Raw genomic sequence first — 57671 nt, 5'->3', positions numbered from 1 at the left:
CTCGCTTCCGCGGGCAGAACGGTCCAGACGTCGGCCACCGGCTGCCCCGCGATGCCCGGCTGCCGCGAGACCACCTCGCTGTAGCGGGTGCCGTTCCGGTTCGCGGAGCGGAAAACCGGCTTTTCCGATGCGGCCGGCATTTCGGCTTCCGTCAACAGCTTCGGATCGGTCGACAGGAATTGGCCGTCCACGGAGCGCAGCGCCATCTCCCCGTTCAAAAGCCCTCCGATGCCGGCCAGGGCTTCACTATCCAGCAGGCGTCCGAACAGGAGAATGCCCGCCGGCGGCTTCGTCCGCTCTTCGTCGGTCACCATGGACATCGCGACGATCGCCAGCCCTTTGGACGTTTCGACCATTCCGTAAATATCGCTTTTCTCCTTCACCTTGGAGAGAAGCTCCGCGTTATCCAGCTTGCCGGTGAATTCCTTGACGTCGCCCTTCTGGCTGATGACCGTCCCGTCCAAGGCCAGATCGGCCATAAAATCGACATGCGGAATAATGCCGACCGAGACGTCCATGTTCTCCTTGAGCCATGCGACGTCCTTCTTCTCCATGGCGGCTCGCGCATCCTCCCAGTTCGCGTTCGTAATGACGCTGCCGGACAGCTGCTCGCCCAACTGGTCGAGCAGTTTCCCCGCCGATTCGCTCACGTCCATGGCGTGAGAGCGTTCGATCCCTTTCAGGTCCGAGCTCATCGTTTGATAATAGTTCCACCCTAAGGCCCCGAGCGGAAGCAGCAGCAGGACGATCATCAGAACGACGATCTGGTACCGCAGCGAAACCCCTCGCTTACGACTGTTCATTCGTTTTCTCCCCCATTTTCACTTGAGCCTGCTACTATGGACATCAGACTATTAGACATCCGTCCCGTGTTTTCCTCCTTTTGTCCCAGGCCAGATATGGAAATTTCGACACGTTTCTTATGAAAAAAGACCCTCGAGCCAGAAGGGGAACCTCTGGAACTCGAAGGCCTGTTCGGCTGCCTCGCCGTCCTCTAATAGATTCGGACGCGGTAAGGCTCGCGAATGTAATTGGGGTAATTGATAATTTGAAACGTCAGCGGCTGTTTGTACCCGTTGTTGTTCAAAGAAAAATAGGAATATTGCTTGTGCTCTCCAGGTTCGAATGTAACTCCGGAGGGAAGAGCGGCTACGTCGTAGCTTTTTCCCGAAGCGTCCGTAAATTGACTTTGCACCAGGGAATACCCCATCCTGTCGTCTTCGGAAAATCCTGTGAGCTTGAAAGTCAGCTTCGTGTAGCTGCCGGTTCGGTTCACCGCGGTCAAAGTAAGCTTGTCGTCCGGCGCCTTCAGAATCTGCTCCTTCTCCGTATCGACGACGATACTCATCTTCGATTTATCCAACGCGCGGAACCAGGAGCCTTCCACGTAGAGCTCCTTCGGCTGCCGGAAGTAGTTGCTCTCGAAGTAAAGAATGGACTGGTCGGCCGGGCTCCAGCCGCCTTTGGAATACCATTCGTTCCCTTTGTCGTCGACGATTCGAATATCCCCGGGATCAAACACTTGCATAGCGTTATCCGCCGCAAAATCGAGATACAGGGCGATGCGGAGAGGCGTAACGACGGCTCGGTCGAACGTGATTTTCTGGCCTTCTACGTCGAGAGTCCGTGCGATCGGGTACTCCCGCTTCATGTCGGCGAACCTGGTTTTGTCGATAGGAAAACGAACCCGGTATTCCGGCACTCCGTCATCGGGAACCGCGATCGTCGGATCCTCATCGCCAACCGCGGCGTTCGGCGGTTCGGGCATCGATTTCGTCTCCCCTTCCCGGTCGGCCCGGCCGGAATGCACGATGAGCGTCGCTTCATCCGGCCAATTTAAGCCGTCCTGAAGCCAGACGTCCACCGTTCCGCGGACGACATACCGGCCATGCTCCTTCACGGCTTTCTCTTGATCCCCGTAGTAATTTCCGTAACTGTACATTGCCTTAATGTCGTTCCCATTCTCGTCTTCCAGCGACGGGGACTCAATGCGAAGAGAACCGTCGTCTTGATCGCCGCTTATTTCATAGAAAATGACCATCCGCATTTCGTCCACGATAAATCCTTGGACCGTCAAGCTTCGTCCGTCATGCTCGTCGGAGAGGCCGACCGGCTGCACAAAATCGTTATCGACCGCCTCCAGAAGGCCCCGATCGCCGCTCCCGATCAAATCCACGAACTTCTCGAGGCCAGGGATTTCGCGAAGCATCGACGCGAACGCCGGCGAGATGCGAATGGAGAACAAGCAAGCCGCCAGCAGCACGCACGCGCCGGCCAGCGCCGAATACCGAATGCGCCTTGCCTTGCGATTCTCCCTCGCCGCCTGTCGCCCCTTCCGGATCCCTTCCGCGACCGCTTCGCCGATCCGGGCTTCCAATGCGGCCTCCGCTTCGTTCCGATCATGCATAGCGACTCCCGCCTCCTTCCGTTCCGCAGATCAGGCGCAGCTCTTTCAGCGCTTTGTTCAGCCACGTTTTGACCGTTCCTTCCGGCTTCTTGAGCAGCTTGGCGATATCGGTCAGCGTCATGTCCTCATAATATTTCAGAACGATAATATGCCGGTAATTCGGCTTCAGTCCGGCGATCCCCATATCCAGCTGCAGCTTCTCCTCCAGGCGCAAATCCCGGGCGAGCGGCTCGGGCAGATCGGATAGAGGAACCGTCCGCTTCTTCCGCTTCTGCTCGTCGATGCAGCAGCGGATCAGAATCCGAATGAACCAGGTATGAAAAAAACGCGGCTCTCTCAGCTTCCGCAGTTGGACGTAAGCCCGGCAGGTCGCTTCCTGGATCGCTTCCAGCGCATCGGACTCGTTCCTCAGATACGCATAAGCGATCCGATACAACCGCCTGTCGTCGGCGCGTATCAACTCGGCGAACGAATCGTCGTCGCCCTTCAATGCGGCCGCCACCCTTTCTTCCGTCGACATGCTCCTCCTCCTTCTGCAAGATTAGACTGCCGGCAATGCCAAACGGTTTTGGTTGATTGTCAATTTTTCTCCAGCTCCGAAATTCTCTAAGCGAGCTCTTGCTCATCTTTGAAAAAACGCGCTATTTCAGCTATGCTGATGAAGTGAAAAAGAAGGATGGAGGTGCGCCCGAGATGGCGGAAGGAAAACAGTTCGTATTTATAGGTTCCTATGCGGAAGAAAACGGGCCCGGCCTATATGCCTGCGCATTCGACGAAAAAGAGGGGACGCTGCAACAACTCGACCAGGCGGATGGATTGAAAAATCCGACTTTCCTCGCCATGGACGAGACGGCAAGCCGAATATATGCGATATTCGAAAAGGAAAACGGCGAGGGACGGCGCGTCGGCGCTGCTGCCGCTTTTCGGTTCGATCCGGATTCCGGAGCCCTGGAGCGTCTGAACGACGAGATAACGGTCTCGGCCCCGACCTGCCACATTTCGCTGGACCATTCCCGCCAATGCGTCATGGTCTCCAGCTACCACGGCGGCCTTGTCGGCTTGTCTCCTTTGCTGGAAGACGGACGCATCGGTCCGCTCTCCGATCTTCACCGGCACGAAGGCGCCAGCGTTTTGCCCGTCCAAAGCCAAGCTCGCGCCCATTCGGTAACCGTCGATCCGGCCAACCGGTACGCGATCGCTTCCGATCTGGGGCTCGACAAGCTGATCGTGTACAAGCTTGACGTTCCGGGCCAAAAGCTCCTTCCCCATGGGGAGACAAGCATAGCGCCCGGATCCGGACCGCGCCATTTCGCGTTCCATCCGTCTCTGCCCTACGGTTATGGCATTAACGAGCTGAACAGCACGATAACCGTCTACGCTTACGACTTGGAAGCCGGCAGGCTCGACGTGATCCAGACCGTCTCGACGCTGCCGGAAGGCTACGCCGGAGACAACGCCTGCGCGGACATCCACCTGTCCCCGGACGGCAAGTTCGTGTACGGCTCCAACCGCGGCCACGACAGCCTGGCGGTTTACGCCGTCGACTTCGCGAACGGCAGCCTGACGCTCGTTGAGCATGCCTCAACGTTAGGCGGCCACCCGCGCAACTTTGCCCTGTCGCCGGACGGACGCTTCGTGCTGGTCGCCAACCGCGACTCCGACAACGTCGTCACCTTCTCCCGCGACGCGAATACCGGCAAGCTTCAACCGACCGGAAGCGAATGGCATGGTTCCAAGCCGGTCTGCGTCCAGTTTGCCAGCTTGGACTAAGGGACTCCGTTAGAGGGAAAGCTTCATACCAATCAACCGTCACTGTAGGTTGCGTGGGGCTTTCCCTCCCGCTTCATTCCCGCTCGCTCTCGCCTTCTTGCTCCCCCCTTTTTTTTCTTTCCTCAAAATCTTCTTTTTCTGCTTAACATCGAAATCCCCTTCGCTCAGGACGAGGACCATGGATCTCTTCTCCGTTCCTTATCTTCGAAATCCCCTTCGCTCAGGACGAGGACCAGGATCTCTTCTCCGTTCCTTATCTTCGAAATTTCCTTCGCTCAGGGGCATCATTGCTCAGCTTCCTCGGATACGGATTTCCTGGAGCTGTTTTGCCAACCGTCCTGGATATCGAGACCCGCGGACCGGGAGCGCGGACAGGAACCTTCCAACGGCCTTTGCACCCACGCCGGAAAGTAAACTTCACTTTCCTGAGCGAAGGGGATTTCGAATGCAAGGCAAAAAAGAGGGATATAAGCCTCGATTCCTGAGCAAACGGGATTTCGAAGCAGGCGAAGCCGGGTCCGATACACACACGAAAAAAGCCGCGCTCGGTCCAAGGACCTGCAGCGCGGCTTGTTTAGAAGTTATGCGCCGGATCAGCCTTCGAGAAGCAGCGTTTCCGGGTCTTCAAGCAATTCCTTGACCTTGACCAGGAATTGGACGGCTTCGGCGCCGTCGACGATGCGGTGGTCGTAGGAAAGGGCGACGTACATCATCGGACGAATGGCGATCTCGGTATTGTTGTTGATCGCAACCGGCCGGTATTGGATCTTGTGCATGCCGAGAATGCCGACTTGAGGAGCGTTCAGAATCGGCGTCGACAGCAGCGAACCGAACGTGCCGCCGTTCGTAATAGTGAACGTGCCGCCTTGCAGATCGGTCAAGCCCAGCGAGTTGGAGCGCGCTTTGGCGGCCAAATCGGCGATGGACCGCTCGATCTCGGCGAAGCCGAGCTTGTCCGCATCGCGGACGACCGGAACGACGAGGCCCTCTTTAGCGGCGACGGCGATCCCGATATCGTAGAACTTCTTGGCGATAATGTCTTCGCCGTCGATCTCGGCGTTCAGCAGCGGGAACTTCTTCAAAGCGCCGACAACCGCTTTGGTGAAGAAGGACATGAAGCCAAGGTTCACTTCATTCTTCTCTTTGAACGAATCTTTGCGACGCTTGCGGACGTCCATAATCGCGGTCATGTCGACTTCGTTGAACGTCGTCAGCATGGCGGCCGTATGCTGGGCTTCGACCAGACGCTTCGCGATGGTCAAGCGGCGGCGCGACATCTTCTTGCGCTCGGCGGGCTTCGCCGGGTTGAATTCGTCTGCGCCGGCGGCCTTCGGAGCGGCTGCCGGTGCGGCCGGAGCCGAAGCGGCCGGGGCGGAGCCGGCGGCCCGAACGTCGGCCGGATAAACGCGGCCGAGCGGGTCGCGCGCCGGGGTCGCGCTCAGGTCGATGCCCTGCTCGCGAGCCAGCTTGCGAGCAGCCGGCGTTGCCGCCGGGATCGCCGCGGAAGAAGCGGCCGGAGCCGCTGCGGGAGCCGGAGCGGCTGCCGGTGCAGGAGCGCTAGCGGCCGGCGCGGGAGCGCTCGGAGCCGGTGCTGCCGCAGCCGCTTGGGCCGGAGCAGCCGGCGCGCCGCTGCCGGCGCCGATAACGCCGACGACTTCGCCGATTTGCACGGTATCGCCTTCCTGGCGGGTAATCTCTTCGATCACGCCGTCTTGCTCGGCGCTGATTTCCAGGTTTACTTTGTCGGTCTCCAGTTCGAGGAGCAGGTCGCCTTGCTTAACCGCGTCTCCGACTTTAACGGCCCATCTCGCGATGGTTCCTTCCGTAATCGATTCGCCCATTGCCGGTACTGTGATCTGTTGCACTGCTGCTACCTCCCCAGGTTATGAATCAACGTCGGTCTCGGCTTAAGCGATTGAGCGACGATGAATTGCTGCTCGAATGCGTGAACTTGCTGGAAGCCGCTTGCCGGGCTCGAACGTTCCGGACGGCCGATATATTGGACGTCGGCGCCGGCCGGAGCGATCTCGCGGATTCTCGGCTCGACGAAGTTCCAGGCCCCCATGTTGCGGGGCTCTTCCTGAACCCAGACGATCTCCTTCAGGTTCGGGAAGCGGGCGATGATTTCGGCGATCTCCTTCGCCGGGAACGGGTACAACTGCTCTACGCGAACGATATGCACCCAGTCTTTGTCTTCGCCGCTTGCCTTATCCAGCGCGTCCTCCAGGTCGATGGACACCTTGCCGGTGCAAAGCACCAGACGTTCGACGCGGTCTTTCTTCTCGCCGAGGCCGGCTTGCTCCAGCACGGCGCGGAAGGAACCGTTCGCGAATTGATCCGGAGAGGAGGCGACCCGCGGATTGCGGATCAGGCTCTTCGGAGCCATCAGAACGAGCGGCCGAGCGTCGTCGGTTCCGAGCAGGGAAGCCTGACGGCGAAGCAGATGGAAGTACTGGGCGGAGCTGCTCAGGTTCGCGACCGTCCAATTCTCTTCCGCGCAAAGCTGCAGGTAGCGTTCGAGTCGGGCGCTGGAATGCTCGGGGCCCGCGCCCTCGTAGCCGTGCGGCAGAAGCATGACCAGACCGGATTTCTCGGACCACTTCGACCGGCCCGAAGAGATGAATTGGTCGATCAGCACTTGCGCGACATTGCTGAAGTCGCCGTATTGCGCTTCCCAGATCACCATTGTCTCCGGCGAGTAGACGTTGTACCCGTACTCGAAGCCAAGTACAGCCGATTCGGACAGCGGGCTGTTATGAATGGCGAAGGAAGCTTGCGCCTGCGGCAACTGATGCAGCGGACAGAACAGATCGCCGGAATCCGGATCGTGCAGGATCAGGTTGCGGAAAGCGAACGTAGCGCGTTCCGCGTCCTGACCGGTGATGCGGATCGGCGTGCCGTCGGACAGAATCGATGCGAACGCCAGCGCCTCGGCTTGGCCCCAATCGACTTTCTCGCCGTCGTTCAGCGCATTCCGGCGGCGCTCCAGAATCTTCTGCAGCTTCGGATAGACTTTGAAGCCTTCCGGCCAATGGAGCAGGTCTTCGTTGATGGCGCGGAGCTTCTCCAGATCGACGGCCGTAGCGGCGTCAACCTTATCGGCCGAGCCCAGCGGAGGCGGCGTCTGATGAACGGCTTCCTGGCCTTCGCGCTGCTTCATCTCTTCGTAAGCTTCCTTGAGCCGATCCACGACCCCGCTCTTGATCTGATCGTATTCCTGCTCGGTAAACGCGCCTCGGGCGATCAGCTTGTCGGCATACAGCCGGCTGACCGTCGGATGCGCCTTGATCTTCTTGTAAAGAAGCGGTTGGGTCGTCTCCGGATCGTCCGTCTCGTTATGGCCGTAGCGGCGGTAGCCGATCAAGTCGATCAGGAAGTCTTTTTTGAACAGGCGACGATACTCGCTTGCCATCCGGGCAGCCGCGATGCATGCCTCGGGATCGTCGGCATTGACGTGGACGATCGGAATTTCATAGCCTTTGGCCACGTCGCTGGCGTAATGCGTCGAGCGGGAGTCCGCGCTCTCGGTCGTAAATCCGATCTTGTTGTTCGCGATCACGTGAATCGTTCCGCCGATGCGATAGCCGTTCAGCTGGCTCAAGTTCATCGTCTCGGCGACGATGCCTTCGCCCGGGAACGCCGCGTCGCCGTGAATGACGATGGAAGCCGCGCTCTCCTCGTCCCGGACCGGGAAGCCGGCCTTGCTGCGGTCTTCCTGAGCCGCTCTAGCGAAGCCTTGGACGACGGGGTTGACGTATTCCAGATGGCTCGGGTTGTTGGCCAGCGTCAGGCGAGTCTCTACCGTTCTGCCGGTCTTGATCGAACGATTCGCGCCCAGATGATATTTTACGTCGCCCGACCATCCGTAGTTGATGCCGATCGATCCTTCGGACGGGCTGACATTCTTGTTCGTGGAATGATGGAATTCCGAGAAAATCTTGATATAAGGCTTCTCCAAAACGTGAGCGAGCACGTTCAAACGGCCGCGATGAGCCATCCCCATCGAGATGTGGCTGACTCCGTCGTTCGTCAATTCGTGCACGATCTCGTCGACAAGCGCGACAAGCGCGTCGTTGCCTTCGACCGAGAAGCGCTTCGCTCCGACGAAAGTCCGCTGGAGGAAATCCTCGAACTGCTCGGCTTCGACCAGACGCTTCATCAGCTTGCGGCGTTCTTCGGCGTTCAGCTTCTGCGTGGGAATGAACTTCTCCGCATAATCGTTCAGCCATTTCCGTTCCTTCTCGTCGTGTACGTGGCTGAATTCGAATGCCAGCGTCCCCGTGTACGCCTGAAGCAGCTTCTGAATCGCTTCCCAGCCGTTGTTCAGCTCCGGCGGAGCGCCTTCCCATACCAGCTCCGCGGGCAGCGCCGCGAGATCGGACGGCTGGAGGCCGTACGTTTGCGGTTCAAGCACGCGCGCGCTCGCTTTCGGGCTGACGTCCAGCGGATCGATATCGGAGGCCAGATGCCCGTAAGCCCGGATGTTCCACACGAGCTTGCCGGCGGCGACCGCATGCTTCAACGATGCGGCGTCCGTCCGAACCGAAACCGCGGGCGCAGTGCCGGCTTCGTCCAGCGGCGGAGCCCCTCTCGTCGCGAACAGTTCGCGGTACTCCGGCTCTACGGAGTCGGGGTCTTGCAAATACCGCTCGTACTGCTCCTGAATATACCCTAAGTTTTGACCATAAAAAGATTCCCAATTTCGCTCTGCTGTCGGCATGTTCCTACCCCTCGGTATCCTGATTAGTCACAATCCAGGTCGCTTAAGCAATCATCAATTAGAAATTATAGTATAACCTGCCTCGCGAAAAAAATAATCGTTTCCTATCGGTATCATCTCGGAATGAGAACAATCTTTGCGAGGACACCGGAGCGAGCGTTCTCCGTACGGCATCAACCGGCTCCGGAATCGAATGCCCTCCGGTAGCACTTCCTGCAGACGGGCTTGTAGTCTTCGTTCCCGCCGATCTGGATCTGGTCGCCTTCATTGACCGGCACGCCGTCCTTGTAGCGGATGACCATCGTCGCCTTGCGGTCGCAATGCCAGCAGATCGTCTTGACCTCTTCGATCTTGTCGGCGTAGACGAGCAAATAGTAGCTTCCTTCGAACAGCCGGTTCTGAAAATCGTTTTTGAGACCGAACGCCATCACCGGAACCTCCAGCTCGTCGACGATTTTCGTCAGCTGGATGACGTGGCGCTCCTTCAAAAATTGGGCTTCGTCGACGAGAACGCAGTAGATCCTCTCGCTTGCAAGCTGCTCTTTTACTTTCTCGTATAAGTCGGTTCCCTCGTCGACCGGCAGCGCCGGCCGCGTCATGCCGGTTCGCGAGCCGATCCGTTCGCTTCCGCTTCGGGTGTCGATCGCGGGAGCGAAGATGACGACGGGCTTGCCCTGCTCCTCGTAATTATGAGCCACTTTGATGATCTCGAAGGACTTGCCGCTGTTCATCGTTCCGTACTTGTAATACAGTTGGGCCAAAGCGGCAACCTCCTTTCTCCAGACAGCCAAATTCTATTATACCGAAATTCCGACAATCTCCAACAGGCGTCCGCGAGTGCCGCCCGTAACCGCCGAGATTGCGAGATAAATGCGCCAAAAAACCCCGCGCGGCCGGAGCTGCGGCGGGGTCTGGAAAGAAGGCGTTCGGTTAATTGGTGAGCCACTTGCGGAACAGCCGCTTGGTGGTATCCCGGTTGATCGCCGCGATCGACGTCGTGAGCGGAATGCCCTTCGGGCAGGAGCGCACGCAGTTCTGCGAGTTGCCGCAGCCTTCGATGCCGCCGTCCTCCATGAGGGCGTCCAGGCGCTCGTCGGCGTTCATCTCGCCCGTCGGATGGGCGTTGAACAGACGCACTTGCGAGATCGGCGCCGGTCCGATGAAGCTGGAGCGGTCGTTCACGTTCGGGCAAGCTTCCAGGCAGACGCCGCATGTCATGCACTTGGACAGCTCGTAAGCCCATTGGCGCTTCGTCTCGGCCATCCGGGGGCCCGGGCCGAGATCGTAGGTGCCGTCGATCGGGATCCACGCCTTGACGCGCTTCAGCGCCTGGAACATGCGCTCGCGGTTGATGACGAGGTCGCGGACGACCGGGAACGTCGACATCGGCGCGATGCGGATCGGCTGCTCCAGCTTGTCGATCAGCGCGGAGCATGCTTGCCGCGGCTTGCCGTTGATGACCATCGAACAGGCGCCGCATACTTCCTCGAGACAGTTGGATTCCCAGACGACCGGCGTCGTCTTCGTGCCGTCGGCTTTGACCGGATTGCGCTGAATCTCCATCAGCGCGCTGATCACGTTCATGTTCGAGCGGTACGGAATGTCGAATTCCTCCGTATAGGGAGCCGCGTCCGGTTTGTCCTGGCGCGTGATGATGAATCTGACGGTGCGTTGGGCGGTAGCCGTCTCAGCCATCGCTTACCCCTCCTTAGTGCTTATTGGTAGTATAGTCGCGCTTCCGCGGCGTGATCAGGGAAATATCGACGTCTTCGTACGAAATTTGCGGGCCTTCCGGCGTCCATTTCGCCTTGGTCGTCTTGAGAAAATCTTCGTCGTTCCGCTCGGGAAATTCCGGCTTGTAGTGCGCGCCGCGGCTCTCGTCGCGAAGCAGCGCGCCGACCGTCATCGCTTCGGCCAGCTCCAGCATATTCCAAAGCTGCCGGGTGAACGCAACCCCGGCGTTGTTCCATTGGGCCGTATCGTTAATGTTGATCTTCTTGTAGCGCTGTTTGAGCTCCTTGATCTTGTCGATCGTCTGCTGCAGCTTGTCGTTGAAGCGGACGACGGTCATGTTGTTCGTCATCCATTCGCCAAGCTCCTTGTGCAGGAGATAAGCATTCTCCGTTCCGTCCATCTTGAGGATGGATTCGTACTTGTCCGCCTGCTTCTTCGTTTCGGCGTTGAACGGGCTGTCGGAGATGTCCTCCGCCGACTTCTTGAGACCCTTGATATATTCGATCGCCTTCGGTCCGGTAATCATGCCGCCGAAGATGGCGGACAACAGCGAGTTCGCGCCGAGACGGTTCGCGCCGTGATATTGGTAATCGCATTCGCCGCAAGCGAACAGGCCCGGAATGTTGGTCATCTGATTATAGTCGACCCAGAGTCCGCCCATCGAATAGTGGACCGCCGGGAAGATCTTCATCGGAATCTTCCGGGGATCGTCTCCCGTGAACTTCTCGTAGATCTCGATGATCCCGCCGAGCTTGACTTCCAGCTCCTTCGGGTCCTTATGGGAGAGGTCGAGATAAACCTTGTTCTCTCCGTCAATGCCGAGCTTCTGGTTGACGCAGACGTCGAAAATTTCGCGCGTCGCGATATCGCGGGGCACCAGGTTGCCGTAGGCCGGATACTTCTCTTCGAGGAAGTACCACGGCTTGCCGTCCTTGTACGTCCAGATCCGGCCGCCTTCGCCGCGCGCCGACTCGCTCATCAGGCGGTTCTTGTCGTCGCCGGGAATGGCCGTCGGATGAATCTGGATCATCTCGCCGTTCGCGTAGTAGACGCCTTGCTGATAAATCGCGCTCGCCGCCGTGCCGGTGTTGATGACCGAATTCGTCGTCTTGCCGAAAATGATGCCGGGGCCGCCGGACGCCATGATGACCGCGTCGCCGCGGAACGCCTTGACTTCCATGCTGCGCAGGCTCTGCGCCGTAATGCCGCGGCAGATCCCCTCGTCGTCGATGACGACCGACGTGAACTCCCAATGCTCGAACTTCTGCACCAGCCCGGCCGCTTCCCAGCGGCGCACTTGCTCGTCCAGCGCATACAGCAGCTGCTGGCCGGTCGTCGCGCCCGCGAACGCCGTGCGGTGGTATTGCGTGCCGCCGAACCGGCGGAAGTCGAGCAGGCCTTCCGGCGTGCGGCTGAACATAACGCCCATCCGGTCCATCAGGTGAATGATGCCCGGAGCCGCTTCGCACATCGCCTTGACCGGCGGTTGGTTCGCCAGGAAGTCGCCGCCGTATACCGTATCGTCAAAGTGCTCCCATGGGGAGTCCCCTTCGCCCTTCGTATTGACTGCTCCGTTGATGCCGCCTTGAGCGCATACGGAGTGGGACCGCTTGACCGGAACGACCGAGAAAAGATCGACCCGCATGCCGGCTTCCGCCGCCTTGACGGTCGCCATCAGGCCGGCCAAGCCGCCTCCGACGATTATAAGTTTTTGATTCGCCATTAGGTGTCCCTCCTCTTAACTCAATTGCCGCAGCGTACCGAGCGCTGCGGAAGCCGATGCGAAATCGTCGCCGCGGAACGCCGCCATCGACAGAATGAACAAAACGGCCATGATCACGAAAATGACCATGCATACGCGGGAAGATACGCGCTGCGCCCGCGGTCCGACCGTAATTCCCCAGCTGACCAGGAACGCCCACAAGCCGTTGGAGAAGTGGAAGGTCGCTGCCAGGACGCCGATCAAATACAGGACGAAAAAAGCCGGGTTGTTCATGATCTCGTGCATTTTCGCTCCGAACTCGTCGATCGTCAGTTGGCCGAGAGCCACCTGCACCCGGATCTGCCACAGGTGCCAGATCACGAAGATAAAGGTGATCACGCCCGAGATCCGCTGGAATGCGAACGCCCAGTTGCGGCCATAACTAAACCGGCTCGTGTTCAGATTCGACGTGAACGCCAAGTAGAGGCCATATACGCCGTGGTAAAGAATCGGAAGCCAGATCAGGATCAGCTCCAGGAAGAAAATAAGCGGCAGATCGTGCAGACCATGAACGCTCTTCTGGAATTTCTCCGGCCCCCCCTCGAACGCGGAGTAATTCGTCAGGGCGTGCTCAATGAAAAAAAGCCCCAACGGAATGACTCCGAGCAGCGAGTGAAGCTTGCGGGAGTAGTACGAATTTCCACTCATGTCGTTGTGCGTTCTCCTTTCGCATCCGTTCGATTATGGTTGGCGTTATTGGCAGCTCGCCGTGATAAGACAGCATTTTCCAAACGTCACCATTTCGTCACGCTTTCTAGGTTACTCTATTTTCGCTTATAATGGAACTGCTTATTTTTCATAAAAACATATAATGAAAATGCATATGCGAAAAGGGATGATTTCGATGCTTGAAGATATAAGGTTGTTGGCAACGGTTGTGGAGCATACGAGCCTGAACAAGGCGGCGGAACGGTTGAACGTTACCCAACCGGCGCTGTCGAGAAGAATCGCCCGGCTGGAGAGAGAGCTGGGCATCGACCTGTTCCGCCGCATCGGCAAGCGGCTGGAGCTGACGCCGGCGGGACAGCTCACGTACGAATTCGCGCTGGAGCTCCGAAGGTTTCACGGAGAATTCCTGCAGCGGTTGAACGCCTTCAAATCCGAAGAGGCTCCGGTCGCCACGATCGGCGCCAGTCTGACGACGCTGCAGACGACGCTCCCCGGCCTCATCACCGCGATGACCGAGAAGCATCCGAACCTGGAGATCAAGGCGATTACCGGCAAGTCCCACGAGATCGCCACGCTGGTGAAGGAACGGAAGGTCGACTTCGGCATCGTCGCCTCCTCGGTGGAGGACGAGTCGGTGACGAGCATCCCTCTGTTCGACGACATCCTGATGCTGGTGCTTCCGCGAACGCATTATATATTGGAGAGAACGCAGCTTTCGATGGCCGACCTGAACGACCTGCCGATGATCCTGTTCGCCCCCGGAACGTGGTACCGGACGATGACCGACGAACTGTTTCGGCAATATGGCTTGAAGCCCGACGTGCGGATGGAGATCGACTCGTTCGAAGCGATCGTGCGCCTCCTGTCCGCTTGCCGGGCCGGAACGCTGCTGCCCAAATCGTACCTGCGCCCGCAGCTTCTGGAAGACAACGAGCTTTACGTCGTCCGCATCAAGGAATTGGAGCTGGCCAAGCGCACGACTTCCCTCATTCACGGAAACCCCGAATGGCTGGCGGCTTCGACCCGCTACTTAATCGAGGAAACGATCGCCTTTTTCGCCCGAAGAGGCCGGGAGTCCGACGCTCCCGGGTCATGAGGGCCGGCGGCTTGGGTAATGTTACCGGTTCCGCGCGCGCCGGAGGCTATGTTATCCTCTCTAGTGAGCCGGAAACGACTGAGGAAGCGATTTCCATGGCTCTATTCTGCCAAAACCTTGTTCGCAAGGTGCGGGGGACTTGAACGTCCGCGCTCGCCGAAGCTCGCTTCGAGGCGCTTGGGGTGAACCGCGTCCGCACGGAACGCGCAGGGCCGACTCCTGGCTCGAACCCGACAACTAACCTCGCCGGCATGTTTCTAAAGGAGGAACATACGCAATCGATGGCTAACGATGCCCGGAAATCCAAGCTCGCTCTGAGAGCGATGTCGCTGGCGCTCGGCGGCGCGCTTCTGCTGCCCGCCGTATCCGCTTTCGCCGCCACGAGCTACACGGCGACGAACAACGACACCTTCTGGACGCTGTCCAAGAAATTCGGCGTTCCGATGCAAAAGTTGATGGACGCCAACCCCAAGGTCAATCCCCGAAACATCTACGCGGGACTCAAGCTGACGATTCCCGCCAAAGCGACCGCCGCCGCGGCCAAGCCCGCGGCGGCAGCCAAAGTCCAAACGTTGAAAGCCGAGGTCGCCTCCGCGCCGGCGGCGAAAACGGTGACGACGTCCGCCGGCCAAGCGCTGACGTTCTCCAAGGTGATCGACATGAAGGCTTCCGCCTACTCTTCCGCCGCCGATGAGAACGGGGGCTGGGGCGCCGTCGATTATTTCGGCAATCCGCTCAAGCTCGGAACGATCGCCGTCGACCCGAAGGTCATTCCGCTCGGATCGAAAGTGTTCATTGCCGGCTATAGCTTCGACGGTTTGCCGGAGGGGGGCATGGTCGCCAAGGCTACCGACAAAGGAAGCGCCATCGTCGGCAACCGCATCGACATTTTCATTCCCGGCACCCCGGCGAAAGTCTCGACATTCGGGTTCCAGAACGTCAAGCTCTACGTACTTAATTAAGCGGGACATGGAAGGCTCCGGCGCTTTTGCCGGAGCTTTTTTGCTGCTTTCGATGTCGGCAAGCCGGTTGATAAGCTCCTTCCTTCAGCTTCTCCGGGACTCGGACTGTCCCAGAAGCTCGGGGATGGTGACCGGCTCGTACCCGTTGCTGCGCAGCCACTTGATCAGCTTCGGCAGCGCCTCTACGGTCCCGTGCAAGTTCTGCCCCTTTCCTCCGCCCGCGTGGAGCAGGATGATCGAGCCGGGCTTGACCGACTTGGTCACGTTGTTCAGCACCGTCTGCGCCTTCAACTGCCGCCAATCCAGCGAGTCGACGTCCCAATTGACGACCGTATACCCGTTCGCCCGAGCCCACGCCATCTGCCTGGAAGTGATCTCGCCGTACGGAGGACGAATGAAGCGGGGGGCGAATCCGACCGTGTCCCGGACGGCGGCTTCGGTACGGGCGATCTGATCTTTCATATCCGACAGCTTCAAACGCGAAAATGCCGGATGGTTGTACGAATGGTTGCCGATCGCATGGCCGTCCCGGTGCATTCTTCGCACGATGGCGGGATTGCCCCGGACGCGGCTTCCGACGACGAAAAAAGTCGCATGAACGCGATACTGCTTCAGAACGTTCAAAACCTGATACGTATAGCGGGCGTCGGGCACGTCGTCGAATGTGAGCGCCACCTTGCGCGTCTCCCGGGGCGCCGACAGGACGAACGCCCCCTGAAACCGCCGCTGCATCTGGCCCCAATCGCCGCCCGATGCGCGCTTCCGCCCGCGATCCGCCACAGTCCGGACCGCTTCCTGGTCTTCCGGCGCCGCGACCTCCGCGTCCGCCGAGCCCGATAGCGCGGCCCTCATCGCTCCGACATCCGACACGCTTCCCGCAAACAACAAAAAGACGGCGCAGCCCCAAACGACGCACCGCCTCCCCAAAGGCCATCTCATTCGTTTTCCCAACTCCCTATCGGATACCGGCGCTCCCATTAGCGTGGGCGGAAGGGAATCATCTCATTCAGGAAAATTCGTTTTTTGTTCCGTTTGCTCCAAACCGAGCTTCCGCACCCAGGGCGCGGTCGTGCCGGCCTGAACGACGATCGTGAACACGATCGCCATGAAAACGACCGCGGACAGCTGGTCCGCCCCTTCGATGCCCCGAGCGACGATCATGCCGGACAGCGCCGCCGGAATGACGCCGGTCTCGCGCACCCAGAACATGAACAGCAGCTCCTGCCGCGACCACTTCGCCTTCCGGTCGGGAAGCGCCGACGCGAGCACCGCAAGCGGCCGGGCGACGAAGACGAGCGCGAGGGCCACCGCCAGCGACGGCCACAGATAATGGCCGAGAAGCTTAAGATTCACTTGGCTTCCGAGCAGCACGAAGATCAGCATTCGCAGCATCACGGTGGCATTGTCCGCCACATGCCCCATCTCCGCCTCTTTCTCCGGCATCGGAAGGCGGAACAGGGACGAGTTGCCCCAGACGATTCCTGCGGCGAAAGCGGCCATCAGCCCGCTGACGCCGATCAGGTCGCCGACCAGATACGCGCCGATGCCGACGACGATCATAGCGAGCGCCGTATACTCGCGGAGCACGCCCCAACGGTCGTGAGCGACGAGCCAAAGCGCGACGAGCGCGAAGACGATGCCGACGGCCAGCCCGCCGAACGCGTTCACGAGGAAGTCGCCCGCGAGCGAACCGATGTTCAGCTTGCTCCCGCTCCCGCCCGTAATGACGCCAAGCAGCGCGAACGTGACGATCGAACCGGTCGCGTCGTTGAACGCCGACTCGCTCTCCACCGTCTCGCGGAGCCTCCGCTTCACGCTGACCTGCCGGAATACCGGGATGATGGTGGCGGGATCCGTCGAGGAGATGACCGCCCCAATCAGCAGGCAGGTCGTCCAATCCAGGCCAAAGACCAAATGGATGACGAAGCCGGTCGCCCCCATCGTCACCAGCACGCCGACGATGCTCAGCAGCGTCACCGTGATCGCCACTTCCTTCAAGCCGCTTAATCGGATGCCGCGGCCGCCGTCGAACAGAATAAGCGCAGAGCCGACGGCCAGAATGAGCTGGCTGACGAGCGAGCTGCTGCTCTCGCTGATCCAATGCAGCCCGCTGCCCAGCAGCACGCCCGCCGCGATGAACAGCACGACGTCCGGCACGCGAAGCCAAGCCGCAAGGCGTCCGGATATCATGCCCGCTCCGAAGACGAGCAGAAGCAGGATCAGCAGATGATGAACGGTTTGCATAACATTGTCTTCCATGGATTCAGCTCCAGTGAGCAGGCTACTCGGTAATACCGGCCTAGCGCCGGATCGAATTCTGGAATTGCTCGATCTGCTCGTTCGTCCCGATGACGACCATGACGTCCTTCTCGGTCAGCACATCGTCTGCGTTCGGAGCGATGATCATGCCCTTCGGTTTGTTGATGGCCACCACGCTGCAGCCGTAGCGGCCGCGCGGGTTGACGTTCGCCAGCGATTTGCCCGTCAGGCAGGACGGCACCTCCATCTCCGCGATCGTATACTTCTTGGAGATCTCGATATAATCGAGCAAGTTCGGCGAGACGAGCTGATGCGCAAGCCGGACCCCCATGTCGCGTTCCGGATAGATGACCCGGTCGACGCCGAGCCGCTCCAGCACTCTTCCGTGCAGCTCCGATACCGCTTTGGCGACGACTTTCTTGACGCCCAGCTCCTTCAGCAGAATGGCCGCCAGAATGCTGGCTTGGATGTCGTCTCCGATCGCCACGATGCCGCAGTCGAAATTGCGCGCTCCGACCGAGCGGAGCACTTCCTCCTCCGTAGCGTCCGCAACGACCGTATGCGTCAGGACGGAACTAAGCTCCTGAACCTTCTCCTCGTCCCGGTCGACGCCGAGCACCTCGTTGCCCAGCAGCACCAGCTCGCGTCCGATGCTGGAACCGAACCGGCCCAGCCCGACAATGACAAATTGGGTCATCTTCATGTCTCTTCTTCGTCTCCTACCCGATGATGATTTTGCCTTCGGCGTGGCGATAAAGCTCCCGTCCCGACTTCGGCGTCAAAGCGTAGCCGAGCGTCAGCGGTCCCAACCTTCCGATAAACATCATCAAAATAATAATGATTTTGCCCGCCAGCGTCAGTTGTGTGGTCAGCCCCATCGTCAACCCGACCGTGCCGAAAGCGGAAGTGACTTCAAACAGGATTTGCAGGAAAAAATGGTCTTCCGTCGTCGACAGAACCATGGTGGCGATAAGAACCAACGTAAGCGAGAGAAGGGTAACGGCCAGCGCCTTGTACACCCGCTCCTGCGCCAGACGATGCTTGAACATGACGACGTCTTCCTTCCCGCGGATCATGGCCCAGACGGCCCCGAGCAGCGTGGCGAACGTCGTCGTCTTGATCCCGCCCCCCGTCGAGCCCGGCGACGCGCCGATGAACATCAGCACGATCATAAAAAACTGGGTCGCTTGGCGCAGGCCGGCCAGATCGATCGTATTGACTCCGGCGGTCCGGGGGGATACCGACTGCATGAACGCGGACAGAATCTTGCCGCCCAGGCTCAAATGCTTCATGGTGGCCGGGTTGCTGTATTCGAACGCGAAAATGACGACCGCGCCGACCAGGATCAACGTTCCCGTCATGGTTAGCACGACTTTGGAGTGCAGCGACAGGCGGCGGCTGTGCCGGATATCGGTCAGGTCGGAAAGAACGACGAATCCGAGGCCGCCGGAAATGATCAACAGCATCGTCACGATGTTGACGAGCGGGTCGCTTGCGTAATCGGTCAGGCTGCGGAATTGTCCCATGATGTCGAAGCCGGCATTGTTGAAGAACGAGACCGCATGAAATACGCCGTAGTAAGCAGCTTTGCCGAGCGGCATCTGGAACAAGAACCGGGAGGTGAACAGAATCGCTCCGGCCGCCTCGATCGCCAGCGCGTAATAAACGACGCGGCGGACGAGACGAATGATGCCTTCGATGCTGGACTGATTCAGCGCTTCCTGCAAAATGAGCCGTTCTCTGAGCGAAATTTTGCGTTTCAGGAAGAAGGCGAACAGCGTCGCCATCGTCATGAAGCCGAGACCGCCGATTTGAATGAGCAGCAAGATGACGATCTGTCCGAAAACGGAATAATGAGTGCCCGTATCAACCGTCACCAAGCCCGTCACGCAGGTCGCCGACGTGGCGGTGAACAAGGCATCGATCCAGCCGGTCGTCTCCCCCGGCGCGGCGGCGGCGGGAAGTGAGAGCAGCACCGCTCCGATCAAAATAATGGCGGCAAACCCCAGAACCAGCGTTCTGGGCGGCGATTGGTACAGCCACCTTATGCCTTTGGCGAACATGCGCCCACCTCGCTATCCAATGATGATTTTTCCTTCGGCGTAGCGGTACAGCGGACGTCCCGGCTTCGGCCCGATGGCGTAAAACAGCGTGAGCGGCCCGACGCGGCCGAAAAACATCATAGCCATGATCAGAATTCTGCCGGGCCCGGACAAGTCCTGGGTCAGCCCCAGCGAAAGGCCCGATGTGGTAAAGGCGGAAGTGACCTCGAACAGCACTTCCATAAACGTATGATTCTCCGTAATGGACAAAACCATCGTTACGACGATCACGAGAGCCAGCGAAAATAAGGTGACCGTAATCGCCTTGTAGACCCGGTCCCGCTCCAGCCTGCTTCGGAAGATGACGATATCCGAACGGCCGCGAACGACAGCCAAGACCGCCAGCGTCAGAACGGCGAACGTCGTCGTCTTGATCCCGCCCCCGGTCGAACCAGGGGACGCGCCGATGAACATGAGCCAGATCAGCAAAAACTGCGTCGCTTGCCGAAACGAAGAAAGGTCAAGCGTGCTGACCCCGGCGGAACGCGGAGAAACGGAATGAAGCAGCGCGGCGAGCGCTTGGCTCCCCGGCCCAAGCGGTCCTAGCGTCTTCTCGTTCGTATACTCGAAAAGAAGAATCAAGATCGCTCCGCCGACGGTTAGCAGCAGCGTCATCGACAAAGCCACCTTCGAGTGCAGCGACAGCCGGCGCCGTATCGGATAGTCGACGAGATCCGCCAACACGACGAAGCCCAGGCTGCCCAGGATGATCAATACGATCGACAGCAGATTGACGAACGGATCGGTGACGTAGGCGGACAGGCTTCGAAACTCCCCGAACAAGTCGAAGCCGGCGTTGTTGAACACCGACACGCCGTGGAATAAGCCGTACAGCAGCGCTTTGCCGGGATTCATATCCTCCATGAACCGCAGCGCGAAGAGCAGCGAACCGGCCGCTTCGATCGTCAAGGCGTACAGAATGACCTTGCGGACAAGCCGGACGATGCCTTCCAGGTTGCCCTGGTTCAGCGACTCCTGCAGAATCAGCCGTTCGCGCAGCGACACTTTTCTTCTCAGGAAAAACGCGAACACCGTGCCGACGGTCATAAACCCGAGACCTCCGACTTGCACGAGGGCGAGAATGACTCCTTGACCGAACGGAGTAAAGGCCGTTCCCGTGTCCACGACGACGAGCCCGGTGACGCAGGTGGCCGAAGCGGCGGTGAACGCCGCGTTCAGCCAGCTCAAGTCGATCCCCGAACGAACGGCGACGGGAAGCTTGAGCAGGACCGTGCCGACCGCAATGATCAGGGCGAATCCGATCGCCAGCGACCGCGGCGGCGAGGCGCCGATCCATGCCTTCCATTTGCCAAACAAGCGGATGCCTCCAATTTTGGGAAAGATACTGCAGGAAAGGAGCAAAACAAAAAGCACTGGAGCTCCAGTGCTTATCGCGCACGAGTCCTGTTCCTTGACAGCCTACGAGGTTAGCTGACGGGTTCGGGCCTGAACAGGCAGCCCTATCCGGCGCGTACATGGCACCGGAATTCACCCCGGGATCGAATGCGATAAGCGCGCACGATCAAATGGTTCCCCCGTTTTCTTGCAGAAATTCGGCTGGAGAGTATGATGAATGGTAGACGCTCAACCATTTACCATCGCATTATAGTCCCTACGAAGTCGCGGCAACAAGCGGGAAATAGGTTCATTAATAACCGTCCGCAGCGTATACAAGGATAATGGGGGCAAAAAACGGGATCGAGAGGCTTTTCTTCCCCGTTCTCTCGTCCTTTCTGCCTTTTTTAAGGCTTGGACGAGCAAATGGGAGTCCCGCGGGAGCAGTATGGCGATGAATGCGTTTTCCTTATATGATGCGGATCGAACGGAGGAATCGAGGTTGTTTACTTTGCGTTGGTTCATGATTGCGTGCGTCGGATTTCTGGCCTTTCTGACCATTCAGGTATTTCCCAGCCTCGAATCCTTCGCCACATCGCCGCAGCACCGGGTCATGGACCGGGAGAAGGCGAAGGAGCTGGCGCTGCAGTCGGCGGCGAATCGTTGGAAAATTCTGAGAAGCGACGTGAATCGAATCCAGCTGACCCACGTAAGCGACAGTTCGGCGGTCGGGTACCTGGAGAAGACGAAGCTGACGGAGGATTACGATAAGGCTTGGGACGACCTGCTTCCGACCGACGTTTACCGGGCCGATCTATGGCTGAACGACGGCAGCCTCCTACAGCTGTCGCTGCAGATGGAGTCCGGAAAAACGGTCGCTTGGCGTTGGCTCGAGGACGGATCGGGAGGCCGGCGAACGGGCCGGATGACCGCGGAGGACACGATTAAAAGCGGGGGATTCGATCCGGCCCGTTGGACGCCGACGGGCGCGCAGGCGGAAGACGGCGCGATGGTATACCGGACGGACAAGACCGTCGGGGAAGCGACGCCGGAGCTGCTCGTCAAGCCCGGCGCGGAGCTGCTGTACCGGCTCTCGCTGCCCGAATCGTTCACCGCCTACCTGGCCGATCAAAAGAGTCTCGCTTCGCGCATGTCCGCGATCGGCTTCCTTCTCCCCCAGATCGTGCTGTTCGTGCTGGCGGTCGCATACGCCATCGCTTGCCGGAAGTGGACGTCGTTCAAACGCGGCCGGACCATCGCCGTTATTTACTTTTTGCTGTACTTCGCGTTCACGCTGAACATGACGGCCGGCTTCCGCTCGCAGTCCGGCAAGGGGCTTCCGGTCGACGACGCGACCGTCTACGCCCTGCTGATCGCGAACGGCTTCATTCTCGCGGGGACGGCGCTCGTCACTTACTTTGCGGCCGTCGCGGGAAGCGGCCTGTGGAAGCGCATGGGGCGCTCGCTATGGGCCCGCTGGGCGGAAGCCGACTACGGACGCACGATCATGAGGGGCGTGCGCCAAGGGTATGCGCTCGCGTTCATTCTGCTGGGGGCGCAATCCGTCATTCTGGTCGGTCTGGACAGGCTCGCCGGCACCTTCTCGGCTTCCGACGCGTCCCAGTCGCCGTATAACCTGACGTTCTCCTGGCTGATGCCGATGATCGCCTGGTGCGCGGCGCTCTCCGAAGAAACGCTGTACCGGCTGTTCGGCATCGGACTCCTGCGCGGCTGGCTGCTCTCCGGCGCCCGGCTAGTTCTGCGGAGGGAGCCTTCTCCGAGGGCGGCGTCGCTGCTCACGCTGGCGGCGATGGTGCCGCCTTCGGTTACCTGGGCGTTCGGCCATGTCGGCTATCCGATCTATCCGGTTTATTCCCGCTTGATCGAACTAACGATCCTCGGCGTGCTCCTCGGCTGGTTCATGCTGCGCTTCGGCCTGATCGCCGTGTTCTTCGCCCACGCGGCGCTGGACGCCACGCTGGTCGGCATGCAGCTGCTGTTCGACGGCCTGCCTTACGATTGGGTCAGCGGCCTGTTCAGCATCGCGCTGCCCGCCCTGGCCGGCGGCGCCATCAGTCTGGCGCATCGCTGGCGGCACCGGGGAGGAGACCCCGCCCTCACTCCTCGGCAGGCGTAGGCTCCTGCTCTTCGGCAGGAGCCGGGGTCTGATCTTCGTTCAGCGCGTCCAAAATGCGGCGCGCCAGCGCTTCGCCGATCGAGACGGCGCGGAAGTCTTCGACCGCCGCTTCGCGAATCGCCTTCAGCGAGCCGAAATGCTTCAGCAGCTGCTTACGGCGCTTCTCGCCGATGCCGGGGATCGCGTCCAGGCGGGAGGCGATCATCGACTTCGCGCGCTTCTCGCGGTGGAAAGTGATCGCGAAGCGGTGCACTTCGTCCTGGATGCGCTGCAGCAGGTAGAACTCCTGGCTGTCCCGGGGCAGCGGCACCTCCTCGGGAGGATCGCCGACGAGCAGCTGGGCGGTCCGGTGCTTTGCGTCCTTGGCCAAGCCGCACACCGGCACGTCGAGCCCGAGCTCGTTCGCCAGCACGTCGATCGCCGAAGCGATCTGCCCTTTCCCGCCGTCCACGACGATCAGGTCGGGCAACGGCAGCCCTTCCTTCAGCACCCGCTCGTAGCGCCGGCGGATCACCTCGCGCATCGTCTCGTAATCGTCCGGCCCTTCGACGGTTCGGACGTTGTATTTGCGATATTCCTTCTTGTCGGGTTTGCCGTCGGTGAACACGACCATCGCCGATACCGGGTTCGCCCCCTGCATGTTCGAGTTGTCGAACGCCTCGATGCGGCTCGCGGACGGAATGCCGATCCATTCGGCAAGTCCCTGGGCGGCCTTGACGCTCCGGTCCTGATCGCGCTCGATCAGCCGGAACTTCTCCTCCAGCGCCCGAACGGCGTTGTCGCACGCCATCGAGACGAGCTGTCGCTTCCGGCCGCGCTGCGGCACCATGACCTTCAGATGCAGCCAGCGCCGGAGCGACTCCGCGAAGTCGACCGCTTCGCCGGACTCGGCCGCATCGTCCTTCTCATCCGCGGCTTCTCCCTCCAGGTCGGCCAGCCCGGCTTCATCGGCGAGCCCGGCCGCGCCCGAATTGCTTGCAGCCGCTTCCGCGCCCGCCGCCGCTGCGGCGGCTTCCCGGGCCAGCGCCTCTTCCGCCGGCGCGTTCGGCAGCAGGATCTCCCGCGGGAGCGCCGGATTGTCGCTGTAATACTGCGTCACGAACGTCAGAAAATCCTCGAATGCCTCGCCGTAGAACGGAAAGACCGACACGTGGCGCTGGTTCATTTTCCCCTGGCGCATGTATAGAATCTGCACGCACATCCAGCCCTTGTCGACGGCGTAGCCGAACACGTCGCGGTCCATCGCGTCGGCCAGCGTAATCGTCTGCTTCTCGATGACCGCCTCGATCGCCTGGATCTGGTCGCGGTATTCGCGCGCCCGCTCGAACGCGAGCTCCTCCGCCGCCGCCTCCATCTTCCGCTGCAAGTCCCGCTTGATCTCATCGTGGCCGCCGTTCAGAAACTTCGTCATCTCCGCGACCATGCGCTCGTTCTCGCTCCGCTCCACCGGGTAGACGCATGGACCGAGGCATTGTCCGAGATGATAATACAGGCATACCTTATCCGGCAGCGTCCGGCACTTGCGCAGCGGATACAGCCGGTCGAGCAGCTTCTTCGTCTGCTGGGCGGCGAACGCGTTCGGATAGGGGCCGAAATACTTGGCCTTGTCCTTGACGACGCGCCTCGTCACTTCCAGCCGGGGATGCTCCTCGTTCGTGATCTTGAGGTACGGGAACGTCTTGTCGTCCTTGAGCAGCACGTTATAGCGGGGGTGATGCTGCTTGATCAGGTTGCACTCGAGGATGAGCGCCTCCATGTTGCTGGCCGTGACGATATATTCGAAATCGCGGATTTCCGCGACGAGCCTCTGGGTTTTGCCGTTGTGACTCCCGTTGAAATACGAGCGGACCCGGTTCTTGAGCACTTTCGCCTTGCCGACGTAAATGATCGTGCCTTCCCCGTTTTTCATTAAGTAACAGCCCGGCTTGTCGGGCAAAAGCGCCAGCTTGTTGCGTATGTTCTCGGACGCTTGGGTGGCATGAAGAGAAGTATGATGAACAGGCTTCGACGCATCCATGGCGGACGCCTCCTTAAATGAACGAATGGCCGGCGGCGATGCCGCACTCTCTCCATTGTATCACAGCCGCCACGAGAATGAACGTTCCCCTGCGGGCGAACGCACACCTTTGCGCGGACCGGTTCGCAAGCCGGTGCCGGAAATCTTTGTCCGCAAGATCTCTTTACAACGAAAAGAAAAGTTGGGTATACTGGAAATAACGATCTTTGTCAGGAGGTCCATCATGGAGAACGTCCAAGATCCACGCAAGCATATTAACGAAGAACCGCGAGACGACTTGAACGATTTGATGGTCGGCTTCGGCGGCATGTCCGCCTTCATGTTCATCGTCTTCCTCATCGCGGTCATCATTAAGTACGCCATCACCTGATCCGTTCCGCATATGAAGGAACATCCCGATTCCGCTCCGGCGGCATCGGGATGTTTTTTTGCCTATCGTTCACGCTTTTAACATTGGTCAGCACCAGTCCGCGCAGCTGTCGGCCAGTTCCTGCAGCTCGCGGAACAGCACGCCGGCATGATAGCCGTCGCAAACGGCGTGATGCAGCTGCACCGACAAAGGCAGCAGAACGCGGCCGCCCTCCTCCGTGAATTTGCCCATCGTGAAGATCGGCAGCAGGAACTTCCCTTCATCGTAGATGTTCAGGTTGAAGCCCGTAAAGCCGACCCACGGGATCGAAGAGACGGGGAACGCGTTCGGCGGCTCGCCCCGCTTGGCGGCTAACTCCTTGCGGTCCCCGTATGCCTCCATGTCTTCGGAGTATCGGCGGCAGAACGTCCCGAAATCTTCGCTGTACGGAACCCACAGAGAGGAGAACGTTCGATCGTCCTCGTGGAAAATCGTAAAGCTGGGAGACAGGCTGTCCCAACGGCCCAGCCGGCCTTCCGAATCGAAGCAGACGCGAAATTCCTCGTGGCGGTTGACCGCCGTCGCGATCATGTGGATGAACGCCGGGTACGGCTTGATTCCTTTGCTTTTCAAATGCGCGCGCAGCCGGGTGATATCCAGCGGCGCCGTCATGCTGTACGTGCAGCGCACGCGGTGAAGGTAATGCTCGAAGTAAGGTTTGCGGCTCCAGGTATCCAGCTCGATCGGGCGAAATATCATTTTTGGGATCAGCCTCCTAAAATATAATAGCTATTCTAGGAGGCCTCATCGACCGCTTTGACCATGTCCAATTCCTCTTTCGTAGTGTTGACCGCTTCTCTTTTTTCGGCCCCTACCGCTATGGTTCAACCGCCGCGCTGATTGCGCCCGCGCACGTGCACGACGTCGACGAACGGCCGGATCCGGTCCATCAGCCGCTGGCCCTTGTGCATCTCTTCGCCTTCCTTATGCGTGAAGCTGAAATGCTTCTCCAGCGATTCCAGGTCGTGATTGGACGTGTAGAACGTCGGCTTGCGGTTCATCCGGTAGTTCAGAATCGCCCCCAGCACGTGGTCGCGCACCCACGGGCTCAAATTTTCCGCGCCGATGTCGTCGAAAACGAGCAGATCGCACTCTTTCATGAGCGCGAGCGTCTCCTTCAGCTTCTGCGGCTCCATCATGAGCGCCTTCGCGTCCTCGACGAACTCCGGCATGTAGACGATAACTCCTGAGAATCCTTCCCTGGCCAGCTTGCTGAGCAGGTAACCGGCCAGATACGTCTTGCCCGTGCCGAAGCTGCCCATCAGGTACAGCCCCTTCTTCGGCAAGCCCTGGTTCCGGGCTTCCTCGATAAACGCCAACAGCCGGTGAACCGCCTGCCTCCGCTCGGCGTCCAGGTCGAACATCTGCTCCTCGTCGTACTCTTCTCCCGAGATATCCACTTGCGCGTAATAGCTCGTAATCCGGCGCCGGATCCGCTCCCGCTGCTCGTAAGCGAGCCACTTCGAACAAGGCGTTTTCTCGTCGAAAAGCTGCCATTGCCCGTTCAACTCTTCGCAGGTAATCCGCGTCGAATGGCCCTGCATGTCGTTCGGACAACGTTCCAGCCCCGGACATTCGCGGCAGTTCCGGTATTCGACCGACATCTGGTACAGCTTGTTCAGGTTGATCCGCAGCGTCCGGTCGTCCAACCCGGGATACCTCTCCCGCAGCTTCTTCACTAGCGGATCGGCCATCACCCGGTCCGCCAGCTCGCGGACGTCCTTCATGCCGGCCGTCCGCTGCCAGCCGCGCAGCGCCTCTCCCAACGATTCCATCCTCATCCCCTCCTCTCTCCGAATCGGCGTTCAGTTCAGCTCTTGCCGGGATTTTTGAGCTTGCGCGCAAGCTCCCTCATCTTCTCCAGCTCTTCCGCCGGTATCTCCGTCTCTGCTCCCCGGTCTTCCACGACCGGCATCGCCGGCTTCCGCCTGGCGCCGGAGCCCGCGCTTCCGCGGCTTCGCCCGCTTCCCGCCGCCTGGCCTCTCGCCGCGTCGTCCTCGCCCCTTCTTCGCCGCTCCAGCGTCTCGTTCAGCTTCACTTGCGAGCGAACGTACGCGACCGCCTTCTCGAACGTGTCGATCCCTTTGGCCAGCATGTTCGAGGCGACCGAATCGATAAACTTGACCGTCAGCCGCTGGGTATGGTCCATGCCGAGTATGTAATGAATAAGCACATTGATGACCGGTTCGGGCAGCTTGTAGTTCAAGTCGATCCGCTCGAAGGCGCGAACGTAAGCGTCGGGCACCGTCCCGGGGAAAAAACGCTCCAGCAGCCGCGTGTACGGCTCGCGACGCAGCATGGCGTTGTACGTGTCGACCGAGACGCGGAGCCGGAACCGCTCCGGAATGTCGAGCGGCTGTACCGTGGACGGCATCGCCGTCTCATAGGCGTCCTCCTCCGGCGTCCCTTCCGCTTCGGCCGCGTCGCTTCGCGACAGCCGCCGCTCCCGCTCCTCCCCGCGCTTGCGGCCTTGCCGGTACACGAGGTTGGCGCGGTGCTGAAGCTCGTCCCAGCGCAGCGTCCCGTCGCCGGCGAACAGCCCGTCTTCGTCGAGCAGGCGGCACACGTCCGGTACGTCCAGATCGAATTTGTACGCGAGAAAATTCAATTGCGCCATCGTCTCCGGCTGACGATGAAGCCGCTCTACGTGTCCCCGGTTCGCCGAGCCGCGCGGGAACCGCAGCAGCATCTCGCTGTGGCGGATGCGCTCCGGCGGACTCGGGGCGCCGTTCTTCTCTCGCGCCGGCGCGATCTCGGTCAGTGCCGTCTCCAGCTCCGGATCGACCGGAGCCGCGCTCAGCGAGAACAGCTCGTAGAACGGCATCGTCACATCCTCGCGGTTCATAAACCGGGCAAGCCCGACGGGCGGAGCGGGAACGAGCTCATCTTTCAGCTCCAGCAGCGCAACTTTGCCAAGCTTATCTCTCAATAGCAGCGTCAGGTGCATGTTCGAAAAAAACTCTCCCGGCGCAAGAGGCCGAAGCAGCGCGTATTCGTACAGCGTCTCCTCGGTGGCAGGGTCGTACTGCCGGAACACCTGGGCGAGCCCGACCGCTTCCAGCCGCGAGGCCTGCTCGATCAGCGCCTGGCGCCCGGCCGCGTTCGGCTCCAGATCGAGCCCGAGAAACAGCCTTCGCTGCGGCTCGGGGACGGAGTAACCGGTTCTATCGTCTTCCAGATGGTGATAGAGCAGCAGATAGAGGCCGACCGCGAACGCTCCGATCATCGGCTGATAGAGACGGGTGAGCAGCTTCCGCTCAAGCCCGCTCAGCGCGAAATCCCGGTAAGCGACGTAACGGTGATTTTCGGTAAATTCCAGTCGGTTCGACACTCGCATAGCGGATTCGACACTCTTTTCCTAGATTGGTCCCTCTATTGTAGCATAAAGAGAGTCCGATCTGGACAGGAAAAGAACCCCCGCCGGGCGGCTCGGCGGGCAGCGCTTGGATTCGGGAGCGGATTGGCTTATGCTTGAAGGGACCATGTTGCGAAGGAGGAATGACCGGCGATGGCTTTTGTGCCTACATCTTACACCGGAACCCCCGAAGAAAATGAGCGGCTGCTGTTCGCCCAATTGCGCGGGCTGGCCGAGAACGAGACGAACCGGGTCGCCAACCTGGCCAACGCGGCGGCGCTGCTGAACGGGTTTTTGCCGGACATCAACTGGGTCGGGTTTTATTTGCTCGAAAACGGAGAGCTCGTGCTGGGCCCGTTCCAGGGGCAGCCCGCTTGCGTGCGGATACCGCTCGGACGGGGCGTATGCGGTACGGCGGCCGCGCGTCTGGAGACGCTGATAGTGGAGGACGTGCATCGTTTTCCCGGACACATCGCCTGCGATCCGGCATCCCGCGCGGAGATCGTCGTTCCGCTCTACGCGCAGGGCCGGCTGATCGGGGTGCTGGACGTCGACAGCCCGCGCCAGGGGCGTTTTTCCGAGGAGGATAAGCAGCTGCTCGAGGAGTTCAACCGGCGGCTGTCGGTCTACCTGTAGCCGTCCGGATGCGGTCGGGGATCCGTATCGCGATCCGATTCGCCCGCTAGCCCGATCCTGCTCCGGTCGTTCCGCCGCTTCGGCTCTCCCTGCCTCTCGTCCAGAGCCTCGATCCAGCCGCGGATCAGCTTCCCGACCGTTGCCGCCGAATGGACCGGCAGCGTATGGCGAACGCCCGGAATCCAGGCCGCCGAGACGTTCGTCAATCCCTGCCGCAAATCCCGGGCCGCCGGGAGGAACACCCGGTCCTTCTCTCCGTACAGCAGCAGGACCGGCTGCTTGATGAACCACAGCCGATCCGACGCGGAATATTGAAGGCAGGCCGACAAGTATTCGCGCCATTTGGCCGGATCGCCCGCGGCCCCTTCGGCCCGCAGATTCCGGAACGTCTCCGGGCTGTCCGCATGCCGCCAGCTGTCCGTGAGCGAGATCAGCTCCTGCGCCCGAAGCGAGGCGGCCGCCATGCCCGCCTTCGCCATCAGCCGGATGCGGGAGCCGCCGGCCTGGGCTATGCCCGACAGCAGCGCGGCTCCCCGGAACCGATCCGGGTGAGCCAGCATCGCTTCGAGCGCCGGCAGCGAGCCCAGCGCATAAGAACACAAAAAAGCCGACGGGATGTCCAGCGCATCCATCGTCCGGCACAGATCTTCCGCCAGCATCGGAATCGTGATCGGATGAGCCGAGGAATCGCTCCGCCCGTGTCCTCTCAAGTCGAGCATCAGCGTTCGGTGGTCCCGAGCCAAATCGTTGCGCAAATACGTGAACACCCGGCTTCCCATGCACGGCGGGTGCAGGAAAACGACGGGCGTCCCTTCGCCTTGAACGTGATAATGCAGTCGGATGCCGCTTACGTGCAGCAAGGGCAAGGGAATCGCCTCCAGGCTCGCGAAGAATCGTTACCTGTCAGTTTTCCCGTTTTTGCCCGCGTTTCATTCCTGGGCCGAAGCCGTCTCGCCGCGGAATACCCATAGCCGGCTGCCGACATAATTGACGGCCAGCGACACGACGATCGATGCCGCTTTGGCGGCCAGCGGACTCCAATCCAAACCCTTCTGCAATCCGAGCAACGCCGCCGTTGCCAGCAGGAAGGACAGCGCGTTGACAGCCCCGAATCGGGTCAACTCCCGCACGTCGATCCGGCCGGCGGTCCGGAACGTCCAGCTCCGGTTCCAAACGTAGCTGTTGAGGAATCCGCACAAATACGACACCGTCTGCGCCCACCCCGTCGACGCTCCGAACCCGTATACCAACGCCGCAAAAACGGCGAAATCCACTCCCGTGTTCATCGCGCCCACGAAAGCGAACTTCGCCATTTTCCGCCATTCTCGTCTCATGGCCTATCCTCCTTGCTTCCGGCCGAAAAATCCGTCAGAACATCCGGTAGCCGTTCTTGCGCAGCGACTGAATCGCCCACCCGCTCGTAAGCGCGCCTCCGATGCCGGCAGCGAACGGCCACAGGAATACGCCGATGAACGAGAGCAGGCTGAGATCCGGCTTCCAGAAGTACCAGACGCCGAGAGGCAGCACGACGATACAGTACAGCCACGTGGGCATCCAGGTCGTCTTGATCAGCATATTCAGAATAAAGCCGATTCCGAAGAACAGCACGAAAAACAGCACGGTTCCGAGAATCTCTTGGATAAGCTCTGTCATGGTCTCGCGTCTTCCTTCCTCGATCGATTCCTTCCTTCAGTTTACAAAATCGGTTCCCCGCGAGTCAATCCTTAGAAATGCGGCCGACGGGGCCCGTTTGCCCCGCGCCTCGCACTTCCGCTACAATAGAGAGCAGTTGTGTTGTTCAACCTAGCGAGAGAACAAGGAGAGGAAGACGAATGAGCGAAGCAGCGCAAACTTTGGACGGATGGTACGTCCTGCACGATTTCCGGACGATCGATTGGGCGGCATGGAATGACGCGACCGAGGCCGAGAAGGATCAGGCGCGGCGCAGCCTGTTCGACCTGGTCGCCGAATGGGAGCAAGTCGAGGAGCGCAAGGAAGGAAGTCTGGCGCTTTACGCCGTCGTCGGGCAAAAGGCGGATCTGGTCTTCATGCACCTGCGCGAGACGCTCCAGGAGCTGAACGCGATCGAGAATGCGTTCAACCGTTCGGCGTTCGCCCGCTTCACTAAGAAGGAATATTCGTACGTGAGCGTCGTCGAGCTCAGCAACTACATGGGACAGCCCGGAGTCGACCCGATGCAGGTGCCGGAGATCGTCGCGCGGCTGAAGCCGATTCTGCCGAAGTCGAACCATATTTGCTTCTACCCGATGAACAAGCGCCGCCTGCTCGGCGACAACTGGTACATGCTGCCGATGGAGGAGCGCAAGGCGATGATGCGCAGCCACGGCATGATCGGCCGCAGCTACGCGGGCAAGGTCAAGCAAATCATCAGCGGCTCGGTCGGCTTCGACGACTGGGAATGGGGCGTCACGCTGTTCGCGGACGACGCGCTGCAGTTCAAGAAGCTCGTCTACGAGATGCGCTTCGATGAAGTGAGCGCGCGCTACGGCGAGTTCGGCGCTTTCTACGTCGGCAACCGGCTCACGCACGATTCGCTTGCCGAGCTGCTGAAGTAGCACCGTCTCCTCTTCAAACGCATCCCTTTTCAAGAATATGAAAGGCCGCCATGGCCGCGAAAACGCCTCTTTCGGCGATTTCGCGGCCATTTCTTTTTGCTAACCTGCTTACGGGTTCGGACAAAAAATGATATTAAATTTAAATTGACAGTTACTATCAAAATATATAAACTCTCATTATGGAAACTCCAAACTGAGGAGGATTTAGCCTTGAGAACAACAAACAACAAGACGTTGATCGTTATCGGCCTGCTCATCGGATTGATCTTCTCCGAGCTGGACGAGACCGTCGTCAACACCGCCTTGCCCACGATGATCCGCGATTTAAACGGCTTGTCGCTGTATGGTTGGGTCACCGGCATCTACATGCTGACGATGACGTCCTTTATGCCGATTCTCGGCAAGCTGGCCGATCTCTACGGACGAAAGCGGATCTATATGGTCAGCATGGGGCTGTTCATCGCGGGCTCACTGGTCAGCGGCTTCGCCGGTTCGATGCCCGTTCTGCTGCTGGGTCGCGGCATTCAGGGCATCGGAGCCGGGGGGCTGATGCCGCTTGCGATGGTGATCGTCGGGGATACGTTCACGGTCGAGCAGCGCGCCAAGACGCAAGGAATGTTCGGAGCCGTCATGTTCGTGCCGCAGCTTCTCGGTCCGCTGATCGGAGGCTATTTGACGGAGCATGTATCCTGGCACTGGATCTTCTGGGTGAATATCCCGGTCGGCGTCATCGCCGCCCTCGTGCTGGCGGCCGGCTTGGCGGAATCCAAGGGTAACAAGGAAGCGAGCATCGACTGGGCGGGGGCGCTGCTGCTCGTCGGCTCGATCGTCTCCCTGTTGCTGACGCCGGTTCTTCACGAGACCCGAGGCTACGGCTGGAGCTCGCCGACGCTTGTCGGCTTGTGGGCGCTCGGCGCGGCTCTGCTCGGACTGTTCGCGTATGCGGAAGCCAAGGCGAAGGAGCCGATTCTTCCGCTGCGCTTGTTCCGCAACCGAACGTTCGTCTTATTGTCCCTGATCGTGTTCACGGTCGTCATCGGCCTGATGGGGTCGTTCTCCTCGATCCCGTTTTTCGCCCAGAACGTGCTCGGCCTCACGCCGATCGCCTCCGGCTACATGACGCTGCCGCTCATGGTCGGAGCGATTCTGTCCAGCATCCTGTCCGGACGGATGATGACCAAGGTGCCTTATCGTACGGTCTTCACGGTATCGATGCTGCTGCCCGCGCTCGGTTTCTTCCTGATGACCGGCATGGACATGAACACCGGCATCGTCGCCATCTGCGCCTACTTCGCCATTCTAGGGCTCGGCTTCGGCGTTCTGTTCAACAACAATCTGGTCGTGCAGGAATCGGTCGACAAGGAAAACAGCGGCATCGCCTTATCGTCGGTCACCCTGTTCCAATCGTTCGGGCTTACGATCGGGGTCAGTGTGTTCGGCAGCCTGCTCGCATCCCGGATTACTTCCGGTATCGGCAAGCTGACGGGATCGCTGCCTGCGGACAGCTCCGCCGGTCTGGCCCGGGCCGCCCAAGGCGGCATTCCGTCCGGGCTGGACGAGAAGCTGGCGCAGCAGATCAAAGCCATCTTCTCCGGCGCTTTTCAACACCTTTATTGGATCTCCGCCATCTTCGCTCTCATCGCTTTTGTCATCTGCCTGTTCTTGAAAAAGGAAGTGTTGACCGCTTCCGCCGAGAACGCCAAAAAAGGAAAGAAGGAAGAGGCGCTGGAAGCCTGAGGGGCGATCGGGTACAATCACAGATGAGGTGATAAGGCCATGCCCCCGGATACGCAAGGCAAGGAAAAGATCGGACTGCGCGAGCGGAAGAAGCGCAAAACCCGGCTGACGCTGCAGCAGCAGGCGCTTAGGCTCTTCCGCGAGCAGGGCTACCGCGAGACGACGATCGAGCAGATTGCGGAGGCGTGCGAAATTTCGCCGAGCACGTTTTTCCGTTACTTCCCGACGAAGGAAGCGCTCGTGCTGGATGACGAATACGATCCGATCCTGGTCCGCGAATTCCAGCGGCAGCCTCCGGAATTAACCCCGATTCAAGCGTTTCGCGCGGCGGCCCGGGCAGGATTCGCCGGCATGACGCTGGAGGAAAGTGCTGCGCTTAAGGAACGGATCGGCTTGATGATCAGCGTTCCGGAACTGCGCGCGGCTTCGCTCATGCAGATGAACGAAACGCTGCTGATGATCGCGGAGATCATGGCCGAACGGCTCGGACGGTCCAAGGACGACTTCCAGGTGATGACGTTCGCCGGCTCCATCCTCGGAGCCATGATGACCGTGCAGATCTACTGCAAGAACCATCCCGAAGCGGATTTCGCGCAGACGGTCGACGAAGCCCTGTCCTACTTGGAGACAGGGCAGCCGCTGGCGGGTCAGGGAACCACTCCGCAAAAGTGAAAACTTGCTTTCATCATGATTCGGTTTCCTTTTGCGGGAAGTCCCCGGCTTTCCCACCAAATGTGATGGCTGTGTTTCGAGGTTCATTCCGATTAATCCGAAACGTACCCGCGAGCAGAGAAGCTTAGCTCGGCCGTCATCGCCTAGTCTTGACCACTTAACCGCTATCGCTCAGCCGGACCGTTATCGCCTTCACTCCACCGCTATCGCATCCGCCAGCTAATCAAAAACTGCAAAAATGCAGGAATTCCAAGCTGTTTTGCTACTTATTCGCGAAATACCTGCAAAAGTGCAGGTTTTCCCACGCTAATCCGCCCTGGTTCGCTGCCGCCACCAAAATAACTGCATTTTTGCAGGTTTTAGGTATACATCGTTGGACTTTAAATCAAATTCCTGCAGATTTGCAGGGCTTTTGATCTCCGGCAAGCAAGCGGCCCAAACCAGGCCGGCCGGGACAATGTAGCCAACCAGGCCAGCAAGACCTACAGGGACAGCAGGCTAACAAGGGTCAGTATGCGTGCGGCAAAAATCAAGCTCCATAGCTTCGGCAAACCGCCAAACCGCATGCCGATCGCCCGACGTACGGCCGTCCTGGGCAGAGCGAATTCAGTCTGCTTCCCGTTACCCCGTACTCCTGCAATTGTCGAACAACGAACAAGCCCTCGGGCCCGCTCCTTCCTGGAACGGTTCCGAGGGCTTCTATCGCCGGCGGGCCCGATCGGCGCGCCCGTCTTAATCCTCATCTTCTTCTTCGGCCGCCCGCATCTGGGCTTCCCATTCGGCGCGCCGGCGCTCTTCGAGGTACTCCTGCGTCATCCGATCGCGCTGGCGTCCCTTCTCCTTCAACCGCTCGATGCCCGGCTGAATGAGCAGATCCACCTCTGCCTGAACGATGGCGGACAAGTCGTAGCGGCGCTGCGATTCCAGGTAGCTGCCCACTTCCATGAGCGCGTTGTAGCGGTCCAGCTCGTCCCGGGTCAGCAGCCCCCTTACTTGCACGCTGCAGTGTCTCATTAGAGGAACTTGCCTTTGCGCAGCACGAGCGTAATGCCGCCGATGATGAACAAGTAGCGCAAGTCGATCATCTTCTTCAGCCAGGCCGCCGTCCGGCCTTTATACTTCTTGCCGAAGGCGACGCCGATCGCTTCGCCTTTGCCGAGCGAAGCTACCGTTCCCTTGTTCTGGAAGACGAACGGCTTCAGCGATTGGCTGCGGATCGAAGCGACGAGATTGTGAGCGCAATTGACGCCCTGCTGCATCGCGATCTGCGCCGTCGGCGGGTACGGACGCCCTTCCTCGTTGAACATGAGGGAGTTGTCGCCCAGCACATAAATATTCTCATGCCCCGGGGCGCGCAGGAACTCGTCGACTTTGACGCGTCCGCGCATCGTCTCGAATCCGGCTTCTTCGATCAGGCGGTTGCCGCGAACCCCGCCTGTCCAGATGACGGTCTGCGATTTGATCTCTTCGCCTTCCCCGACGATGACGCCGTCCGGCGTGCACTCCTTGATGGCGGTGCCGATGCGAAACGTAACGCCCTTCTTTTGCAGCACCTGCATCGCGTACTCGACCAGCTCGGGGTCGAAGCCCGGCAGCGCGGTCGGAGCCGCTTCGATATTGATCACTTTGACGAGCGAACGCTCGACGTCGAACTGCTTGCACAGGTCCGGAATCCGGTCGGCCAGCTCGCCGATGAACTCGATGCCGGTGAAGCCCGCGCCGCCGATGACGAACGTCAGATAGTCCGTCCGATGCGGTTCCCGTTTGTAACGTGCGAATTGATATTCGATATGCTCGCGGATGAGGCGAACCGAGTTGATGCTGCGGATCGTAAAAGCGTTGTCCGCCAGCCCGGGGATGCCGAACGTCTCCGACTCGCCTCCAAGGCTGATGACCAGATAATCGTATGACAGCGTTCCGTCTTCCAGTATGACCTTGCGGTCCTGGGGCCGGATTTGAACCACCGTCGATTTGACGAAGTCGATCTTGAATTCGTCGATCAGCTTGGAAATATTTACGCGGGCGTTGTCCGGATGATCCGTCCCGGCCGCAGGCATATGAAGATGCGTCGTAATATAATGATAATCGTGCTTGTTCACCAGAGTTACGTCCGCTTCATTATAGTTAAGCTCCTTCTGCAATCGAAGGGAGGTCAAGATACCGCCGTATCCCGCGCCAAGTATCACGATTTTTGGAATGCTGCTCATGGTTGATCCCATCCAATCCGATGTTTGTGTATATGTCTATGTTTGTGAAAAAAGACACAATAGCACTCCGGCAAACTGTATCCGATTCCCATACAAATGAATCATATCGGCTTTCTTTTGCATTTTCAAGGTTCAGTTTACACGAAAATGTTTGGACATCTCCACAAAAATCCCGCGGTAACGGTTGCACGGTTTTCACAGTTTTCGACATTTCCGAGGCGGGTATTCCTCTTCCTTAACCCCGGGCTTATAATTGATAAGAATGAGGAAGCCTTAGTCATGGAGGTGCTTTACAATGGGCCATTACGCAACGTCCGCGGACGTAGCCATTATCGGCGGGGGACCGACCGGAATGTTCGCCTCGTTCTACGGAGGCATGAGGCAGATGTCGGTTACGCTGATCGAGAGCATGCCCCAGTTGGGCGGACAGCTTGCCGCCCTTTACCCTGAGAAATACATCTACGACGTGGCGGGTTTCCCCAAAGTGAAAGCCCAGGAGCTCGTCGACAACCTGAAGCGCCAGATGGATCTCTTCCATACAGACGTTCGGCTGGAGGAAAAGGTTCTATCGGTTCGCAAACTGGAGGAGCGGCGGTTCGAGATCGTGACCGACCAGGCCGTGCACGAAGCCAAAGCGGTTATCATTACCGGAGGCGTCGGCGCTTTCGAGCCCCGGAAGCTGGAGCTTCCGGAAGCGGCCCGCTACGAGAAGGCGAACCTTCATTACTTCGTCAGCGATCTGGAGCGGTTCCGCGGCCGCAAGGTACTGCTCACCGGCGGCGGCGATTCGGCGCTCGACTGGGCGCTCATGCTGGAGCCGATCGCCTCGGAAGTGACGCTCGTTCACCGGCGCGATAAGTTCCGGGCGCACGAGCATAGCGTGGAGCTGCTTCATCAATCCGGCGTCCGGGTCATCGTGCCGACCGAGATCACGGCGCTGCACGGCGAAGCGTCCATCGAGTGGGTGACGCTGACGGACGTGAAGTCGAAGGAGACGAGCGAACTGGACGTCGACGACGTCATCGTCAACTTCGGCTTCGTCAGCTCGCTCGGCCCGATCGGCGAGTGGGGCCTCGCGATCGAGGGCGGATCGCTTATCGTCGATACGCGAATGGAGACGAACGTGCCCGGCATCTTCGCCGCCGGAGACATCGCCGCCTATCCCGGCAAGCTGAAGCTGATCGCGGTCGGCTTCGGAGAAGCGCCTACCGCAATCAACAACGCCAAAGTGTATGTAGATCCGGATGCCAGACTGTCCCCCGGCCACAGCAGCAACATGAAACTGTAAAGCCAACTCCAAAAGTGACGTGATGCTCTGAAGTTCATTCCGATTGCTTTTGGGGGAGACCCCGATAAAGCCCCCGGTTATCCACAGGAAATTTAACGTAACTTCCTATGCAAGCACAAAAAGGGCATCCTACCCTTAAGAACCCGAACCGCCAAGCCGGTTCGCTCGCCTTAAGGAGGATGCCCGTTTTGCTCTGTCCCGCTTGCAATGCGCTGGCTTCGCACCAGCCTCGCTGCCCGTGCTGCGGCGCCGAGGCCGCGGACGAAGGGCGCGCGGCCGACTGGGTCGGTCCTTATGCGCCCTACGGTTCTATCGCCATGCCGGACGATGGGGCAAGCGGCGTCTGCCTTCATGCCGCCAGCTGCCCCGAATGCCGGGAGACGTTTACGATCCGCGTGCCGCTGTGGCCGCTCTAGTGATACAGCCGGCCGCTCACCCCGCCTGCGCCTCCGAAAGCTTCAGCTTCCGGAGGCGAATCTCCGACAGCAGCATGTAGACGAATTCCTTCTCCAACTGCAGCCTAAGCGCATGATGATAGGCCTCCAACAGCAACTCGTCCGATAGAAGCTGCAACATCTTCAGCACCCTCATTTCATCCTTCGATTGATCGGTGAAGGCATCATAGCACGAGGCGAAGAAGGTGGACAAGCGATTCGTTATCCACACTTTCCCGTGGATAAACTGTGGACGTTTTGTTGAAAAACTCTCGAAGCCCTAGACACGCAACTGTGAATGTTGGGGACAATCTTATACACAGCTTGGTCGATTCCTCCGCCTATAAAAGGATTTCATTGCGGAATTTGCGGCGATTAACCTTTTATATAGAGAATTTTGTAGAATTGACGCGCTTATTGCGGTCGAGTGTTGACTTCCAGAATCCAGATATGTCCGTTGCGGTCGATTCCATAATCGTACCCGAGCTGACCGATTCCAGGGAAGCGGCGCTCCATCAGGCTTGTCGCCATTCGCGTCAAACGTCTCATTTCGCTTTTTTTGGAGGAAATCAGACGCGGCGACAGCGAGCGGCCGATGCCTTGGGCCGCCGTCATCTGCAAGCCGCCCCGGCATAAGTTCGTGACGAACAGGCCTCTCCGGGCCAATCGCCCGACCATCGAGCGGAACGTCCAGCTGCCGTTCTCTTTGACGTATTTCACCCGATAATCGATCGGCCTTCCTCCGACGCTCGCCAGCCGGATTCCTTTCTGAATCAGATACGCCTTTCCCCTTCTGCTCCGGTTCACGTGCGACATCAGTCCGCCGAACGAGCGAAAGGTATGGGTTCTGGCCATGTAGGTGCATTTATAAGCGCCGCCTGCGCGGGTGATCTTCATGACGCCGATGCCGCCGCCTCCCCTTACGGGCTTGATGACGACCATTCCGTACCTTCCCAGCATCGTCCGCAAATTCGCGGCGTTCAGCAGACGCGAAGGGGGAATATGATTGGCTAGGTAAGGATTGGCCAGAAGCGCGTTCGTCTTGAGCCACTTGCTGGCAAGTTGTCTGCCTGACGAGATCGTGACTTCACTCATCCAACTCGAGTCTCCTTTCCCTTAGTATACTTATACATACTCGTACAAACGGACAGGTTCTTGGATGAATGACGCCTGCGAATCGCCCGAAATCTCGCTCAATCGCCGATTTGTTCGCCAAAGCGGGGAAAGCTAAGCGGCAGCGGCCCGCAGCGGCGAACGCGCGGGATCCGCTGGCGAAGGAGGGACCGACATGCCCGCGCAGCGGACGGTTATCAAATGGGGAGACCGGGAACTGGCCATTTCCCATCCCGACAAGCTGATCTGGCCCGACGCCGGCATCACGAAGCTGGATTACGTGACCAAGCTGGCGGCGTTGGCTCCTTATCTGCTGCCCTATGGCGAAGACCGCTTCTTGACGACGATCCGGTATCCCGAAGGAATCGAAGGAATTTCCTTTTATCAGAAAAACTGCCCCCGCCCCGTTCCGGATTACGTTCGGATCGCCGTGGAGAACGACATCCATTACGTCGTGCTCGATTCCCCGCCGACGCTGCTCTGGCTCGGCAGCTTGTACAGCCTCGAATTCCACGTCTCCTGCGAGCGAATCGACGGAAGCCTGCCGGACCGCTGGATGCTCGACATCGACCCTTCGATGGAGGTGGAGCCGCGCATCATGGAAGCCGCCGCCGCGGCCGGCGACCTGCTGCATTCGCTAGGTCTGGACGCGGTGCCGAAGACGTCCGGGGCGACGGGCGTGCAGCTCGTCATGCCGATCCGGCGCGGTCCGACTTTCGACGATCTGCGCCGGTTCGGGAAGTTCGTCAGCGAATATTTGACCGCCAAGCACCCGGACCTGTTCACCGTCGAGCGGCTCAAAAAAAATCGAGGCACGAACATCTACCTCGATTACCTTCAATATTATCCGGGACGGACGCTGGTCGCCCCGTATTCCCCTCGGGCTCGCCCGGGAGCGCCGATATCGACGCCGCTTACGTGGGACGAAGTACGCGCCGACGCGCGCCCGGGCGACTTCAACCTGCTGAACATCGAGCAGCGGCTGCGCGAGCGGGGCGATCTGATCGCGAAGCTTCCGGCCCAGCCGTTGGGCGAAGTGCTGCAAACGATGGCCGCATTGCGGTAGCCGGAAGGCAGGCTCTACAGAAGAGGCGCGAGCATCCGGGCCAGCGCCTCCTGAAACCTGCTCGCCCGGCCTCGGGCGCGGAAGGATGTCGGATTCAACTCGCGGCTGTCCGCCAGATCCTGCAGGAAGTCCCGCTCCAGGCGGTCGATGGCGCTCGGATGGAACAAGTACGCGTTCGTCTCGAAGTTGCTGAAGAAGCTGCGCAAGTCGAGGTTGGCCGTTCCCACCGAAGCGAGCATTCGGTCGACGATCGCCACCTTCGCGTGGATGAAGCCCCGCTCGTACCGCCAGACCCGCACCCCGGCCTCCATCATTTCCTCGATGTAAGAGAGCGTGGCGGCCAGGACGACGCGGGTGTCCGGCACGAGCGGAATGATCAGGCGCACGTCCAGCCCGCCGAGCGCCGCCGTCTTGAGCGCCATCGCCAAGGCAGGGCTCGGAATGAAGTACGGCGTCGCCAGCCAGATTCGCTCCTTCGCGGCGGAGAACGCGGCGAAGAGCGTCTCGTGGATGGCGTCCGCCTTCCGGTCCGGGCCGCCGGCGACGATCTGGATTCGCTCTTCGCCGGCGCATTCGTGCGCGGGCAGCAGCCCGGGCTCGTCCGGCCGGTCGCCGCCCGTCGCCAGCTCCCAGTCCTTCAGGAATACCTCCTGCAAGCCGTAGACGGCATCCCCCTCCACCAGCAGATGCGTATCCCGCCAGAAGCCGAGCTTCGGATGCTTGCCGAGATATTCGTCCCCGACGTTGATTCCCCCGACGAACCCTTTCGTTCCGTCCACCACCAATATTTTCCGATGATTGCGGTAGTTGAACCTTCGGCCCATGAAGGAGGGGCGCAGCGGGAAAAAACAGGCGCAGCTCACGCCCGCCTCCCGCAGCGGCCGAAGGTACGTACTGCCCAGCTTGTAGCTGCCGACGCCGTCATAAAGCAGCCGTATGCGCACGCCTTGACGGGCTTTGGCGATCAGTTCCTCCCGGAACGCGCGGCCCGTCTCGTCGTCCCTAATAATATAAGAAGCGAAATGGATGTGCCGGGCGGCCCCGCGTATCGCTTCCAGCATCGCTTCGTAGGCCTCGGCCGCGTTCGTCAGCACCCGCGACCGGTTGCAGCCCGTAATCGGGGCGGCGCCCGATTTGCGAAGTAGCCTGAAGAGCCGCTCCTCCCCCGGAAACGCGGCATTGGCCATATCGTCCGGCCCTTCGATCGTGCGGCTCCTCGCCAGCAGCTCCGCCCGCATCCGTTCGTCCGCCCCTCGCCGGCGCGCGCTGCGTCTTCTCCGGTACTCATGGGCCAGAAAGTAATAAAGCGCGAAGCCGACGACCGGCACAAGGAACAAGATGAACAGCCAGGCGACCGCATGGGCCGGGCGGCGGTGCTCCAGCATCAGGATGGTGGCCGCCTGGAAGATGAAAATCAGCAAAATGGCCGCAAGCCATCCCATTCGCGCACCTCCACTCGGTTCGACTGCTGAAACGCCATTTCCCTAGCTTGTTCGGCCCCGCGCGGCCTCATACGTTCTTCTCCGAAGCGAATGCAAAATAAGCGATGCGGGACCCGGGACCAAAAAACGCCTTCCGCCAGAAAGGCCGGAAGGCGCCATTTCGATGTTGTCGTGACGAGACGTTTCGGCGGGGCTACGCCGCGACGTCCCGCTTCATGAACACGGACCACGAGATCGCATTGAAGATGATGAAATACACGGCCAGAACGGCCAGCGAGAAGCCGAGCGTCATATGGAAATTAGGCAGCGGACTGCCTCCGTCCAGATAGGATGCCAGGTCCGTGTTCGAGAACAGAATGTACTTGATCCAGGGTTTATGGGTTGTGGCGGACAAGATCCCCGTCACCGTGTTTCCCGCGAACAACAGGAAGATCGAAAGCCCGATGGACAGGCCGCCGCTCCGGAACGCGGAGGAGATCATGAACGAGAACGTGACGACGAGCACGAGCTGAATCCATTGGTACAGATAATACATGCTCATGTACGCCCACGGCGAATGGCCGGCGTATCCCGAAGTGGCCGGGATGACCGAGCTGGCGTCGGATCCGGCTCCCAGCAGCGCCGCGTTGATGCCCCACGTAAACAGGAAGCAGACGGCCGAGAACAAGATCGAGAACAGCAGCAGCGAAATATACTTGGACAGCAGAATCGTCGCCCGGCTCCAAGGCCGGATGAGCAGCAGCTTGATCGTCCCGGTCGAGAATTCCCCGGCTACGGATTCCGATGCCACCACGACCGTGAAGATGGTGATCAGCGAGAACAGGATGGACGACTGCAGCTTCATCATATCCCAACCGTTCGCGCTGTCGGACGTCGATACGAGCACGTAAATCACCGTGACCAGAATCGGAACGAGCACGACGATCCCCAACATGATCCAGGTGCGAAGACGGAGATATATTTTCATATTCTCGTTCTGTACCAGCTTCCAGAAATCAACCAACCGTCTCACCTCCCGTCACTTCAAGGAACTGATCTTCCAGCGACTTCGTCTTGGCCCGGATGCCGTATACCCGGATGCCGGCTTCGACGAGCCGCTTGTTCGTCTCGGCGATCAGGTCCCGGTCCGCCGTCAATTGAAGCAGGCCGTCCACGATGCGGGCGCTGCCTTGGCCTTGCAGAATGCCGAGCGCGGCGTCCGGATGATCCACCTCGAACAGCGCTTCCCCCGCTTCCTTCGCTGCCGTCCCCGTTTCCCCGCGAATGGAGCGGATGTCGATCAGCTGGCCTTTCTGCAGAATGGCGACCCGGTCGCACATCAGCTCCATCTCGGACAGCAGGTGGCTGGAGACGAATACCGATGTCCCTTCCTCCTGCGCGAGCTGGCGCAGATAGTCCCGCAGTTCCCGGATGCCCGCCGGATCGAGACCGTTCGTGGGCTCGTCGAGAATGAGCAGCTTCGGGCGGTGCATGATCGCCTGCGCGACGCCGAGCCGCTGCCGCATGCCGAGCGAATATTTTCTTACCTTGTCATGAATGCGGCCGGACAGGCCGACCAGCTTGACCACTTCGTCGATGCGCTGCCGGGTAATGGACGGATTCATCCGGGCGAAGTGCACGAGATTCTGATAGCCGGTCAAATATTTGTACATTTCCGGATTTTCCACGATCGCGCCGACTTGCGACGCCGCCTTCGGGTACTCTCGCTTGACGCTGTGCCCCCCGATGGAAATATCCCCCGATGTCATCGCCATCAATCCGACCATCATCCGGATGGTCGTCGTCTTGCCCGAACCGTTCGGTCCGAGAAAACCGAACACTTCTCCCGGGTACACTTCGAGCGATACCCGATCGATGATCGTGCGGCCGCCGATGCGCTTGGTCACATCCTGCAGACGCGCGACAGGTGTTTGAGACATGAACTTCCCTCCGCTTACAAGATTGGACGTCTGTACCATTATAACAAGCCTAAGTCGAAAGTCGCCCTTTTTAACGAAATTTAACCTTAAACGCTTTCCCGATGCGGCCCCGCTCCTCCGTTACGCGCCTGCGGGCAAACAAAAGGCCCCGCTCTCGCCCGCGCGTTTCGCGGCGGCAATAACGGAGCCCATCCGGGCATAAACCGATCGAATCAAGGCAAACGGAAGGTCCGTTCTTTCAGGCAGCCGTCGCAGAGACCGAGCGGGAATTCGATCCGGTAGAACCCCGTCCGGAACAACATCTGCGCCCGATCGACGGGCAGCAGCTTGGCGCACTTGACGCAGAAGAACATTCGGTTCGTATCGTCGTCCACTTTTTCCCCTCCTTCTGGGGCCGGAGGCAAGCGGTCGCACTCTTCCGCGCTCGTTGCGGGCAAGCCGCATCCGGTTCCCTACGATGACAGGCGTTCCGCTCCCGCGGTTACAGCTACCTCGTATCCGTTCGGATTGCGGGACTGCCATCTCCAGGCATCCTGGCACATCTCCTCGAGTCCGCGCGTTGCGGTCCACCCCAATTCGCGCTCGGCTTTGCCGGGGTCGGCGAAAACGATCGGGGCGTCTCCCGGCCTTCTGTCCCGGATCTCGTAAGGTACGCGGCGTCCCGTCGCCTTCTCGAACGCTCGAACGACTTCGAGCACGCTCCAGCCTCTGCCCGTGCCGAGGTTATAGGCTTCGACCCCGTACAGCGACGACAGTTTGGCCACCGCCTTCAAGTGACCGGCCGCCAGGTCTTCCACGTGAAGGTAATCGCGAATGGCCGTCCCGTCCGGCGTCGGATAATCGTTGCCGTATACCGCCAGGCAAGGAAGCTTGCCGACGGCCACTTGGGTTACGCAAGGCAGCAGATTATTCGGCGGACCGCTCGGGTCCTCGCCGATCAAGCCGCTCCGATGCGCGCCGATCGGGTTGAAATAACGGAGCAGGGCGATGCTCCATTTCGGATCCGATTGGCTTAAATCGCGAAGAATGTCCTCGATCATGAGCTTCGACCGCCCGTAAGGATTCAGCGCCGTCAGCGGAAAGGTCTCGTCGATCGGACAGCGGCTCGGCATTCCGTAGACGGTGGCGGAGGAACTGAACACCATCTTCTGAACGCCGGCCCGCTTCATCGTATCGCACAGCACGAGCGTGCCGTAAACGTTGTTGAAATAGTAGTCCAGCGGAAGACGAACGGACTCGCCTACCGCTTTGGAGCCGGCAAAATGAATGACCGCTTCGATGTCGTGCTCGCGGAACACCCGCTCCACCGCCTCGCGGTCCCTCAAGTCGTCGGCATAGAACGGGAACGAACAGCCGGCCAGGTCGCGAACGCGCAGCAGCGCTTCTTCCTTGCCGTTCAGCAAGTTGTCGAACACGATGATTTCATGGCCGGCTTTCAGCAGTTGCAGGCAGGTATGGCTGCCGATATAGCCGGCTCCGCCCGTCACCAGAATTCTCATGAATATTCCTCCAGTTCCTAGTGGAAGGTTCGATCGCGTTCGACGGCCGCTGACGATCTCCGCATCTTGCGACTGAACGTATCTATGACTCTTCCACTATATGATACATATCGTATCCGTGTCAAGCTGGAGTTTTCAACAAAATGGAGCTTTTCCGGTGAGGGTTTTTAGCGGCGTCACGATTTGTATCTGCACAATAATTTGCGCTTTGATACAATTGGTAACAATATTTTCTTCATAGAGCCGGGACTGCTTCAACCGTCCCGAAGCGGTTTAGCCGGAACGCGGGCGACCTTCGGCGAAACGATCGGGACCCGGCGGGTCCTTAGCGCCCTCAGACGACTTCTCCAAGCGAGTTTTCGGGCGCGAATCGCCAGGCTGCGTTTCAAGACCAGCGCGCACCAGAGACGAAGAAACGTTCTTTTCGCATTGTTGTTGCAGACATAGTAATTGAAGTTCTTGCGCACCGTATCCGTCCAATAGAACTTGAACGGCTGCGTCCCGCCCTCGAAGTCGAACTCCTCCATGCCCTTGTCGCGATAATGACACAGCAGGCGGTTAAGCAGAATCAGGCCCAAGCCGTAACGGGCATACTCGGGCGAATAGGCCGTCAGCTTGCCGTACACTTTGCGATTCATGAAATGGCAGACGTTGACGGCTTCGATCCTTCCGTCGATCTCCAAGTAGGACATGCCGAGCTGGCCGCGATCGCTTAAATCTTCGTAAAGCTGCCGGCAGAAGCCGCGATAGCGGGGATCGTGCAGCAGACTGTCGGGCCACTTGGCGAGATGAAGCTCAAGCGCGCGTTCCCATACGTCGGCGGAGAACGGCCGGTCGAGCTCGATCCGCACGCGGCGCTCCCGCAGCAAGTTCCGCTCCCGCCGCTCGATGTCTTTGCGCTCCTTGCCGTTGATTTTGCCGGGGTAGTCCTTCACCAGATTCAGATACGGAACGTAATCGGCTTCCTCGGCGTAGAGACTGAAGCGGTCCGCCAGCAGCTTCCGGACGAGAAAGGTGGCGTTGCGGCTTGAATTGACGTTCGCCAGCTTGAGCAGATCCCATTCGTCGCGGCAAGCGACGAGGGCGTCCGCCATCTTCCCCAGCACTTCGGCCTCATTGCGGCCGCCGTGCAGGCAGAAGCCGCCGTACATAGCGAGCCCGTATGTAATCCATTGAAGCGTTCGGACGATCATCCCTCCATGCCGTTCGTTCACCCGATGCAGCGGCGCGATGCCCACGCACCGATCGCCGTCGAATACGGCGATGACGAACGGCTCCGCGGCTTTCCCATGGAAGCGGGTCAGACAGCTGATCACCCATTCCCAGGTATCGTACAAATCCGGACGATCCATCTCGGCGACGAGCTCCGCCCAGCTTTCCGACAGACTCTCCAACCGTTCCAGACAAGCGATCACTTCCGCCCGCATCGACTTTAGACCCCTTCGGTGCGGCGCATGCCCGCCTGCTCAAGCTCCTGCCCCGGCTCGGCCTTCGGTATGGCGCTCGGTCCGTCTAAACCAAGCGGCGCGGAGATGGACTCCGGCTTCCTCTCGGCATCCCGGACGAACTGTTCCAGCGCCCGGACATGCTCCTCGACCATTCTCTCTATGCTGTATTGCTCCGATAGCTTGCGGCTCTCCGCGCCGAAGCGGCCGCGAAGCTCCGGATCGCCCGCCAGCTTGCCGAGCCGCTCGGCGAGCATCGCCGCATTGTCCGGAGGCACCAGGAACCCGTTCGTCCCGTCCCGGACCAGATCGAGCGCCGCTCCGGCCTTCGTCGTCGACACGATCGGCAGCCCGAAGCCGATCGCCTCGTTCAGCGCGGATCCCCATGTTTCTTCGCGCGCCGGCAGCGCGAAGACGTCCGCGACTTTCCAATAGCGAAGCAGTTCCCGCTTCGGCAGGTAAGTTTTGATCACGACGTGCCGGATTCCGCGGTCCCGAACGGTGCGCTCGTACTTTTCCCGCTCGGGGCCGTCCCCGATCAAGAGCAGGCTGGCGCCGGCGGCGGACAGCCGGCCGAACGCATCCAGTAGAACGTCGACTCCGTTGCGCGGGAGGAAGGGACCGATCGACAGAAAGACCGTTCCCTGCAGTCCTTCGCGACGCCTGAGCGCGCCCCTCTCCTCCTCTGTCAGCGGAGCAAGCTCCTGTCCCCCGAACCGGTTCAAGGCTAGCGGATATTCCAGAATTCTCTCCGGATCGGCACCGTTCTCCTGCAAATAACGCGTACAGCTCCTGCCCGACGACAGCCACAGGTCGGCGCCGGATACCCAATAGCGCTTGAGCTTGCGCCGCACCCGGCTAACATCGGAGACGAACGTTCCTTCGGCGTTCAGAATGAATCGCTTTCGCCTGAGCTTCAGCCATTGGATGGCCAGCATCTCGGTCGGCGAGCTGCAGCTTCCGAGAACGTAAACGTCGAAAGGCTCCTGCTCCAGCGCCCGCAGCACCGAGAGATTCAGACGATTGCCGCGCCCATCGGCGGAGCCCGAGAGGAACCGGCAGCGGAATAAAGCGCCGGGTTCTTCGCCCCGTTCCTCCCGCTTCGGCTCGCCGCGCGACTGAAACCATACCGTCAACTCGCAGAACGTTCCCAATCGGTTAAAAAAAGCGATGCGTTGCGGAGACGAAACGCCGGCTAGAAACAACACCTTCACGCGCAGCCCCTCCTCGCGGCAGCCCCGGGCCTGCCGCCCGCAGATACCGTTCGTATATTTATTTTAATTTATGATACAATTAGTAACATGTCAAGCTTATCAATCGTCGTCGTTCCATGGGATATGAAATAGAGAGGAAAATGGCAACGGGAAGGACAGAGGGGGCGGCGCATCGGCCGCCCTCCTTCGATGGGGCAGGGCCTTACCGGAGACGGCCTCGAATCGGGGGCGCTTCTTGGCCTCCGAATCCGACATTGATCCGGTAGGAAAAGCGGACTTCATCGTCTTCGAAGTCGACCGCAGCCGTAATGCAGAACGGGGTTTCGATAAAGCGGAGCGTGAGCAGCAGCCGGTCCGGGTTCTCCCAGGTAAAGGCAGCCGCGAGACGGGAATCCGTTCCTTCCAGCAGCTTCGATGTCCCTTCCGCCCACGACTCGCGTCCGCATCGCAGCTCGTGTATTTCGCTTTCCTCTTGGAACGTCAGGACGGCTTCGTCCTTCTCGAACCGGATCGCGAGCGCTTTCCAAGTCCGTTCGTTTTCTTCCAATCGATAAGTCTCCGCCGGCAATGATCGTTCTCTCGGCGACGACGGCGTCCGCTCGGGAGGCTCCAGCTTCAATCCCTTCAGTTGAGCGTTCAACTCGGCATACGCCTGCGGATCTTCTGCGGCCGCCCCGGGCCGCATGGCGGGAAGAAGATGCTCCCAAACCCGGTTGAGCACGCCCTGCATGTCATTCGTTCCGCTTGTGATCGCCAGCACGGCATCCTGCTGCGGCATCACGATGCAGAACTGTCCGAACGCCCCGTCGCCGCGGTAAACCCCGTGGCGGCATCTCCAGAACTGGTATCCGTAGCCTTGCGCCCAATCGCTCTCCCCTTCGTCTCCGTTCGCGATCTGCTTCGAGGTCGCCTCCTCGATCCAATTTTCCGGCAAAATCCGCCTTTCGCCCCATAGTCCCTTGTTCAAATAGAGCTGTCCGAACTTGGCGATATCTTCCGTCGTAATGCTCAATCCATAGCCGCCGATCGCGATTCCGCGAGGGCAGGTCTCCCAAGTCGCCCCTTCGATGCCGAGCGGCTCCAGCAGGCGCGGCCGCAGGTAATCGAGCAAGTTCTGCCCCGTCGCCTTGCGCAGGATGGCGGACAGCATGTAAGTGGCGCCCGTATTGTACAAGAAGTGCGTGCCCGGAGCCTTGTCCACCGGAAGCCGCAGGAACTCGGCAGCCCAATTGCCGTCGGGCGTCATCTTCATGGGGTCGATCGTATCCGCCGTATGGCCGGTCGCCATCGTCAACAGATGTCTGACCCGCATCGCTTCCAGATGGGGAGACGGATCGTTCGGCACGTCTTCGGGGAAGAAGGACAGCACCTTGTCATCCGGCGACAGCAGCCCTTCGGTGACGGCGAAGCCGACGGCAGAGGAAGTGAAGCTCTTGCTCAGCGAGAACATCTTGTGCTTCAGCGGGGCCGCGTACGGCGCCCACCAGCCTTCGGCCACGACTTGGCCGTGCCGGACCAGCATCAGGCTGTGCAGCTCGATATCGTTTTCCGCAATCGCTTGCAAAAAGCGCGAAACCGCGTTCGACGAGATGCCTTGCGACTCCGGGGCGCTTCTGGGCAATCGAATGGTCATGGGGATTCCTCCAATCTTCTTGACCCTCTTCTCCCTATGAAAGTTCGGCGGATGAACGCTCATTCCTGCTTTTCGCTCTGCCGATTGGAGGATGCAGCGTAAAAAAAGCGCTGCTCCCCTTTCAAGCAAGCAACCCGCGAGAGGCGCCTGTTCGAAGCGTCCATCCTGCGGGTTGCCGCTCTTGCTTATTCTTATCGAAACGCCGAGTTGTAGAGGCGAAGCAGCGTCGTTCGGCCGGGACGGACCAGATCGGCTTCGCGCAGCGCGCGGTCGCGGAGACCGGCGTCGATGCCGAGCGCCTGGATCGTGTCCGGACCGTGCACCGTGCGCAGCAGTTCGCGAATCTGCTCCTCGCCGGGCAGCCGGCGGATCCGCTCGCGGATGTCGGACCAGCCGGATTCGGCGATCCGCCATGCGTCGCGAAGCGGCGAGTTTGCCGGGACGGCCGGCAGCCCCTCTTCGGCGATCCGCTTGTACAAGCCGGAGACGACGGAGCAGGCCACGCCGACCTTCGCGCCGTGAAGCAGCTGCCGGCGCCGGCCGCGAATGAATTCCATCTCCCAGTAGTGCGACAGATGGTGCTCCGCCCCGGAGGCCGAATGGGACTGTCCGAGAATGAGCATGGCGAGACCCGATTCGATCAGCGCCGTCATCAACACGGCAAGACCTTCTTCGGTTCCGCGGCCGATCTCGTCGGCATGGGCGGCGCAGGCCAGAAGCGCGCGCTCGGTGAGCGACTCCGTCAGCGGGTCGTCCGGTTCGTTCGCTACCTGCCTTCCGAAGCTCCAGTCGAACAGCGACGTGAACTTGCCGAGCATGTCGCCGAATCCCGCTGCCGCCATCGCCGCCGGCGCCCGCGTCAAAATTTCGGTATCCGCGAACAGCGCGTCGGGTCCGATCGCCGGCACCGTGATTTTCTCGCCTCGGATGATCAGCGGCGCGCCTTTGGACGTGAAGCCGTCGACGGAAGCGGCCGTCGGCACCGATACGAACGGAACGTGCCACGAATAAGCCGCGTACCGGACGATGTCATGCACGGTTCCGGATCCCGCCGCGACGCAAACGGTCGCGCCCGTTCGCTGCAAATCCAGCAGCAGCTGCACGATCGACGCCTCGTCGGCCGCGACGTCGCCGATCTCGTTCGGCTTGATGAGGGTCGTCGATGCCGTCAACCCCGCCGCCGTCAGCTGCTTCTCCAGGTCCCGGCCGGCCGCCGCATACGTCCGGTCGTCGGCGACCAGCGCAACCTTGCGATGGCCGGCCTCCAGCAAGTAGGCGGCCGTTTCCCGGGACGCTCCCGCACCCAACCGGATGATCTGGGGAAAAGAGAGTCCTTCCAGGCTTCTTCCTTGCCGTTCGGCTTCGTCCCGAACGCTTCTCAAGATGTCGCTCATCGGTTAAACTCCTTCCAGTAAACCGTTCAAGCCGGCGATCGAATCCCAAACGTAATCCGGCTTATATTCTCCGCCGTACGCACTCCCATGATCGGCGAGTCCGGTCAGCACCAGCGCGGCGGACATTCCGTGCCGCTTCGCAAGGGCGATGTCGGAATGCAGGCTGTCGCCGATGACCAGACATCGCTCCGGCGGCAAACCGAGCGTGCGCAGCGCCGCCTGCGCCATCCATTCGGACGGCTTGCCGATGACGACGTCGGGCCAGCGGCCGGCCGGATGGCAGACGGCTCCGATCATGCCGGCCACGTCCAGCGAATCGCCTTCGGCGGTCGGAACCATCCGGTCCTCGTTCGTCGCCAGAATGCGCGCCCCGCTTCGGATCGCTCGGAACGCCATATTAAGCTCCCGGTACGTCACCGTCTCGTGCAGCGTGATGACGAGCCAATCCGAATCTTCCGGCCGCGGCGCCAGCCGGATGCCGAAAGTCGCCAATTCGTCTTTGAGCCCCTGTTCCCCAAGCACCCAGACCGCGGAATCCGGATCCCTCTCCTTCAGGTACATGCCGGATGCGGTCGAAGTCAGCAGCAGGCTCTCGGCCGGAACGTCCAGCCCCATGCCGGCCAGCTTCGCTTTGCACATGTCCCGGGAAATATTGCCTCGATTGCTCACGAACACGACCCTTTTGCCTTCACGGAACAACCGCCGCACCGTATCCGCCGCTCCATCGATCAGCAGGTCTCCCCGATAGATCGTGCCGTCCAGATCAATCAGAAATCCGTCAAAACCGCTCAAATCCGCGATCCCGTTCAGCAACTTCCTCCCCCTGTCCTTCCATCCGACGGTTCGCCCGCTAACGGTTCATTGCCTGCTGACAACATCATCGGTCATTGTATGGTTAACTCCATTTTCCGCCGCATCATCGCCGTTTGTCAACTTTTGTTATCGTTTGCCGGCATTTTCATTTGCGTTCATTCGATTCTTCGTTTGTTCGCAAACGGACTTTCATTTCCCTTCATTTGGCCGTGACGATCCGCATCCGGCCGAGCGTCTGCAGAAAGGACGGATCCGCCTGCGCGTCCGTCACCAGCGTCCGAATCCGATCGGCGTGAATGGAAGTGGCGATCGATCGGCGTCCCAGCTTCGTATGATCCAGCAGGGCCACGACCTGCGACGCGTTGGCGGCCATCTCCTTCTTGAGCTCCGCCTCGTAGGGGCTGAAGTCGGTCATGCCGGCTTTGAGAGTAAACCCCTCCGCGGAAGTGAAGAACAAATCCGCATGAATGTCGTGCAGAATGCTTTTGCCGAGAAGGCCTTCGATCGTCCGGGAGGAAGGGCGCAGCACCCCGCCGATCAGAATGACGTTGACGCGGGGATTCCGATTCAGTTCCATCGCCGCTTCGAGTCCGTTCGTCACGATCGTCAAGTAATCGAAGTCGACCAGCTGGCGCGCCAGCTCGAGCGCCGTCGAACTTGCGTCGAGCATGACGCATTGCCCTTTCGCTACCAACTCGGCGGCGGCGCGTCCGATCGCGCGCTTCTCCGCGGGGTTCAATTCGCTGCGGGAAGTTTGCGGCTGCGCTTGAGCGGCGGACGAGCGGCTTCGGGGCGGCACCGCTCCGCCGTGCGTCCGCTCCAGCAGCCCTTCGTCCTCCATCAGCCGCAGGTCGGTGCGCAGCGTGCCTTCCGATACGCCCAGCTCGGCGGCCAGCTCTCTCACCGTGACCTGCCGATGCTTGCGCAGCGCCTCCGCGATATAGTCCCTTCGCTGCGATGCGAACATGACCATCCCCTCCGAACTGTTTTTACCCTATCGTAACGGAAAACGACGATAAACGGCAACTTTTCTCCCGAAACGACAATCCGCGCCTTTTCCGGGACAACGAAAAAGCCGCGCAGTTTGCGCGGCGGGAAAAGCCGATGAAGGTCTACTTCGTTCCGTCGTCCATCAAGTACGACTTGATCTCGTCGTGAAGCCGATCCCTTTCCGTCTGACCGACAATATAATAGTAGATTCCGCCCATCATCTTGCCCTGGCCTTTCACTTCCGTGCTCTCGACCGATCGGACCACGTCCCTGTGCTTGGTCACCAGGTCGGTCAGCTGGCCGAGCGTAAAGTCGGTTTTGACGTTGCGGCTGACGCTGCGGAGAACGTTCGTGATCTCCAACGAATTTTTCCAATCCGCCGCCTTGTCCACCAGCCGGTTCAGCACTTGCCGCTGCCGTTCGTTGCGCCCGAAATCCCCCCGGGGATCTTCATGCCGCATGCGGGTGTAATTGAGCGCCTCCTCGCCGGTCAAATGGAGCTCGCCCGCCGGAAAATGGTCCCCCTCCGAATCGAAAGCGAACGAATTGGTCACGTCCACGCCTCCAAGCGTGTCCACGATCTTCTCGAACCCTTCCATATTCACCTTGACGTAATGATCGATCGGAATGTCGAGGAAATGCTCCACCGTCGATACGGTGCCTTCGATTCCGCTGAACGCGTAGGCATGGTTGATTTTGTCCTTCGTTCCTTTCGGAACGAGATCGGCATAGGTATCCCTCGGAATGCTGAACAGGAAGGCCGCCTCCCGCGCCTCGTTCACCGTCAGCACCATCAGCGTGTCCGTTCGCCCCCTGTCCCCGGCCCGCTCGTCGACTCCGGCGAGCAGTACCGTGAAGGCGCCCTGGGAGCGCTGCGCCGCAGATTGGGCCGCAGACATCTTTACCGCGCCGCCGCCGGACGAAGCGTCTGCCTGGACTTCCGTCGGCCCTTTGGCCAGAGCCCGAACGCTCCCTTCCCCGTCAGCATCCGCCGGAGCCGGATTGGCAGCGGATTGACTTCGCCAAGCTTGCAGCTCCGGGTCCTTCGCCTCATAACTTGCTTTCGCGGACGACAGAGGCTCGTACATGCGGTCGGCTGCCACCCGAACCTCGTTGCCCAAGTAAACGATCGTTCCGCCTACCGCGAGGAGCACGCCTGCAGCCGATATCCATAAGAGACGTTTCCATTTCCGAGTCACGCCATCACCCGCCAAACGTTTCGGATTCGTATGATTTCCATCGGTGGGCCGCGGCGCGGACCGTTCATATCGACGCTTCTTTGCCGCGGCCCGGCTTCGGTCGTGCCGAGAGCATGCGGTACAAGGCATGAATTTTCGTCTGGTCGGGGCATAGCTCGATCAACCGTTCGTTCAGCCGCCCGATCAGAGCGGTGCGCTGCATCTCGCTTAAGGCGAACTTCATGCCGTAGCGGTAACCGTCCACCGTATCCGCGCGCCAGACGATATGGCCCGGCAGAGCGAGCGGGCAATCGTCGATCGGCCACCCCAGCTCCAGGCGCATCTCGGGAAGAACGGGGAAACGCAGCCCGCTTTCGAAGCAGCAGCCGCCCTCGCTGACGTTCGCGAGCCGGACCCGTCCGGGCGGACTGGCAAGCGCCCGAGAAGCGATCGCCACGATCCGAACAAGCGCCCCTTCTTCCGCGGGCATCTGAAGACGAACATGCTTCCGGCGCGTAAAGCCGCTTCCGGCGTCCTCCCAATTCATGCGCGTCCCTCCGTCAAAATGAGAAAAAGCTTATCCTTGCAAGCACTCGAAACTGGTATAATAAAATATACTGTTGGGCAAGCTGAATTTTAGATACGTAATGTATCATGCATACTCTTACAATATGTCACGATCTGTATCGTGTCAAGTAGATATTTTTGCATTTGACCTTAAAATTTAGGGGTTTTCGAGGAAAGTGCGACGTTTTGTCGCAAGCAATGCAAACAAATCGTAAACATATTATGATGTTTACAAATGGATCAAAAGGGAGGGAAACTGATGAATATTGGCGGCCGCATCGCCCAATTGCGCGACCAGCGCGGTTGGACCCAAGAAGAGTTGTCTACTTCCCTCGGCATCTCCAGGGCGGCTTTGTCCCACTACGAGAAGAACCGGAGGGAACCCGATACGGAGACACTGACGAAGGTAGCCGATCTGTTCCACGTGTCGATCGACTATTTGGTCGGTCGGACGGACCATCCGCAAGGAATGCTGGACGAGGACGTCCGCAGCTTCGCCGATCAATTGGAGTTGTCCGAAGCGGAACTGCTCGAGAAGTTCGCGCTTACCATTGACGGACGCAGGCTGACGCCGGAAGAAGCCCGCCGCTTTATCGCGTTCGTGCGCGCGGAGCGGGCCATGAATTGAACGGGAGCCCGCTCGACTCTTCCGAACAGGACGAAACCTCAGCGACCGAAGGGCTTATGCCCGCCGTTCATCGCTGAGGTTTAGCGCTTTCATCCCTATGTATACATTCCGAGAGTGCTTTACTTGCTACACCGTTTCCTTTCTCATCCACTCTTCCGGCCACTTCTCTTCCGATATGCCCATCTGCTCGAGTATTTTACGGATGTCAATTTCCACAATTGTCTGCTGCCTATTTTTGTCGTCGCTTTGCAGATCCCGCTCTTTTCCCATCCACACACCCTCACTTCTGGAACATCTTCCTCTTATGTAGACCATTATAAAGGATGAAGAACGCAGAGGTTGTCGGACAATGCAACGAATCTTCCGGTTTTTGGATAAGTTTTTGTCGAATGGGTAGTTTCGCGCTTCGTTTTGGAATATTTTATTGAAAACCGGGACGATATCCTTGCATCGGATTTCCTTTGGTTCAGGCACGTGGTCTTAGGACCAGGACAAAAAATAAAGCCCGCGAACAAAACCCTCCCCTAAGGAAGGACTCCGTTCGCGGGCTTAGCCGTTTCCGGTCGTGCCCGTCAGTTGCCGCCGACGCGGGACAGGTCGCGCATGTTCGCCTCGAATGCGGCCAGCAGCGCCTTCTCGCCGCTAAGCCCTTGGGCTTCGACTTTGGCGATCTGTTCCAGCATCCGCTTGTAGTCTTTCGGAATAACCTTGACGAACTTCGGAAGCACCGTATCCCACTCGGCCAGCACGCGGGCTCCGAGCTCGCTGTTCGTATACTTCACGTGCTTCTCGATCATGCCGCGCACTTCAGCCGTTTCGCTCGCGTCTTCGAGGCTCTCGAGGCCGACCATCTCGAGGTTGCAGCGTCTTACGAAGCTGCCGTCCCAGTCGATGACGTAAGCAATGCCGCCCGACATGCCGGCCGCGAAGTTGCGTCCCGTGACGCCGAGGACGACGACGCGTCCGCCGGTCATATATTCGCAGCCGTGGTCTCCGACGCCTTCGACGACGACGTTCACGCCGCTGTTGCGCACCGCGAACCGCTCGCCGGCGATGCCGCGAATGTAGGCTTCGCCGCTCGTGGCGCCGTAGAACGCCGTGTTGCCGGCGACAATGTTGTCCTCAGCCTTGAACGTTGCTTTCGGCGACGGGTAAACGACGATCTTGCCGCCGGACAATCCTTTGCCGATGTAGTCGTTCGCGTCCCCTTCGAGCGTCAGCGTCATGCCCTTCGGCACGAAGGCGCCGAAGCTCATTCCGGCCGTTCCGGTGAAGTGGAAGCGAATCGTATCCTCCGGCAGCCCTTCCTTGCCGTGGCTCTTCGTCACTTCATGGCCGACGATCGTGCCGACGACGCGGTTCGTGTTCTTGATCGGGAACGAGCCTTCGACCCGTTCGCCGCGCTCGATCGCAGGAGCCGCCGCCGCCAGCAGCGATTGCAGGTCGAGCGACTCTTCCAGGCCGTGGTTCTGCGACTTCACGTTGTAGCGTGCCGAGCCTTCCGGCAGCTCCGGCCGGTAGAGCAGGTCGGTCAAGTCGACGCCGGCGGCCTTGAAGTGCGAGATCGCCTTCTTCGTGTCGAGCCGGTCCGTGCGGCCGATCATCTCGTCCAGCGACCGGAAGCCGAGCTGCGCCATGATCTCGCGAAGCTCCTGCGCCAGGAAGTGCATGTAATTGACGACGTATTCCGGATCGCCCATGAACTTCTTGCGCAGCTCCGGATTTTGCGTAGCGACGCCGACCGGGCACGTATCGAGCTGACAGACGCGCATCATGATGCAGCCGAGCACGACCAGCGGAGCGGTCGAGAAGCCGTACTCCTCGGCTCCGAGCAGCGCGGCGACCGCGATATCGCGGCCCGTCATCATCTTGCCGTCGGTCTCGACGACGACGCGGTCCCGCAGGTTGTTCAGAATCAGCGTCTGATGCGTCTCGGCAAGGCCAAGCTCCCAAGGCAAGCCCGCATGGCGGATCGAGCCGATCGGGGAAGCGCCGGTGCCTCCGTCATAACCGCTGACGAGAATAACGTCGGCGCGAGCCTTCGCCACGCCGGCCGCGATCGTGCCGACGCCGACTTCGGAGACGAGCTTGACGTTGATCCGCGCATGACGGTTCGCGTTCTTCAGATCGTGGATCAGCTCCGCCAGATCCTCGATCGAATAGATATCGTGGTGCGGAGGCGGCGAGATCAAGCCGACGCCCGGCGTCGTTCCGCGAACTTCGGCAACCCACGGGTACACCTTGCGGCCCATCAGCTGTCCGCCTTCGCCCGGCTTCGCGCCTTGCGCCATCTTGATCTGAATCTCTTCCGCATTGGCCAGGTAATAGCTCGTGACGCCGAAGCGTCCCGACGCCACCTGCTTGATCGCGCTGCGGCGCAGATCGCCGTTCGCATCCGGCGTGAACCGTGCCGGGTCTTCCCCGCCTTCGCCGGAGTTGGACTTGCCGCCGATGCGGTTCATCGCGATCGCCAGCGATTCGTGCGC

53 protein-coding genes and 2 riboswitches (2 of these 55 cut by a window edge) are annotated in these 57671 nt (G+C 60.0%); of the genes, 13 read left to right on the top strand and 40 right to left on the bottom strand.

Translation table 11 applies throughout. The features are described 5' to 3' along the window. The 3 genes from H7C18_RS16530 to H7C18_RS16520 all read right to left on the bottom strand — a co-directional run. Nucleotides 1–803, bottom strand: partial view of a methyl-accepting chemotaxis protein gene (locus H7C18_RS16530; RefSeq protein ID WP_185130188.1) — the beginning only. 1177 nt of this gene lie to the left of the window's left edge; only the first 803 of its 1980 coding nucleotides appear in the window; the start codon lies at nt 801–803; its stop codon lies off the left edge, out of view. Nucleotides 804–994: 191 nt separating this feature from the next. Further along, nucleotides 995–2407: a DUF4179 domain-containing protein gene (locus tag H7C18_RS16525; RefSeq protein WP_185130187.1), complete on the bottom strand. Its 1413-nt coding sequence runs from the start codon at nt 2405–2407 to the stop codon at nt 995–997. After that, a complete protein-coding gene (locus tag H7C18_RS16520) occupies nt 2400–2927 on the bottom strand; it encodes a sigma-70 family RNA polymerase sigma factor (protein ID WP_185130186.1) in 528 nt (175 codons plus the stop codon). The genes H7C18_RS16525 and H7C18_RS16520 overlap by 8 nt, the downstream gene beginning before the upstream one ends. Nucleotides 2928–3100: 173 nt before the next feature. Between H7C18_RS16520 and H7C18_RS16515 the strand changes: the two genes are divergently transcribed. Then, on the top strand, nt 3101–4177 hold the full coding sequence (locus H7C18_RS16515) for a lactonase family protein (protein ID WP_185130185.1): 1077 nt from the start codon (nt 3101–3103) through the stop codon (nt 4175–4177). A 593-nt stretch (nt 4178–4770) separates the two neighbouring features. Here H7C18_RS16515 and odhB read toward each other — a convergent pair. The 6 genes from odhB to H7C18_RS16485 all read right to left on the bottom strand — a co-directional run bounded on the left by odhB (nt 4771) and on the right by H7C18_RS16485 (nt 13041). Next, nucleotides 4771–6042 carry a 2-oxoglutarate dehydrogenase complex dihydrolipoyllysine-residue succinyltransferase gene (gene odhB, locus H7C18_RS16510; RefSeq protein ID WP_185130184.1) on the bottom strand — a complete coding sequence of 424 codons (1272 nt, stop codon included), beginning with the start codon at nt 6040–6042 and terminating at the stop codon, nt 4771–4773. A gap of 5 nt (nt 6043–6047) precedes the next feature. Beyond that, complete coding sequence (locus H7C18_RS16505; protein WP_185130183.1) at nt 6048–8897, bottom strand: 2-oxoglutarate dehydrogenase E1 component; 2850 nt, start codon at nt 8895–8897, stop codon at nt 6048–6050. 173 nt (nt 8898–9070) lie between these two features. Next, a complete protein-coding gene (locus H7C18_RS16500; RefSeq protein ID WP_185130182.1) occupies nt 9071–9658 on the bottom strand; it encodes a thymidine kinase in 588 nt (195 codons plus the stop codon). 169 nt (nt 9659–9827) lie between these two features. Next, on the bottom strand, nt 9828–10592 hold the full coding sequence (sdhB, locus tag H7C18_RS16495) for a succinate dehydrogenase iron-sulfur subunit (protein ID WP_185130181.1): 765 nt from the start codon (nt 10590–10592) through the stop codon (nt 9828–9830). A 13-nt stretch (nt 10593–10605) separates the two neighbouring features. Further along, on the bottom strand, nt 10606–12354 hold the full coding sequence (sdhA, locus tag H7C18_RS16490) for a succinate dehydrogenase flavoprotein subunit (protein ID WP_185130180.1): 1749 nt from the start codon (nt 12352–12354) through the stop codon (nt 10606–10608). A gap of 15 nt (nt 12355–12369) precedes the next feature. Beyond that, a complete protein-coding gene (locus H7C18_RS16485; protein ID WP_185130179.1) occupies nt 12370–13041 on the bottom strand; it encodes a succinate dehydrogenase cytochrome b558 subunit in 672 nt (223 codons plus the stop codon). 163 nt (nt 13042–13204) lie between these two features. Between H7C18_RS16485 and H7C18_RS16480 the strand changes: the two genes are divergently transcribed. Then, on the top strand, nt 13205–14158 hold the full coding sequence (locus H7C18_RS16480; protein ID WP_337913603.1) for a LysR family transcriptional regulator: 954 nt from the start codon (nt 13205–13207) through the stop codon (nt 14156–14158). A gap of 97 nt (nt 14159–14255) precedes the next feature. Further along, nucleotides 14256–14426: riboswitch (cyclic di-AMP (ydaO/yuaA leader) on the top strand. A gap of 13 nt (nt 14427–14439) precedes the next feature. Next, a complete protein-coding gene (locus tag H7C18_RS16475) occupies nt 14440–15120 on the top strand; it encodes a 3D domain-containing protein (protein ID WP_185130177.1) in 681 nt (226 codons plus the stop codon). A gap of 84 nt (nt 15121–15204) precedes the next feature. Here the strand turns inward: H7C18_RS16475 and H7C18_RS16470 are convergent, their stop codons facing one another. The 5 genes from H7C18_RS16470 to H7C18_RS16450 all read right to left on the bottom strand — a co-directional run bounded on the left by H7C18_RS16470 (nt 15205) and on the right by H7C18_RS16450 (nt 20798). Further along, nucleotides 15205–16059 (bottom strand): polysaccharide deacetylase family protein, encoded by an 855-nt coding sequence (locus tag H7C18_RS16470; RefSeq protein ID WP_185130176.1) that lies wholly within the window; start codon nt 16057–16059, stop codon nt 15205–15207. A 63-nt stretch (nt 16060–16122) separates the two neighbouring features. Further along, nucleotides 16123–17379 carry a cation:proton antiporter gene (locus H7C18_RS16465; protein WP_185130175.1) on the bottom strand — a complete coding sequence of 419 codons (1257 nt, stop codon included), beginning with the start codon at nt 17377–17379 and terminating at the stop codon, nt 16123–16125. 40 nt (nt 17380–17419) lie between these two features. Continuing rightward, entirely contained in the window at nt 17420–18082 is a 663-nt protein-coding gene (locus tag H7C18_RS16460; protein ID WP_185130174.1) for a potassium channel family protein, read from the bottom strand. Nucleotides 18083–18098: 16 nt separating this feature from the next. Continuing rightward, the gene (locus H7C18_RS16455; RefSeq protein ID WP_185130173.1) at nt 18099–19442 is read right to left on the bottom strand and encodes a TrkH family potassium uptake protein; all 1344 of its coding nucleotides are present in this window, start codon (nt 19440–19442) and stop codon (nt 18099–18101) included. Nucleotides 19443–19454: 12 nt separating this feature from the next. Then, the gene (locus H7C18_RS16450; RefSeq protein WP_185130172.1) at nt 19455–20798 is read right to left on the bottom strand and encodes a TrkH family potassium uptake protein; all 1344 of its coding nucleotides are present in this window, start codon (nt 20796–20798) and stop codon (nt 19455–19457) included. Nucleotides 20799–20882: 84 nt separating this feature from the next. Next, nucleotides 20883–21050, bottom strand: a riboswitch (cyclic di-AMP (ydaO/yuaA leader). Nucleotides 21051–21318: 268 nt separating this feature from the next. Here H7C18_RS16450 and H7C18_RS16445 point away from each other — a divergent pair. Further along, a complete protein-coding gene (locus H7C18_RS16445; RefSeq protein WP_185130171.1) occupies nt 21319–22953 on the top strand; it encodes a CPBP family intramembrane glutamic endopeptidase in 1635 nt (544 codons plus the stop codon). Here the strand turns inward: H7C18_RS16445 and uvrC are convergent. Continuing rightward, nucleotides 22934–24970 carry an excinuclease ABC subunit UvrC gene (gene uvrC / locus H7C18_RS16440; protein WP_185130170.1) on the bottom strand — a complete coding sequence of 679 codons (2037 nt, stop codon included), beginning with the start codon at nt 24968–24970 and terminating at the stop codon, nt 22934–22936. The two genes, H7C18_RS16445 and uvrC, sit on opposite strands and share 20 nt — an antisense overlap. 223 nt (nt 24971–25193) lie before the next feature. Here uvrC and H7C18_RS16435 point away from each other — a divergent pair, with 223 nt between their 5' ends. Further along, a complete protein-coding gene (locus tag H7C18_RS16435; RefSeq protein ID WP_185130169.1) occupies nt 25194–25340 on the top strand; it encodes a YqzM family protein in 147 nt (48 codons plus the stop codon). Between the two features lie 87 nt (nt 25341–25427). On the opposite strand, the gene catA is transcribed toward H7C18_RS16435, so the two are convergent. The 3 genes from catA to H7C18_RS16420 form a co-directional block, all read right to left on the bottom strand. Beyond that, complete coding sequence (catA, locus tag H7C18_RS16430) at nt 25428–26078, bottom strand: type A chloramphenicol O-acetyltransferase (protein ID WP_185130168.1); 651 nt, start codon at nt 26076–26078, stop codon at nt 25428–25430. A 125-nt stretch (nt 26079–26203) separates the two neighbouring features. Next, nucleotides 26204–27154 carry an ATP-binding protein gene (locus tag H7C18_RS16425; protein ID WP_185130167.1) on the bottom strand — a complete coding sequence of 317 codons (951 nt, stop codon included), beginning with the start codon at nt 27152–27154 and terminating at the stop codon, nt 26204–26206. 35 nt (nt 27155–27189) lie between these two features. Further along, nucleotides 27190–28716 carry a DnaD domain protein gene (locus H7C18_RS16420; RefSeq protein ID WP_185130166.1) on the bottom strand — a complete coding sequence of 509 codons (1527 nt, stop codon included), beginning with the start codon at nt 28714–28716 and terminating at the stop codon, nt 27190–27192. A 171-nt stretch (nt 28717–28887) separates the two neighbouring features. Between H7C18_RS16420 and H7C18_RS16415 the strand changes: the two genes are divergently transcribed. Beyond that, nucleotides 28888–29370, top strand: coding sequence for a GAF domain-containing protein (locus H7C18_RS16415; RefSeq protein ID WP_185130165.1), 483 nt, complete (start codon nt 28888–28890; stop codon nt 29368–29370). Here the strand turns inward: H7C18_RS16415 and H7C18_RS16410 are convergent. The 3 genes from H7C18_RS16410 to H7C18_RS16400 form a co-directional block, all read right to left on the bottom strand. Continuing rightward, nucleotides 29361–30236, bottom strand: coding sequence for an alpha/beta fold hydrolase (locus H7C18_RS16410; RefSeq protein ID WP_185130164.1), 876 nt, complete (start codon nt 30234–30236; stop codon nt 29361–29363). The genes H7C18_RS16415 and H7C18_RS16410 overlap by 10 nt on opposite strands. Before the next feature lie 63 nt (nt 30237–30299). Further along, complete coding sequence (locus H7C18_RS16405) at nt 30300–30704, bottom strand: GtrA family protein (protein WP_185130163.1); 405 nt, start codon at nt 30702–30704, stop codon at nt 30300–30302. Nucleotides 30705–30738: 34 nt separating this feature from the next. Further along, entirely contained in the window at nt 30739–31023 is a 285-nt protein-coding gene (locus H7C18_RS16400) for a YuiB family protein (RefSeq protein ID WP_185130162.1), read from the bottom strand. A 179-nt stretch (nt 31024–31202) separates the two neighbouring features. Between H7C18_RS16400 and hemQ the strand changes: the two genes are divergently transcribed. The 3 genes from hemQ to H7C18_RS16385 all read left to right on the top strand — a co-directional run bounded on the left by hemQ (nt 31203) and on the right by H7C18_RS16385 (nt 34355). Then, nucleotides 31203–31946 carry a hydrogen peroxide-dependent heme synthase gene (gene hemQ / locus H7C18_RS16395; RefSeq protein ID WP_185130161.1) on the top strand — a complete coding sequence of 248 codons (744 nt, stop codon included), beginning with the start codon at nt 31203–31205 and terminating at the stop codon, nt 31944–31946. Between the two features lie 210 nt (nt 31947–32156). Continuing rightward, nucleotides 32157–33683: an MDR family MFS transporter gene (locus H7C18_RS16390; RefSeq protein ID WP_185130160.1), complete on the top strand. Its 1527-nt coding sequence runs from the start codon at nt 32157–32159 to the stop codon at nt 33681–33683. Between the two features lie 39 nt (nt 33684–33722). Continuing rightward, on the top strand, nt 33723–34355 hold the full coding sequence (locus H7C18_RS16385; protein ID WP_185130159.1) for an acyl-CoA-like ligand-binding transcription factor: 633 nt from the start codon (nt 33723–33725) through the stop codon (nt 34353–34355). A 732-nt stretch (nt 34356–35087) separates the two neighbouring features. Here H7C18_RS16385 and H7C18_RS16380 read toward each other — a convergent pair. Together H7C18_RS16380 and H7C18_RS16375 are read right to left on the bottom strand one after the other, a co-directional pair. Then, nucleotides 35088–35369 carry a hypothetical protein gene (locus H7C18_RS16380; RefSeq protein WP_185130158.1) on the bottom strand — a complete coding sequence of 94 codons (282 nt, stop codon included), beginning with the start codon at nt 35367–35369 and terminating at the stop codon, nt 35088–35090. After that, nucleotides 35369–36562 carry an NAD(P)/FAD-dependent oxidoreductase gene (locus H7C18_RS16375; protein WP_185130157.1) on the bottom strand — a complete coding sequence of 398 codons (1194 nt, stop codon included), beginning with the start codon at nt 36560–36562 and terminating at the stop codon, nt 35369–35371. Before H7C18_RS16375 ends, H7C18_RS16380 begins: the two co-directional genes overlap by 1 nt. Nucleotides 36563–36857: 295 nt before the next feature. Between H7C18_RS16375 and H7C18_RS16370 the strand changes: the two genes are divergently transcribed. After that, the gene (locus H7C18_RS16370) at nt 36858–37850 is read left to right on the top strand and encodes an NAD(P)/FAD-dependent oxidoreductase (protein WP_185130156.1); all 993 of its coding nucleotides are present in this window, start codon (nt 36858–36860) and stop codon (nt 37848–37850) included. 179 nt (nt 37851–38029) lie between these two features. Continuing rightward, nucleotides 38030–38266, top strand: a complete 237-nt coding sequence (locus tag H7C18_RS16365; protein ID WP_238357738.1) for a hypothetical protein — start codon at nt 38030–38032, stop codon at nt 38264–38266. A gap of 16 nt (nt 38267–38282) precedes the next feature. Here H7C18_RS16365 and sda read toward each other — a convergent pair whose 3' ends face one another. Further along, nucleotides 38283–38426, bottom strand: a complete 144-nt coding sequence (gene sda / locus H7C18_RS16360) for a sporulation histidine kinase inhibitor Sda (RefSeq protein ID WP_238357751.1) — start codon at nt 38424–38426, stop codon at nt 38283–38285. A gap of 272 nt (nt 38427–38698) precedes the next feature. Next, entirely contained in the window at nt 38699–39379 is a 681-nt protein-coding gene (locus H7C18_RS16355) for a YheC/YheD family protein (protein WP_185130154.1), read from the bottom strand. Between the two features lie 193 nt (nt 39380–39572). Here H7C18_RS16355 and ligD point away from each other — a divergent pair, with 193 nt between their 5' ends. Then, nucleotides 39573–40463, top strand: a complete 891-nt coding sequence (gene ligD, locus H7C18_RS16350) for a non-homologous end-joining DNA ligase (RefSeq protein ID WP_185130153.1) — start codon at nt 39573–39575, stop codon at nt 40461–40463. A gap of 14 nt (nt 40464–40477) precedes the next feature. On the opposite strand, the gene cls is transcribed toward ligD, so the two are convergent. The 13 genes from cls to H7C18_RS16285 form a co-directional block, all read right to left on the bottom strand. Next, complete coding sequence (gene cls / locus H7C18_RS16345; protein ID WP_185130152.1) at nt 40478–41905, bottom strand: cardiolipin synthase; 1428 nt, start codon at nt 41903–41905, stop codon at nt 40478–40480. 193 nt (nt 41906–42098) lie between these two features. Further along, a complete protein-coding gene (locus H7C18_RS16340) occupies nt 42099–42917 on the bottom strand; it encodes an ABC transporter permease (protein WP_337913597.1) in 819 nt (272 codons plus the stop codon). After that, entirely contained in the window at nt 42901–43824 is a 924-nt protein-coding gene (locus H7C18_RS16335) for an ABC transporter ATP-binding protein (RefSeq protein ID WP_185130150.1), read from the bottom strand. Before H7C18_RS16335 ends, H7C18_RS16340 begins: the two co-directional genes overlap by 17 nt. Before the next feature lie 212 nt (nt 43825–44036). Then, nucleotides 44037–44198, bottom strand: a complete 162-nt coding sequence (locus H7C18_RS16330; RefSeq protein WP_185130149.1) for a hypothetical protein — start codon at nt 44196–44198, stop codon at nt 44037–44039. A gap of 78 nt (nt 44199–44276) precedes the next feature. Continuing rightward, nucleotides 44277–45323 (bottom strand): UDP-glucose 4-epimerase GalE, encoded by a 1047-nt coding sequence (galE, locus tag H7C18_RS16325; protein WP_185130148.1) that lies wholly within the window; start codon nt 45321–45323, stop codon nt 44277–44279. A 254-nt stretch (nt 45324–45577) separates the two neighbouring features. After that, nucleotides 45578–46750, bottom strand: coding sequence for a GNAT family N-acetyltransferase (locus H7C18_RS16320; protein WP_185130147.1), 1173 nt, complete (start codon nt 46748–46750; stop codon nt 45578–45580). A 5-nt stretch (nt 46751–46755) separates the two neighbouring features. Next, complete coding sequence (locus H7C18_RS16315) at nt 46756–47982, bottom strand: glycosyltransferase (protein WP_185130146.1); 1227 nt, start codon at nt 47980–47982, stop codon at nt 46756–46758. 202 nt (nt 47983–48184) lie between these two features. Beyond that, on the bottom strand, nt 48185–49615 hold the full coding sequence (locus tag H7C18_RS16310; protein WP_185130145.1) for a serine hydrolase domain-containing protein: 1431 nt from the start codon (nt 49613–49615) through the stop codon (nt 48185–48187). Nucleotides 49616–49806: 191 nt separating this feature from the next. Next, a complete protein-coding gene (locus tag H7C18_RS16305; protein WP_185130144.1) occupies nt 49807–51009 on the bottom strand; it encodes a sn-glycerol-1-phosphate dehydrogenase in 1203 nt (400 codons plus the stop codon). A 3-nt stretch (nt 51010–51012) separates the two neighbouring features. Beyond that, nucleotides 51013–51819, bottom strand: coding sequence for an HAD-IIA family hydrolase (locus tag H7C18_RS16300; RefSeq protein WP_420481864.1), 807 nt, complete (start codon nt 51817–51819; stop codon nt 51013–51015). Between the two features lie 202 nt (nt 51820–52021). After that, nucleotides 52022–52789 carry a DeoR/GlpR family DNA-binding transcription regulator gene (locus H7C18_RS16295; RefSeq protein WP_185130143.1) on the bottom strand — a complete coding sequence of 256 codons (768 nt, stop codon included), beginning with the start codon at nt 52787–52789 and terminating at the stop codon, nt 52022–52024. A 145-nt stretch (nt 52790–52934) separates the two neighbouring features. Beyond that, nucleotides 52935–54011, bottom strand: a complete 1077-nt coding sequence (locus H7C18_RS35155; RefSeq protein ID WP_185130142.1) for an LCP family glycopolymer transferase — start codon at nt 54009–54011, stop codon at nt 52935–52937. 64 nt (nt 54012–54075) lie between these two features. After that, entirely contained in the window at nt 54076–54537 is a 462-nt protein-coding gene (locus H7C18_RS16285; protein WP_185130141.1) for a PilZ domain-containing protein, read from the bottom strand. A gap of 279 nt (nt 54538–54816) precedes the next feature. On the opposite strand from H7C18_RS16285, the gene H7C18_RS16280 reads away from it, so the two are divergent. Then, complete coding sequence (locus H7C18_RS16280; RefSeq protein WP_185130140.1) at nt 54817–55185, top strand: helix-turn-helix domain-containing protein; 369 nt, start codon at nt 54817–54819, stop codon at nt 55183–55185. A gap of 126 nt (nt 55186–55311) precedes the next feature. On the opposite strand, the gene H7C18_RS16275 is transcribed toward H7C18_RS16280, so the two are convergent. Then, nucleotides 55312–55455 carry a hypothetical protein gene (locus tag H7C18_RS16275; protein WP_185130139.1) on the bottom strand — a complete coding sequence of 48 codons (144 nt, stop codon included), beginning with the start codon at nt 55453–55455 and terminating at the stop codon, nt 55312–55314. A 302-nt stretch (nt 55456–55757) separates the two neighbouring features. Then, nucleotides 55758–57671, bottom strand: partial view of a glutamate synthase large subunit gene (gltB, locus tag H7C18_RS16270; protein WP_185130138.1) — the 3' portion only. The gene runs 2691 nt beyond the window's last position; 1914 of the gene's 4605 nt are visible here — the last part of the coding sequence; its start codon lies beyond the right edge, outside the window; the stop codon is at nt 55758–55760.

Origin of the sequence: Cohnella zeiphila (genome assembly GCF_014212055.1) — a bacterium.
GTDB lineage: Bacteria > Bacillota > Bacilli > Paenibacillales > Paenibacillaceae > Cohnella > Cohnella zeiphila.
The sequence above is the reverse complement of the archived record's forward strand: the minus strand, read 5'-3'. Positions and strand labels throughout refer to the sequence as shown.

Bases quoted from the DNA above. Each gene is read 5' to 3' on its own strand.
- hemQ (WP_185130161.1), top strand. From the start codon at position 31,203: ATGAGCGAAGCAGCGCAAACTTTGGACGGATGGTACGTCCTGCACGAT.
- H7C18_RS16525 (WP_185130187.1), bottom strand. From the start codon at position 2,407: ATGCATGATCGGAACGAAGCGGAGGCCGCATTGGAAGCCCGGATCGGC.
- H7C18_RS16415 (WP_185130165.1), top strand. From the start codon at position 28,888: ATGGCTTTTGTGCCTACATCTTACACCGGAACCCCCGAAGAAAATGAG.
- H7C18_RS16365 (WP_238357738.1), top strand. From the start codon at position 38,030: ATGCCCGTTTTGCTCTGTCCCGCTTGCAATGCGCTGGCTTCGCACCAG.
- H7C18_RS16380 (WP_185130158.1), bottom strand. From the start codon at position 35,369: ATGAGACACTGCAGCGTGCAAGTAAGGGGGCTGCTGACCCGGGACGAG.
- galE (WP_185130148.1), bottom strand. From the start codon at position 45,323: ATGAGAATTCTGGTGACGGGCGGAGCCGGCTATATCGGCAGCCATACC.
- H7C18_RS16455 (WP_185130173.1), bottom strand. From the start codon at position 19,442: ATGTTCGCCAAAGGCATAAGGTGGCTGTACCAATCGCCGCCCAGAACG.
- H7C18_RS16465 (WP_185130175.1), bottom strand. From the start codon at position 17,379: ATGGAAGACAATGTTATGCAAACCGTTCATCATCTGCTGATCCTGCTT.
- H7C18_RS16475 (WP_185130177.1), top strand. From the start codon at position 14,440: ATGGCTAACGATGCCCGGAAATCCAAGCTCGCTCTGAGAGCGATGTCG.
- H7C18_RS16375 (WP_185130157.1), bottom strand. From the start codon at position 36,562: ATGAGCAGCATTCCAAAAATCGTGATACTTGGCGCGGGATACGGCGGT.
- H7C18_RS16280 (WP_185130140.1), top strand. From the start codon at position 54,817: ATGAATATTGGCGGCCGCATCGCCCAATTGCGCGACCAGCGCGGTTGG.
- H7C18_RS16460 (WP_185130174.1), bottom strand. From the start codon at position 18,082: ATGAAGATGACCCAATTTGTCATTGTCGGGCTGGGCCGGTTCGGTTCC.
- H7C18_RS16420 (WP_185130166.1), bottom strand. From the start codon at position 28,716: ATGCGAGTGTCGAACCGACTGGAATTTACCGAAAATCACCGTTACGTC.
- H7C18_RS16370 (WP_185130156.1), top strand. From the start codon at position 36,858: ATGGGCCATTACGCAACGTCCGCGGACGTAGCCATTATCGGCGGGGGA.
- H7C18_RS16485 (WP_185130179.1), bottom strand. From the start codon at position 13,041: ATGAGTGGAAATTCGTACTACTCCCGCAAGCTTCACTCGCTGCTCGGA.
- H7C18_RS16385 (WP_185130159.1), top strand. From the start codon at position 33,723: ATGCCCCCGGATACGCAAGGCAAGGAAAAGATCGGACTGCGCGAGCGG.
- H7C18_RS16305 (WP_185130144.1), bottom strand. From the start codon at position 51,009: ATGAGCGACATCTTGAGAAGCGTTCGGGACGAAGCCGAACGGCAAGGA.
- H7C18_RS16355 (WP_185130154.1), bottom strand. From the start codon at position 39,379: ATGAGTGAAGTCACGATCTCGTCAGGCAGACAACTTGCCAGCAAGTGG.
- catA (WP_185130168.1), bottom strand. From the start codon at position 26,078: ATGATATTTCGCCCGATCGAGCTGGATACCTGGAGCCGCAAACCTTAC.
- ligD (WP_185130153.1), top strand. From the start codon at position 39,573: ATGCCCGCGCAGCGGACGGTTATCAAATGGGGAGACCGGGAACTGGCC.
- H7C18_RS16470 (WP_185130176.1), bottom strand. From the start codon at position 16,059: ATGAGATGGCCTTTGGGGAGGCGGTGCGTCGTTTGGGGCTGCGCCGTC.
- uvrC (WP_185130170.1), bottom strand. From the start codon at position 24,970: ATGGATGCGTCGAAGCCTGTTCATCATACTTCTCTTCATGCCACCCAA.
- H7C18_RS16515 (WP_185130185.1), top strand. From the start codon at position 3,101: ATGGCGGAAGGAAAACAGTTCGTATTTATAGGTTCCTATGCGGAAGAA.
- sdhA (WP_185130180.1), bottom strand. From the start codon at position 12,354: ATGGCGAATCAAAAACTTATAATCGTCGGAGGCGGCTTGGCCGGCCTG.
- H7C18_RS16320 (WP_185130147.1), bottom strand. From the start codon at position 46,750: ATGCGGGCGGAAGTGATCGCTTGTCTGGAACGGTTGGAGAGTCTGTCG.
- H7C18_RS16275 (WP_185130139.1), bottom strand. From the start codon at position 55,455: ATGGGAAAAGAGCGGGATCTGCAAAGCGACGACAAAAATAGGCAGCAG.
- H7C18_RS16405 (WP_185130163.1), bottom strand. From the start codon at position 30,704: ATGAGACGAGAATGGCGGAAAATGGCGAAGTTCGCTTTCGTGGGCGCG.
- H7C18_RS16285 (WP_185130141.1), bottom strand. From the start codon at position 54,537: ATGAATTGGGAGGACGCCGGAAGCGGCTTTACGCGCCGGAAGCATGTT.
- sda (WP_238357751.1), bottom strand. From the start codon at position 38,426: ATGTTGCAGCTTCTATCGGACGAGTTGCTGTTGGAGGCCTATCATCAT.
- H7C18_RS16400 (WP_185130162.1), bottom strand. From the start codon at position 31,023: ATGACAGAGCTTATCCAAGAGATTCTCGGAACCGTGCTGTTTTTCGTG.
- sdhB (WP_185130181.1), bottom strand. From the start codon at position 10,592: ATGGCTGAGACGGCTACCGCCCAACGCACCGTCAGATTCATCATCACG.
- H7C18_RS16310 (WP_185130145.1), bottom strand. From the start codon at position 49,615: ATGACCATTCGATTGCCCAGAAGCGCCCCGGAGTCGCAAGGCATCTCG.
- H7C18_RS16425 (WP_185130167.1), bottom strand. From the start codon at position 27,154: ATGGAATCGTTGGGAGAGGCGCTGCGCGGCTGGCAGCGGACGGCCGGC.
- H7C18_RS16480 (WP_337913603.1), top strand. From the start codon at position 13,205: ATGAAAATGCATATGCGAAAAGGGATGATTTCGATGCTTGAAGATATA.
- cls (WP_185130152.1), bottom strand. From the start codon at position 41,905: ATGGGATGGCTTGCGGCCATTTTGCTGATTTTCATCTTCCAGGCGGCC.
- H7C18_RS16520 (WP_185130186.1), bottom strand. From the start codon at position 2,927: ATGTCGACGGAAGAAAGGGTGGCGGCCGCATTGAAGGGCGACGACGAT.
- H7C18_RS16335 (WP_185130150.1), bottom strand. From the start codon at position 43,824: ATGTCTCAAACACCTGTCGCGCGTCTGCAGGATGTGACCAAGCGCATC.
- H7C18_RS16295 (WP_185130143.1), bottom strand. From the start codon at position 52,789: ATGTTCGCATCGCAGCGAAGGGACTATATCGCGGAGGCGCTGCGCAAG.
- H7C18_RS16505 (WP_185130183.1), bottom strand. From the start codon at position 8,897: ATGCCGACAGCAGAGCGAAATTGGGAATCTTTTTATGGTCAAAACTTA.
- H7C18_RS16435 (WP_185130169.1), top strand. From the start codon at position 25,194: ATGGAGAACGTCCAAGATCCACGCAAGCATATTAACGAAGAACCGCGA.